Here is a 57,671-nt window from a genome sequence, read left to right as displayed (position 1 = left end):
GTTCCTGCTGCTCGGCGCCGCGACGATGATCGCCGGTGGCGTCGGCTTCCGGTTCATGCCGCGCCTGGTCGGTGGCCGTAACGTCGCGTAAGCGACACGCACGGTAGTCGACACCTAGGTACCTAGACATATAGGCACATAGGCACAGAGAACGACAGTGGGGCCCGGGGCGCATTGCGCACCCCGGGCCCCACCTGCGTAAAGCCGCCGTGCCTCGTTACACGGTCTGCCCCGTCACACGGTCTGCCCCGTCACACGGTCTGGTGGGCCAGCAACGCCACCGCGGCCACCAGCACCACGAGCAGCGTCACCAGCGCGGCCGGGCTCAGACCGCCCCAGGGCCCTTCCTGCTGCAGCCGCTGGCGGTTGGCCCGGCAGACGGGGCAGCGGCCCTCGCTGACCGGCGCCGCGCAGTTCGCGCACACCAATCGGTCATAGGTCATGCGCTTTCCTCCTCCCGCGCGGCGGAGCCGCCGTATGCACCTACTGCTCCGCTCAACGCTCAGGGAAACGCAACCGTTCCCCCTACCACTGTGCCAGCTGCCGCGCGTTTCGGCGCGCCCCGCCGGATTCTGCCCCCGTGAGGGGGACCGCGGGGCGCCGTCAACGGGACATAAGGCGCATCCCCGGAACATCCTCGGGCGGTGCCTGCACGGCCCAGGCCGGTTCGCGTAGTGTCACGCACACCTATTCCCGGCGACCGTGGTGCACCGTGATCCGATTCGACAACGTCTCCAAGACATATCCCAAGCAGAGCCACCCCGCTCTGCGGGACGTCTCCCTCGACATCGAGAAGGGTGAGTTCGTCTTCCTCGTCGGTTCTTCCGGCTCCGGGAAGTCGACCTTCCTTCGACTCGTCCTGCGCGAGGAGCGCGCCAGCCAAGGGCAGGTGCACGTGCTCGGCAAGGACCTGGCCCGGCTCTCCAACTGGAAGGTGCCGCACATGCGGCGCCAGCTCGGGACCGTCTTCCAGGACTTCCGCCTCCTCCCCAACAAGACCGTGGCCGAGAACGTCGCCTTCGCCCAGGAGGTCATCGGCAAGCCGCGCGGGGAGATCCGGAAGGCCGTGCCCCAGGTGCTCGACCTCGTCGGGCTCGGCGGCAAGGAGGACCGGCGCCCCGGTGAGCTCTCCGGCGGTGAGCAGCAGCGCGTCGCCATCGCGCGGGCCTTCGTCAACCGGCCGATGCTGCTGATCGCGGACGAGCCGACCGGCAACCTGGACCCGCAGACCTCCGTGGGCATCATGAAGCTCCTGGACCGGATCAACCGGACCGGGACGACCGTGATCATGGCGACCCACGACCAGAACATCGTCGACCAGATGCGCAAGCGTGTTATCGAGCTCGAAAAGGGCCGTCTCGTACGTGACCAGGCGCGCGGCGTCTACGGCTACCAGCACTGATGCGCTGAGCATCGAGCTCGGAAGCACGACAAGCACGGAAAGGCTCAACCAGTCGCCATGCGCGCGCAGTTCGTACTCTCGGAGATCGGCGTCGGTCTCCGCCGCAACCTGACCATGACGTTCGCCGTCATCGTCTCCGTGGCCCTGTCCCTGGCCCTGTTCGGCGGTTCGCTGCTGATGCGGGACCAGGTCAACAACATGAAGGGCTACTGGTACGACAAGGTCAACGTCTCGATCTTCCTCTGCAACAAGGCCGACGCCGAGTCCGTCGCCAAGTGCTCCAAGGGCGCCGTCACCGCCCAGCAGAAGAAGGACATCGAGGGCGATCTGAAGAAGCTGGACATCGTCGAGACCGTTACGTACGAGTCCGCGGATCAGGCGTTCAAGCACTACAAGGAGCAGTTCGGCGACTCCCCGATGGCCGGTTCGATCACGCCGGACCAGATGCAGGAGTCGTTCCGGGTCAAGCTCAAGGACCCGGAGAAGTTCAAGGTGGTCGCCACCGCCTTCGCCGGGCGCGACGGCGTGCAGTCCGTCCAGGACCAGAAGGGCATCCTGGAGAACCTGTTCAGCCTGCTCGGCGGCATGAACGTGGCCGCGGTCCTGATCATGGCGGTGATGCTGGTCGTGGCGCTGATGCTGATCGTCAACACGGTCCGCGTCTCCGCGTTCAGCAGACGGCGCGAGACCGGCATCATGCGCCTGGTGGGTGCGTCGAGCTTCTACATCCAGGCGCCGTTCATCATGGAGGCCGCCTTCGCCGGCGTGCTCGGCGGCATCGCCGCCTCCGGCATGCTGATCGTCGGCCGCTACTTCATGATCGACCACGGTCTCGACCTGTCGCACAAGCTGAACCTCATCAACTTCATCGGCTGGGACGCGGTCCTCGCCAAGCTGCCGCTGGTGCTCGCGGCGAGCGTCGTGATGCCCGCCCTCGCCGCGTTCTTCGCGCTGCGCAAGTACCTGAAGGTGTGACGCGGGGTCTTTTCCGTGTGAGATGCGCCCCGGGCGCCGTGGGAGCAACAGCCCCTGCGGCGCCCTCGCGTTGTCCTAGACTCGACGCCATGTCAGGTCCGGACAGCTGTCCCAGGTCCCGCGGAGTACGCCGCGGGGCGACTCTGACATTGGTCTTCGTCTCCGTCCTGGCGACCGCCGCGGTGACCGGATCGCTGCCGCAGGCCGAGGGGCGCCGCGCCCCGCTGCACGTGCTGCCCGCCTCCGCCGCCGAGCCCCGCGACCGCGGTACGGACGTGGCCCGGGCCGCCGCCGAGGCGGTGGCCGACGGCAAGTCGGTGACGCAGGCGGCCGCCGAGGCCGTCAGCCGCAGCGGCGACCGCTGGGGCGCGGTGTACGACCAGAGCGCGTACGAGCAGTTCGAGGACGCCCTCGACGGCCGGTACACGGGCGTGGGCCTGTGGGCCCGGCGCACCGCCGACGGCCGCGTCGAGGTGACCCGCCTCCAGCCCGGCGGCCCGGCCGCCCGCGCCGGGATCAGGGCCGGGGACCGGCTCCGTACGATCGACGGCCGCGCCCTCGACACCCTGCCGGTCACCGAGGTCGTCGCCCTGCTGCGCGGCGACGGGGCCACCCCGGGCAGCAAGGTCGTCCTCGGCCTGGACCGGGCCGGGCGGACCTGGACCGAGTCGCTGCGGCGGGCCGAACTCACCACTGAGACCGTGACGGTGAGCGCGCTGCCCGGCGGCGACGTGATGATCAAGGTGGCGGCCTTCACCAAGGGTTCGGGCGAGCGGGTGCGCAAGGCGGTCCGCTCGGTCCCCGGCGGCGCCGGGGTCCTCCTCGACCTGCGTGGCAACACCGGCGGCCTGGTCACCGAAGCCGCCTCGGCCGCCTCCGCCTTCCTCGACGGCGGCCTGGTCGCCACGTACGACGTGCACGGCCGCCAGCGCGCGCTGTACGCGGACCGGGCCGGCGACACCGCCCGCCCGCTGGTCGTCCTGGTCGACAGCGGCACCATGAGCGCGGCCGAGCTGCTGACCGGCGCCCTGCAGGACCGCGGCCGGGCCGTCACGGTCGGCTCGCGCACCTTCGGCAAGGGCTCGGTGCAGATGCCGACCGCCCTGCCGGACGGCTCGGTGGCCGAGCTGACCGTCGGCCACTACCGCACCCCGGCGGGCCACGGCGTCGACGGGAAGGGCATCACCCCGGACGTACCGGTCACCGACCGGGCCCAGGAGCGGGCCCAAGCAGTATTGAGTGGCCTCGGGGGCCGGTCGTAGTGCGAAAATGGCCGCACTATGGCTAAGGCAAAAGACAAGGACAAGGGCGACGGGCGCAAGCTCGTCGCGCAGAACAAGAAGGCGCGGCACGACTACCACATCATCGACACCTACGAGTGCGGTCTCGTGCTCACCGGTACCGAGGTGAAGTCGCTGCGCCAGGGGCGGGCGTCGCTGGTCGACGGGTTCGTCCAGATCGACGGGGGCGAGGCCTGGCTGCACAACGTCCATGTGCCGGAGTACGCCCAGGGCACCTGGACCAACCACAGCGCGCGGCGCAAGCGGAAGCTGCTGCTGCACCGCGCCGAGATCGACAAGCTGGCGTCGAAGTCGCAGGAGTCGGGCCACACGATCGTGCCCCTCGTCCTGTACTTCAAGGAGGGCCGGGCGAAGATCGAGATCGCGCTGGCGAAGGGCAAGAAGGAGTTCGACAAGCGGCAGACGCTGCGGGAGAAGCAGGACACCCGGGAGACGAACCGGGCGATCGCGGCGGCGCGGCGGCGGCAGCGGGCGTAGCCCGCGCCCTCCACGCCCGGCCCGCCCGTAATACGCTGGCACCCGGCCACGTCAGTCACGTACGATGGGGCCTGCACCTCACAGCGGGTGCGCGATTTGAAAAATCAACATGGGGATGATCGGTTTCGACAGCGGATGTCGAAGCAGGGGAAGCGTGTCGAGGAAGCGGCAATGATCTCGTTAACCATATGTCGCAACCAATAATCGCCAACACCAAGCGCGATTCCTTCGCCCTCGCTGCCTAAGTAGCGACTTGCGAAGTGTCAGCCCGGGGGTGATCCCGACCCGGATCCTGGCATCATCAAGGGATCTAAACTTCTGAGCCCGGTCACGGGGCCCAGAAGGAAATCAAACAGTGACTGAGCCCGTCGGAGACTTGTTCGCGTGATCTCCGGGGCTGAGAAAATCGCAGCGAACTGCACACGGAGAAGCCCTGATTCTGCACCGTTGGACGCGGGTTCGATTCCCGCCATCTCCACGAGACGGATGGGCGGATCCTGCTCGCCGACCGCGCGAGCATGATCCGTCGCGTTCTGCTTCTGGGGGCATGGCCCCCAGACCCCGTCATCCCATGTGAGACGAAGGCCCGGCCGCTACGACAGCGACCGGGCCTTCGTCGTACGCACCCGCGCACCCACGCCTCACGCCCGACGCCGCCCCACCCCCGCCGCGCAAGCCACCAGCGCCGCCCCCGCCGCGCAGACCGGGGCGAGGTACGCCGTCGGGGCGGAGGTGTGGTCGGTCAGCCAGCCGCCCGTGGCGGAGCCCAGGGCTATGCCGCCCAGGATCGCGGTGACCGCCAGGGTCATCCCCTCGTTGAGGCGGCCCTCGGGCGTGACGCGCTGGACCAGGGTCATCCCGGTGACCATGGTCGGCGCGGTCGCCGCGCCCGCGAGCAGCAGGGCCCCGGCCAGGACCGCCAGCGAACCCGTACGGGCCGCCAGCAGCGGCAGGCACATCAGCGCCGTCATCGCGCCGACGCACACCAGCAGCCGCCGGGAGAGAGAACGCGCCGGCCGCACCGAGCCGTAGACCAGCCCGGCCGCACCCGACCCGGCCGCCTGGAGGGCGAGGACCGCGCCGCCCGACGGACCGTGGCCGAGCCCGGACGCGTACGCCAGGGTCACCACCTCCATCGAGCCGAACACCGCGCCCGTGGCGAGGAAGACGGCGAGCAGCGGAGCGAGGCCGGGGGAGCGCAGGGGCGAGCGGGTGGTGGTGCGCGGGGCCACCGGCGGTTCCGTGGAGCGCTGGGCCGAGAAGATCAGCATGCCCGTCATCAGGAGCACCGCGCCCAGCAGCGTGCCCGCCTCCGGGAACAGGGCCGTGCAGAGGAACGCGGCGGCCACCGGGCCGAGCATGAAACACAGCTCGTCCACGGCCTGCTCGAAGGAGTTGGCGGTGTGCAGGACCGCAGGGTCGCCCCGGTGGACGTGCGCCCAGCGCGCCCTGGACATCCCGCCGGTGTTCGGGGTGGTCGCGGTCGCGGCGTACGCGGCGAAGAGCGTCCAGTCCGGCGCGTCGAGGCGTACGCAGAGCAGCAGCGCCAGTGAACCCAGCACCGCGATCGCGGTGGCGGGCATGGCGACCCGGGCCTGGCCGTGGCGGTCGACCAGGCGGGCCGTCCAGGGCGCGACCAGGGCGGTCGCGCCGAGGCCCGTGGCGGTGACGGCTCCGGCGAGGGCGTACGAGCCGCGCGACCCGGCGATCATGATCACGGCGCTCACGCTGAACATGCCCATGGGAAGCCGGGCGACGAGGTTGCCCAGGGTGAAGGCCCGCGCGCCCGGGACGGCGAAGAGGCGACGGTAGGGGGCGGTCCGCACGGCCTTTTCGCGGGCCGCGCGGCGGGGCTCGCGCTCGTACGCGCGCTCGTACGTGCTCTCGTAGCTGCTGTCGTACGTGCTCTCGTACCTGCTCTCGTCCCTGCTGTCGTGCGTGCTCTCGTACCTGCTCTCGTACGAAGCGGGTCCGGCGAGCACCAGGGTCGAACCCGAGACGGTCATCAGTTGCGGCATGCCCCGAGCCTCCCCGGACCGGGGCGCGGGCGTCCAACACCTGATCAGAGGCCATTCACGCACTTCCGTTGTCAACGCCCGTGCGGTTGACTGCCGTCCGTGACCCAGGACATCGACCCCCGGCTGCTGCGCGCGTTCACCGCCGTCGCCGACGAGCTGCACTTCACCCGGGCCGCCGCCCGGCTCTTCGTCGCCCAGCAGGCGCTGAGCCGGGACGTGCGGCGGCTCGAACGCGACCTGGGCACCGAGCTGTTCGTACGGACCACCCGCGCGGTGGAGCTCACCGCCGACGGCGAGCGGCTGCTGCCGTACGCGCGGCGGGTGCTCGCGGCGCACGACGAGCTGCGGGCTGGCTGGGCGGCCGAGGCGCGTCCGCTGCTCGTCGACATCAGCGCCCCGGTCGGCACCGGCCACCGGGTGCTGATGGGGGCCCGCGAGGCGGCGGCCGGGCAGGAGTTCGTGGCGCGCTATCTGAGCGGGCTCACCGGGGCCGCCGCCGACATCCTCGCCGGACGCCTCGACGTCTCCTTCGGCCGGGTCGCCGGGCTCGGCCCGTCGGTCCTCGCCGGTCTCTCGCACCAGCCGGTGCGGTACGAGCGGATGGCGGTGCTGCTCCCCGACGGCCACCGGCTGGCGCGTCTGGAGGAGGTGCCGGTGGACGCGCTCGCGGGCGAGACGCTGTACGCGGCCGCGGGCAATCCGGCCACCGCCGAGTGGACGGATCTGGCCGCGCGGCTCGTCGCGGGGCGGGGTGCGGAACTGGCCGCGCCCTTCCCGGAGATCTCCGGGAAGGACGAGTTCGTCCGGGTGGTGCTGGGGCGCGGCTGGTCGGTGCTGGTCAGCACCGACTTCCTGGAGATACCCGGGATGGTGCTGCGGCCGCTGACCGCTCCCGTACCGCTGTCCCCCGTGTCGCTGGTGTGGCGCAAGGGGCTCAGGCACCCCGGTCTGGAGGTCCTCAGGGAGGTGGCCCGCCGGATGGGAAAGGCCGCCGGGTGGCTCGAATTGCCCCCTGACAGCTGGCTTCCGGAGGCGGATCTGTCTCTCATGTCTCACTGATGCCACTCTGGTGTTCCAGTTGAGGAACAACACTTGGCGTATGAACATGGCTCACAGCAGCGTGCGCTACATTCATTCCCCGGGTGCGGTGTGGTAGTGGGGGTGCGTGGAACGGGTGGGGACCCGGTCCGGAACGCAGTGCCCGCTAGAGGAGTGCGCGCAACCCGCGAATCATCCAGTGGGGAAGTGCGTACGCAAAGTGGACAATTGGCGAAAAGATGCCCCGCAGGGGCGATCCCGGAACCCGTTCGAGGAGCCCCGTAGGCCTCTCGACGACCTCACGATGGAACTGAACGTCGCCGGACGCCTGCCGGGCAACCCCCAGGCACAGGACCGGACTCAGGACGGGACGCAGAACCGGCCCCAGGGCCGGACCCAGGACCAGATCGACACACGGGAACAGACCCAGGTCTGGGCTCAGGTCCCGTTCCAGGCCCAGGTCCCGTCCCAGATCCCCTTCCCGGCGCAGGCTCCCTTCCCGGCTCAGGACCTGGCACAGGCCCCGGTTCCCGCCGGTGACCCCGACGGCCCCGTCTTCGTGGACGAGAGCGGCCGCCGTGGCAAGAACCTGCGCCGGCTCGGCTGGGTCTTCGGCCTGGCATGTACCTGCTATGCCGTAATGCTCGTCGGCAGTCTGCTCGGCGGCAGCTCCCGCGCGCCCTGGCTCGGCATACCCGGGCCCGCCGCCAAGGAGAAGAAGACGGAGACGGTCCAGGTCACCCCGGCTCCCGCCGAGTCCCGCACCCCCCACCCCGGCACCAAGCCCGGCGTCCCCGCCAAGGACAAGGTGCGCCCCTCGGCCGGCGGCTCCGGGCGAGCCAAGGCCACCGGCACCCCCAAGCCGGGCAAGTCCCACCACCCCGCCAAGCCCACCAACGCCTCCCCGCACCCCGGCACCTCGCAGACCGCGAAGCCGACCACCGGCGGCCACTCGGCGGGCCCCGGCCTCCCCACCGGTTCGTCCGGCAGCCCGACGGGCCTGTCGACGAAGCCGACTCCGCACTCTGGAGCCAGTACGTGAAAGCCCCTCGCCGTACGATTCGTCGTACGACTTCCGCCTCGACCGCTCGTCAGCCGAGACGCCGCAGACTGCCGATGCGCTATCTGCTGCCCCTGCTCTTCCTCGTCGCCCTCTTCGCGATGCTGATGCTGCGCGGGTACGTCCACAACGAGATACTCGCCGACCACCGCATCCGCCCGGACGCGTCCACCGACACCGTGCCCGAGCACATCCTGGACGGCGGCCCGGTCATCGACGCGCGGGGCACGGGCAAGCCCACGAGCCTCGACATCCCCAAGCACAAACTGGTGCTCACCTTCGACGACGGCCCGGACCCCACCTGGACCCCGAAGGTGCTCGACCAGCTGAAGAAGTACCACGCGCACGGCGTCTTCTTCGTCACCGGAGCAAACGCCGCCCGCTACCCCGACCTGGTCAAGCGGATGGTCGACGAGGGCCACGAGGTCGGGCTGCACACCTTCAACCACCCCGACCTCTCCTACCAGTCGCACGCCCGCATCGACTGGGAGCTCGCGCAGAACCAGCTGGCCCTCGAAGGCGCCGCCGGTATCCGCACCTCCCTCTTCCGGCCGCCGTACTCGTCGTTCGCGGACGCGATCGACGACCAGAACTGGCCGGTGATCAAGTACGTGGGCAGCCGCGGGTACATCACCGCGCTGGACTCCACGGACAGTGAGGACTGGCAGCGCCCCGGCATCAAGACGATCGTCAAGAACGCCACGCCCAAGCACGGCAAGGGCGCCATCGTCCTGATGCACGACTCGGGTGGCGACCGCTCGCAGACCGTGGAGGCGCTCGACACCTTCCTGCCCGAGCTCCAGGGCAAGGGCTACACGTTCGTGAATCTGACCGAGGCCCTGAACGCGCCCAGCGCGCACACCCCGGTCTCCGGCATGGACCTGTGGAAGGGCAAGGCGTTCGTCTTCGCCGTCCAGGTCTCCGAGCACACCACCGACGTCCTGGTGGGCGGGCTCGCCGTGATCGGCGTGCTGGTCTTCGCCCGGTTCGGGCTGATGCTGATCCTGTCGTTCCTGCACGCGCGCAAGGTGCGGGCGCGCGGGTTCCGCTGGGGCCCCGAGGTCACCGAGCCGGTCTCGGTGATCGTCCCCGCGTACAACGAGCGCGAGTGCATCGCCAACACCGTGCGCTCGCTGATGGCCAGCGACCACCCCATCGAGGTGCTCGTCGTCGACGACGGCTCCAACGACGGCACCGCGGACATCGTCGAGGCGATGCGGCTGCCGAACGTCCGGGTGATCCGGCAGGTCAACGGCGGCAAGCCGTCCGCGCTCAACAACGGCATCAGGCACGCCCGTTACGACATCGTCGTGATGATGGACGGCGACACGGTCTTCGAGCGGTCGACGGTACGCGAGCTGGTGCAGCCGTTCGGCGACGCGCGGGTCGGCGCGGTCGCGGGCAACGCCAAGGTGGGCAACCGCGACTCGCTCATCGGCGCCTGGCAGCACATCGAGTACGTGATGGGCTTCAACCTGGACCGCCGGATGTACGACGTGCTGGGCTGCATGCCGACCATTCCGGGCGCGGTCGGCGCCTTCCGGCGCACCGCGCTGGAGCGGGTCGGCGGCATCAGCGAGGACACCCTCGCCGAGGACACCGACGTCACCATGGCGATGCACCGCGACGGCTGGCGGGTCGTGTACGCGGAGAACGCGCGGGCCTGGACCGAGGCACCGGAGTCCGTACAGCAGCTCTGGTCGCAGCGCTACCGCTGGTCGTACGGCACGATGCAGGCGATCTGGAAGCACCGCCGCGCGGTCTTCGAGCGAGGCCCGTCGGGCCGCTTCGGCCGCGTGGGCCTGCCCCTGGTCTCGCTGTTCATGGTCCTGGCCCCGCTGCTGGCCCCCCTGATCGACGTCTTCCTCCTCTACGGCCTGCTCTTCGGCCCGACGGAGAAGACGGTGCTGGCGTGGCTGGGCGTACTGGCGATCCAACTGGTGTGCGCGGCCTACGCGTTCCGCCTGGACCGCGAACGCCTCACCCACCTGATCTCGCTGCCCCTTCAGCAGATCCTGTACCGCCAGCTGATGTACGTGGTGCTCCTGCAGTCCTGGATCACGGCCCTCACGGGTGGCCGGCTGCGGTGGCAGAAGCTACGGCGGACGGGCGTCGTGGAGGCGCCGGGAGGCATCCCCACGCAGCGCGGCAGCAAGGAGAACATCGACCGGAGGCCCGTCGCATGACCACCACCGAGCCCACGGGCGCCTGGCCACAGCCGGGACCGAACGCCTCCGGCGGCGCCTGGCCGCAGCCGGGACCGAACGCGCCCGGCGGCGCTTGGCCGCAGCAGGCGCCGAGCGACCCCAGCGGCGCCGCCTGGCCGCAGCCGGGGCCGACCGAGCCGGCGGGTGTACGGCCGCAGCCCGGTCCCACCGAGCCGACGGGTGCAGGGCCGCAGCCCGGTCCCACCGAGCCGACGGGTCGGGGGTCGCAGCCGGGGCCGTACGAGCCGACGGGTGCACGGGCGCAGCCGGGCTCGTACGACGCCGAGGCACCGGGGGAGGAGGCCCGCTACCTGTCGCCGCCCGCGGCGGTTCTGCGCCACCAGGCGGAGGCCGCCCCCGCGCCGCGCGCGCCCGGCCGGGACCGCTACTTCGACCTGCTCAGGGCCCTGGCCCTGTTCCGTGTCGTCCTCTACCACCTGATGGGCTGGGCCTGGCTGCCGCTGGCCTTCCCCTCCATGGGCGTGATGTTCGCGCTCGCCGGCAACCTCATGGGCCGTTCCCTCAAGCGCCCGGCCCCGCAGGTCATCCGCAGCCGGATGCGGCGCCTGCTGCCGCCGATGTGGCTGCTGGGCGCGATCGGCGTCACCGGCATGATCGCCCAGGGCTGGGGCCCGGACGCGGACGGCCATCCGGGCTGGTGGTGGACCCACCTCCTCTTCTGGATCGTCCCGCTGAGCGACCCGCCGTTCGCGGCGGACCTCCCCGGCGTCCACGGCTTCCTGGACGGCTCCTGGGCGGGCAACGTCGCCGAGCCGCTCTGGTACCTGCGGGCCTACCTCTGGTACGTCCTGCTGTCGCCGCTGATCCTGCGGTATCTGCGCAAGGTGCCGTGGACGACGATCCTGACGCCGCTGGTGCTCTCGGCCGTCCTGACGTACGGCAGCTTCGACCTTCCGGAGCGGATCGACTCCACAATCACCGACTTCTCCACGTTCGGCGCGTGCTGGGTCCTGGGCATGGCCCACCAGGAGGGCGTCCTGAGCCGCGTTCCGCGCTACATCGTTCCCGCGGTGGCCCCGTTCATCCTCGGCGTCGGCCTCTGGTGGGCCATGCGGAACGGCTTCGGGGGCGAGAACGAACTGGACGGCATCCCGCTCGCCCAGGCGCTCTGGTCGTTCGGCGCGGTCCTGCTGCTGCTCCACTTCAGCCCGTCGTGGTCGCAGTGGCCGCCGAAGCTGCGCCGCTGGGACCGGCTGATCACCCTGCTCAACTCGCGCGCGGTGACGGTCTACCTCTGGCACAACGTGTGCATCCTGGCCGCGGCGACGATGTGGGACCAGCTGTGGGGCGTCGGCAACCTGGGCGAGAGCGTCTCCTGGCTCCTGGACAGCCCCTGGCCGGTGCTCGCCTTCACCTGGGCACTGATCGGCCTGTGCGTCCTGAGCTTCGGCTGGATCGAGGACGTGGCCGCCAAGCGCAGCCCCAGACTGTGGCCGGACGGCAGGTCCGCAGGGGCGAAGCGCTGAGCGCGTGAGGAACACGAGGAGGGGCCCGGACGACACGTCGTCCGGGCCCCTCCTCGCACGTTCAGCGACGGCGAGCTTCGACAGCGGTGGATCGTCCTCAGCCCCCTGTGCGACTGCGGACTCCCCGGGTTCCGCCACCCCCACCTCCCCGGCAAGAGTTGCCGCGGCATCCACGCGGCGGGCCTCACCGCACGGCACCCCGTCCCGTGAACACAAGGTTGCCCGCCGGTCACGCGGCGGCACGGGGGTGAAATGCGGCCTGCCTACCGTCGGTGTCCGGAAACAGTCAGCAAACAGGCAGCAGGGCCCGTCGATCGGGGAGGCGTCAATGAGCGGCCGTTGGATCGAGGAGTGGGATCCCGAGGACGAGGTGTTCTGGGAGCGGACCGGGGAGCGGATCGCCCGGCGGAACCTGTGGTTCTCCGTGTTCTCGGAGCACATCGGGTTCTCCATCTGGACCATGTGGTCGGTGATGGTCCTCTTCATGGGGCCCGCCTACCACGTGGACCCCGCAGGGAAGTTCTTTCTGATCTCCACCGCCACCGCCGTCGGAGCGGTCGTGCGCATCCCGTACACCTTCGCCGTCGCCCGCTTCGGTGGCCGGAACTGGACCATCTTCAGCGCGCTGTCGCTGCTGGTGCCCGCGGCCGCCGCGTACGCCGTGATGGAGCCCGGGACCTCATACACCACCTTCATGCTCGTGGCCGCCCTCGCCGGTATCGGGGGTGGGAACTTCGCCTCGTCCATGACCAACATCAACTCCTTCTTCCCGTTGCGGAAGAAGGGGTGGGCGCTCGGGCTGAACGCCGGGGGCGGGAACATCGGGGTGCCCGTCGTGCAGCTCGTCGGGCTGCTCGTCATCGGGACCGCCGGCGCCACCCACCCGCGCATCGTGCTCGGCGTGTACGTGCCGCTCATCGTCGTCGCCGCCCTCGGTGCCGCGTTGAAGATGGACAACCTCGCGCCCGTGAAGAACGACACGGGGGCCGCCCTCGAAGCCGTGCGCGACCGGCATACGTGGATCATGGCTCTGCTGTACGTCGGGACCTTCGGGTCGTTCATCGGGTACAGCTTCGCCTTCGGCCTCGTGCTCCAGACGCAGTTCGGGCGCACCCCGCTCCAGGCCGCCTCGCTCACCTTCATCGGGCCGCTGCTCGGGTCGCTGATCCGGCCCGTCGGCGGGGCCTTCGCCGACCGGTTCGGGGGCGCGCGGATCACCCTGTGGGCCTTCGCCGCGATGTCGGCCGCGACCGGGGTGGTGATCTTTGCTTCCGTACAGAAGTCGCTCGGTGTCTTCCTCGTCGGGTTCATCTCCCTCTTCGTCCTCAGCGGGCTCGGCAACGGCTCCACCTACAAGATGATTCCGGCGATCTTCCAGGCCACCGCCGTCTCCAAGGGGATGGAGGGGGAGACCGCGGCCGCGTACGGGCGGCGGCTCTCCGGGGCCGCCATGGGGCTCATCGGCGCCGTCGGCGCGCTCGGCGGGCTCGGGATCAACCTCGCCTTCCGCCAGTCGTTCCTGAGCAACGGCACCGGGACCGCGGCCTTCGTCTCCTTCCTCGCCTTCTACGCGGCCTGTTTCACGGCGACTTGGGCCGTATACCTTCGCCGTCCGGCCCGCGCGGCCGCACCGTCCGAGCCCGTATACGCCGAGGTCTGACGAGGTCTAATAGGACTCAGGGAGCGCGCCGCGGCCGTCCTCGCCGTAACACCGGGGACACGCGGGCGAACCGGGCCTGTCACGCGGGGTTGACAGGCTCGGTACGAACCGCCGCACCACCCCGGTTGGAGAGCCATGGTCGACACACAGCACGGACCCCTCGCCGGGTTCACGGTCGGAGTCACCGCCGCCCGCCGCGCCGAAGAGCTGGGGGCGCTCCTGCAGCGGCGCGGCGCCGCCGTGGTGCACGGGCCCGCCCTGCGGATCGTGCCGCTCGCCAACGACAGCGAGCTGCTCTCGGCCACCAAGGAGCTGATCGACGAGCCGCCGCACATCGTCGTCGCCACCACCGCGATCGGCTTCAGGGGGTGGGTGGAGGCCGCCGACGGGTGGGGGCTCGGCGAGGCGCTGCTCGCCCGGCTCGGCGCCACCGACCTGCTCGCGCGGGGGCCGAAGGCCAAGGGCGCGATACGGGCGGCGGGGCTCACCGAGAAGTGGTCGCCCTCGTCCGACTCGATGGCCGAGGTCCTCGACCGGCTCCTGGAGCAGGGCGTGGAGGGCCGCCGGATAGCCGTCCAGCTGCACGGCGAACCGCTGCCCGGCTTCGTGGAGGCGCTACGGGCCGGCGGCGCCCAGGTCGTCGGCGTGCCCGTCTACCGGTGGCTGCCGCCCGAGGACCTCGGCCCGCTCGACCGGCTGCTCGACCTCGCCGTCAGCCGCGGGGTCGACGCGCTCACCTTCACCAGCGCGCCCGCCGCCGCGTCCCTGTTCTCCCGGGCCGAGGAGCGCGGGCTGCTCGCCGAGCTGCTGCGGGCGCTCGACCGGGACGTGCTGGCCGCCTGCGTCGGGCCGGTCACCGCGCTGCCGCTGCAGGCGCGCGGGATCAAGACGGTGGCGCCCGAGCGGTTCCGGCTCGGGCCGCTGGTCCAGCTGCTCTGCTGCGAGCTGCCCGCCCGGGCGAGGGCCCTGCCGATCGCCGGGCGCCGGGTGGAGATCCGCGGCCACGCGGTCCTGGTCGACGGCGAGCTGCGGCCCGTCCCGCCCGCCGGGATGTCGCTCCTGCGCACCCTGGCCGCCCGCCCGGGCTGGGTGGTCTCCCGCGCCGACCTGCTGCGGGCCCTGCCGGGCTCGGGCACCGACGAGCACGCCGTGGAGACGGCGATGACCCGGCTGCGTACCGCGCTGGGCGCCCCCAAGCTCATCCAGACCGTGGTCAAGCGCGGCTACCGGCTGGCGCTGGACCCGGCGGCGGACGCCAAGTACGCGGACGGCTGAGGGAGGGACGGCCGAGGGGGCCGCTCCCGGTCGGCGCGACCCGTCCGGCCGCGCCCGGCAGGAGGGGCGGGCACCTCCCCGGCCGGGGCCCTCTCCGGGACCCGTCCGGCCGCGCCCCGCGGGAGGGGCGGGCATCCCCCGGCCGGGGCTCTCCGCGACCCGTCCGGCCGCGCCCGGCCGGAGGGCTTCCGGCGTCGCCCCCGGGCAGGCACTCTGGAGGCACGGCACTCACCGGTAACCCCCAAGGCGGTGGCGCATGTTGCGGTTCGACTCCGGGCGGATCTGTCTGGATCTGGTGGCGACCGGGGCGTACGACAGCGATCAGCTCGACAGTGCGGGGCGGCTCGGCCAGTGGCTCGTCGGCGCCGGTCTCGTGCCGGCCGGCACCCCGCTCCCGGGGGCCGACAGCGCATGGCTGGCCCGGTTCGCCGAACTGCGCGACCACATCGGCCAGTTGGTCCAGGCCGAGCTCGGCGGGCGGGGCGGCGCGGCCGCCGCCGCCCTGGAGCGGGTCAATGCCCTGGCCGCCGCCGCACCCCCGGGCGTACGTGCGATCCGCGGCGCCGACGGACGGCTGGTGCGCACCCTCAGCGGCACCCCCGACTGCACCGCGCTGCTCGCCGTGGTCGCCCGGGACGCGGTGGAGCTGCTCACCGACCCGCAGGACCGGTCTCGGCTGCGCCAGTGCGAGGGCGACAACTGCTTCCGGCTGTACCTGGACACCTCGCGCGGGCGGCGCCGCCGCTGGTGCTCCAGCGAAGTGTGCGGCAACCGGGAGCGGGTGGCCCGCCACCGGCGGCGTACGGCGGCCGCGGCCCTGTGAAAGCGCTGGATGCGCGCAGGCCACTCCCGTAAACGAAAAATCTCGCTCCGATTTTGAATGGTTGCGGACGACCGTCCGTATGGAGGGGTGAGCCGGTACGCGACCCGCGCGCCGGCAGGGTCTCGACCGGGAGGTTCTGGTGCGCAAGGATGCCGCCGTGGCCGATGACCGTCCGCAAGGCGCCCGGCACCGCTCCGTTCCCGACGAGGAGCTGATGCGGGCGCTCTACCGCGAACACGCGGGCCCGCTGCTCGCGTATGTGCTCCGTCTCGTCGCCGGCGACCGCCAGCGGGCCGAGGACGTCGTGCAGGAGACGCTCATCCGTGCCTGGAAGAACGCCGGTCAGCTCAACAGAGCGACCGGTTCGGTCCGCCCCTGGCTGGTGACGGTCGCACGGCGCATCGTCATCGACGGCCACCGCAGCCGGCAGGCCCGGCCGCAGGAGGTCGATCCGTCGCCGCTGGAGGTCATGCCCGCGGAGGACGAGATCGACAAGGCGCTGTGGCTGATGACGCTCTCGGACGCGCTCGACGACCTGACACCCGCACATCGCGAGGCGCTGGTCGAGACGTACTTCAAAGGACGTACGGTCAATGAAGCGGCCGAGGTGCTGGGTGTGCCGAGCGGGACCGTCAGGTCCCGTGTCTTCTACGCCCTGCGCTCCATGAAACTCGCGTTGGAGGAACGGGGGGTGACGGCATGACCACGCCGGAGTACCAGTCCGAGCACGAGGCGGTCGCGGCGTACGCGCTCGGCATCCTCGACGACGCCGAGGCCACCGCCTTCGAGGCCCATCTGGCGGGCTGCGACCTGTGCGCGACCGAGCTCGACCGGCTCGGCGGCATGGAGCCCCTGCTCGCCACGCTCAAGGAGTTCCCCGGCCCCGCCGACCGTCCGCTGCGCCCGGCCCCGCCGAGCATGAGCGAGCGGCTCATCGACGAGGTGGCGGCGCAGCGCGCCCGGCGCAGGCGCCGCACCACGTACCTGGTGGCGGCCGCCGCCGCGCTGATCATCGGCGGTCCGGCGGTCGCCGTGGTGGCCACGTCCGGCGACAGCGGCACGCACCAGAGCGCCACCGTCGAGCCGCACCCCACCAGCCCCGCCGAGGACGCCTTCTTCAACCACATGAGCCAGAAGGTGGCGGCGACCGACGCGACGACCGGCGTCAGCGCGACCGTCGGCACCGAGAAGAAGGGCTGGGGCACCCACACCGTCCTGGAGCTGAAGAACGTGAAGGGCCCGCTGAAGTGCAGCCTCATCGCGGTCGGCAAGGACGGCGAGCAGGAGACGGTGACCACCTGGGCGGTGCCCACCTGGGGGTACGGGATCAAGGACAGCCCGCACAAGGGCTCGGAGTACCCGTTGTACGTGCACGGCGGTACCGCCATGAACCGGGACCAGATTGACCATTTCGAGGTCAGGACCCTGGACGGCAAGGCGCTGGTGGACGTTCCGGCCTAACCGGCCGGTGATCTGTGACCGATCACCGGCCGGTCACCGCCTGACAGACCCGCCCCCTTGGCGTACGGTTGACGGCTGCCCAATGCACGTCAGAAGGGGGCCTCGGTGGCCGCGCAGGAAGCCGCTGTCGACTCGGTCAGAAACCGTGAGATCGGAGTCGAACAGGAACACCTGGACAAGGTGTACCGCCGCCTCGAGGAGAAGATCCACGAGGCGGAGTTCCTGATGAACGACGCCGCCCAGCGCGGCCAGGTGGGAACGCCCGGAGCGCTGGCCGAGAGGGACGCCCAGGTCTTCCGGGCCGGCGTCCATCTCAACCGCCTCAACAACGAATTCGAGGACTTCCTCTTCGGCCGGATCGACCTACTGCTCGGCAAGGACGGCCAGAAGGGACCGGACGGGGCCTACACGGCCGTGGAGCCCGCCGAGGGGGCCGTGCGCGAGGACGAGGGCGGCAAGTACGCCGAGATCGCCGAGACGCTGCACATCGGCCGTATCGGCGTCCTCGACTCGGACTACGCGCCGCTGGTCATCGACTGGCGCGCGCCCGCCGCCGCGCCGTTCTACCGCTCCACGCCGGTCGACCCGGGCCGGGTGGTGCGCCGCCGCGTCATCCGCTCCAAGGGCCGCAAGGTGCTCGGGGTCGAGGACGACCTGATGCGCCCGGAGCTGACCGCGACGCTGGACGGCGCCGAGCTGCCGGTGATCGGCGACGGCGCCCTGATGGCGGCCCTCGGCCAGGCCCGCAGCCACACCATGCGGGACATCGTGGCGTCCATCCAGGCCGAGCAGGACCTGGTGATCCGGGCGCCCGCCGCGTCCGTCACCTACGTGGAGGGCGGCCCCGGCACCGGCAAGACCGCAGTCGCGCTGCACCGCGCGGCGTACCTGCTCTACCAGGACCGTCGCCGGTACGCGGGCGGCATCCTGATCGTCTCGCCGACCCCGCTGCTCGTGGCGTACACCGAAGGCGTCCTGCCCTCGCTCGGCGAGGAGGGCCAGGTGGCGATCCGCGCGGTCGGCAACCTGGTCGACGGCGCCGAGGCCACCGCGTACGACGAGCCGGCGGTGGCCCGGATCAAGGGTTCCTCCCGGATGCTCCAGGTGCTGCGCAAGGCGGCGCGCGGGGCCCTGGAGACGGCGGACCCGGCCCGCGCCAGGACCCGGCGGGGCAACCCGGCGCGGAGCGGCGCGGCCCAGGACACCGGCCAGCTCTCCTTCGGCCAGGAGGACGAGCAGGCCGAGGCGGCCGAGCAGGCCGCGGTGACCCCCACCCGGCTGCGCGTCGTCGCCTTCGGCCGGCGCGTCGAGCTGGAGGCCGAGGAGCTGCGGCGGATCCGGCACAACGTGCTGAGCGGGACCGCCCCGGTCAACCTGCTGCGCCCGCGCGCCCGCAAGCTGCTCCTGGACGCCCTGTGGAGCAGATCGGGCTCGGCCGGGCGGCACACCGACCCGGAGCTCGCCGCCGAGCTGCGTTCCTCGTTCGACGACGACATCACCTCCGAGGACAGCTTCATCGCGTTCCTGGACGCCTGGTGGCCCGAGCTCACCCCGCGCGGGGTGCTCGCGGCGATGGGCGACGAGCGGCGCCTGGGCCGCTGGGCGCGGCGCGTCCTGACGCCCGGCGAGACCCGGCGGCTGGCCCGTTCGCTCTCCCGGCTCGACGCGAGCGGCCAGGGGCCGCTGTCGGTGCACGACGTGGCGCTCCTGGACGAGCTCCAGACGCTGCTGGGCACCCCGGCCAGGCCCAGGAAGAAGCGCGAGTACGACCCGCTGGACGCGCTCACCGGCCTTGAGGAGCTGATGCCGCAGCGCGAGGAGACCCAGCGCGAGCGCGCGGAGCGGCTGGCGCAGGAGCGCACCGAGTACGCGCACGTCATCGTCGACGAGGCGCAGGACCTCACACCGATGCAGTGGCGCATGGTCGGCCGCCGCGGCCGCACGGCCACCTGGACGGTCGTCGGGGACCCGGCCCAGTCGTCCTGGTCGGACCCGGACGAGGCGGCCGCCGCGCGCGACGAGGCGCTGGGCTCACGCCCCCGGCGCCGCTTCGAGCTGACCGTGAACTACCGCAACCCGGCCGAGATCGCCGAACTGGCCGCCCGGGTGCTGACGTTGGCGATGCCGGGCATGAAGTCCCCGGCGGCGGTGCGCTCGACGGGCGTCGAGCCCCGCTTCACCGTCGTACGGGAGGACCTGGCCGAGTCCGTACGGGAGGAGGCGGCCCGCCTCCTCGACCAGGTCGACGGCACGGTCGGCGTGGTCGTCGCCATGCGGCGGCGCGAGCAGGCGGCGCGCTGGCTGGCCGGTCTGGGCGAGCGCGTGGTGGCGCTCGGCAGCCTGGAGGCGAAGGGGCTGGAGTACGACGCGACGGTGGTGGTCTCCCCGGCGGAGATCGCGGACGAGTCGCCCGCCGGACTGCGCGTGCTGTACGTGGCGCTCACCCGGGCGACCCAGCAGCTCACCGTGGTCTCCGGCGAGCGCGACGAGCCGGATGCGGACGGGGTGCCCGACCTGCTGCGGGACTGAGCGCCGGGACCACGGCAAAAATACGCCGGAGTCAACTCGCGATGCGTGAATCACTTGCCGGGGTGGTTTGTTAGCCTGGTTACGGCACCGGCTCGATCCAAGCCCCCGGGCCCAACCTTAGTCGCTTCGAGCGACCACTTGCCGCGAGGCGAGCATGGCGGGTCGGTGTCTTAACGTGAGCGACAGGCCCACGTCATCTGCGGATGGCGTGGGCCTGTTGTAGTTTCCGGGCCCCCTCAGGGGCTTCCACCGATCGATCATCTCTCGTATGGTGGAAAGTGTTTTCCGGAATGAGGGGCGCGTTACCGGCTACCAGCCGGTAGGTGCGAACATCGGATGGCGCTGCCCGGCAACAGCCTGGGCGGCGCTGGCAACGAAGCTAGGGAAAGCAGAGGAACCCGGTCATGGCAACGGCGCCCAGCGTCTCGTACTCGATGACGGTCAGACTGGAGGTGCCCGCCAGCGGAACGGCGGTCTCCCAGCTCACCACGGCCGTGGAGTCCTCCGGCGGCTCGGTCACCGGCCTCGACGTGACCGCCTCCGGCCACGAGAAGCTGCGGATCGACGTCACCATCGCGGCCACCTCCACCGCGCACGCCGACGAGATCGTCGAGAAGCTGCGCGGGATCGAGGGCGTCACGCTCGGCAAGGTCTCCGACCGTACGTTCCTGATGCACCTCGGCGGCAAGATCGAGATGCAGTCGAAGCATCCCATCCGCAACCGTGACGACCTCTCGATGATCTACACCCCCGGCGTCGCCCGGGTGTGCATGGCGATCGCCGAGAACCCCGAGGACGCCCGCCGCCTCACCATCAAGCGCAACTCGGTCGCGGTCGTCACCGACGGCTCCGCCGTCCTCGGCCTCGGCAACATCGGCCCCAAGGCCGCGCTGCCGGTCATGGAGGGCAAGGCGGCCCTCTTCAAGCGGTTCGCGGGCATCGACGCCTGGCCGCTGTGCCTGGACACCCAGGACACCGACGAGATCGTCGCGATCGTCAAGGCGATCGCCCCCGGCTTCGCGGGCATCAACCTGGAGGACATCTCCGCCCCGCGCTGCTTCGAGATCGAGGCACGCCTGCGCGAGGCCCTGGACATCCCCGTCTTCCACGACGACCAGCACGGCACCGCGATCGTGGTGCTCGCCGCGCTGACCAACGCGCTGCGCGTGGTGGGCAAGGGCATCGGTGATGTACGGGTCGTCATGTCCGGTGCGGGCGCGGCCGGTACGGCCATCCTCAAGCTGCTGCTTGCGGCCGGCGTGAAGAACGCGGTCGTCGCCGACATCCAGGGCGTCGTCCACGCGGGCCGCGCGGACCTGGCCGGCGCCGACGCGGGCTCCGACATGGCCGCGCTGCGCTGGATCGCCGAGAACACCAACCCGGAGGGCCTGACCGGCTCGCTGCGCGAGGCCGTGGTCGGCGCGGACGTCTTCATCGGCGTCTCCGCCCCCAACGTCCTGAACGGCGACGACGTGGCTGCGATGGCCGAGGGCGCCATCGTCTTCGCGCTCGCGAACCCCGACCCCGAGGTCGACCCGACCGTCGCGCGCCAGAGCGCGGCCGTGGTGGCCACCGGCCGCTCGGACTTCCCGAACCAGATCAACAACGTGCTGGTCTTCCCCGGCGTCTTCCGCGGCCTCCTGGACGCCCAGTCCCGGACGGTCAACACGGACATGATGCTGGCCGCCGCGACCGCGCTCGCGAACGTGGTGACCGAGGACGAGCTGAACCCGAACTACATCATCCCGTCGGTCTTCAACGACAAGGTCGCGGGCGCGGTGGCGGGTGCGGTGCGGACGGCGGCCCAGGCCGCGCTGTGACCGGCCCCACGTCCGCCTGACGTCCGGCGCGTCGCGGGATGCGGGGCTGTGGGGCCGCCCGTAGGGTGGCGGACCATGAACCCGCATCCGCCCCGGTGGTTCCAGCGAGTCTCCAGGGAGTCGACGGAGCGTCACCACAACGGGGCTGTGGCGCTTTTCGTGTGACTCCGGAGGGTGCCGGATTGGCTTTCCCGCCACAGGTGGGGGCAGGATGCGTAACCGGGCGCGAGGGTCTGACACAGACCCGGGTCCGGGGACTGTCCGAGGGCCCTGGCAGCATCGGCTTCGCTGTACCCAACATGCGGCTACCGCCGCGTGGCACGCCGCACAGGCAAGAAGAACACGGGAGTAAGAACATGAACCGCAGTGAGCTGGTGGCCGCGCTGGCCGACCGCGCCGAGGTGACCCGCAAGGACGCCGACGCCGTTCTGGCCGCTCTCGCCGAGACGGTCGGCGAGGTCGTCGCCAAGGGCGACGAGAAGGTCACCATCCCCGGCTTCCTGACCTTCGAGCGCACCCACCGTGCCGCTCGTACCGCTCGCAACCCGCAGACCGGCGACCCGATCGACATCCCGGCCGGCTACAGCGTGAAGGTCTCCGCGGGCTCGAAGCTCAAGGAAGCCGCGAAGGGCAAGTAAGCGCCCCTAGGCAGGCCGCTTAGCTGAAAGACGAAGGGCGGCCACCCCCGTGGAGGGGGGTGGCCGCCCTTCGCCATGCGGCGGGCTCGGCGCGGCTGGATCGGGCCCGGTGTTCGCCTGCGGGCCGGTGGGGGCTGAGCGCGCAGTTCCCCGCGCCCCTTTTGGGCCTGGTGTTTGTCTGCGGGTTGGTGGTGGCTGGTCGCGCAGTTCCCCGCGCCCCTTTTGGGCCCGGTGGTCGTGTGCGGGCCGGTGGGGGCTGGTCGCGCAGTTCCCCGCGCCCCTGGGGGGCTGGGCTGGTCGCGTCCGCGTGGCGGAGCCGCATATGTCACGGCCCCGCGCCCCTAAAGGCCTGGCCGTCGGTCGGGTGCGGGTCTGCTTGGGCTGGTCGCGCAGTTCCCCGCGCCCCTTTTGGGCCCGGTGGTCGTGTGCGGGCCGGTGGGGGCTGGTCGCGCAGTTCCCCGCGCCCCTTGGGGGGCTGGGCTGGTCGGGCCCGCGCGGCGGAGCCGCATATGTCACGGCCCCGCGCCCCTGGGGGGGCTGGCCTGGTCGGGCCCGCGCGGCGGAGCCGCATATGTCACGGCCCCGCGCCCCTTGGGGGGCTGGGCTGGTCGGGCCCGCGCGGCGGAGCCGCAAATGGCACAGCCCCGCGCCCCTTTTGCCGCGTGGCGGAGCCGTATATGTCAGGGTTCCGCGACCCTTGTGGGCGCCCCGGAGGGGTGTTTTTAGGGGCGCGGGGAACTGCGCGACCAGCCCGGCACGGTCCGCGGACGAAGGGGGCCGGGGCGGAGCCCCGCCGGGGGGCCGGGGGCGTAGGCCCCGGGGAAAACACCTCCGCCCCCTCCCGCCCCCGGAGGGTTTAGGGAAGGGGCGGGGTGGGGGAAACCACCCGGGCTCAGCTCAGCGCGCCGTTCGGCAGCTCCACCTTCGCCCCCAGCTCCACCAGCTTCTCCATGAAGTTCTCGTAACCCCGGTTGATCAGGTCGATCCCGTGCACCCGGGACGTCCCCTGCGCGGCCAGCGCAGCGATCAGGTACGAGAACCCGCCCCGGAGGTCCGGGATCACCAGATCCGCGCCCTGGAGCTTCGTGGGCCCGCTCACGACCGCGGAGTGCAGGAAGTTGCGCTGCCCGAAGCGGCAGTCCGAGCCGCCCAGGCACTCCCGGTACAGCTGGATGTGCGCGCCCATCTGGTTGAGCGCCGACGTGAAGCCGAGCCGCGACTCGTACACCGTCTCGTGGACGATCGACAGGCCCGTGGCCTGCGTCAGGGCCACGACCAGCGGCTGCTGCCAGTCGGTCTGGAAGCCGGGGTGCACGTCCGTCTCCAGCGCGATCGACTTCAGCTGACCGCCGGGATGCCAGAAGCGGATGCCCTCGTCGTCGATCTCGAAGGCGCCGCCGACCTTCCGGTATGTGTTCAGGAAGGTCATCATCGACCGCTGCTGGGCGCCGCGGACGTAGATGTTGCCCTCGGTCGCCAGCGCGGCGGACGCCCAGGAGGCGGCCTCCAGGCGGTCCGAGAGGGCGCGGTGGGTGTAGCCGCCGAGCTTGTCGACACCGGTGATCCGGATCGTCCGGTCGGTGTCCATGGCGATGATCGCGCCCATCTTCTGCAGTACGCAGATGAGGTCCTCGATCTCGGGCTCCACGGCCGCGTTGGAGAGCTCGGTCACACCCTCGGCCAGCACGGCCGTGAGCAGCACCTGCTCGGTCGCGCCCACCGACGGGTACGGCAGCCGGATCTTGGTGCCGCGCAGCCGCTGCGGGGCCTCCAGGTACTGGCCGTCCGCCCGCTTCTCGATCGTCGCGCCGAACTGCCGCAGCACCTCGAAGTGGAAGTCGATCGGCCGGCCGCCGATGTCGCAACCGCCCAGGCCGGGGATGAAGGCGTGGCCGAGCCGGTGCAGCAGCGGGCCGCAGAGCAGGATCGGGATGCGCGACGAACCCGCGTGCGCGTCGATGTCGGCGACGTTCGCACTTTCGACGTGCGACGGGTCGAGGATCAGCTCACCGGGCTCCTCACCGGGGCGGACCGTCACCCCGTGCAGCTGCAGCAGGCCGCGTACGACGCGCACGTCACGGATGTCGGGCACATTGCGCAGCCGGCTCGGACCGCTGCCGAGCAGGGCGGCGACCATCGCCTTCGGCACGAGGTTCTTCGCGCCGCGGACGCGGATCTCGCCCTCCAGCGGGGTTCCGCCGTGGACAAGCAGTACATCGTCTGTGCCGGTCATGAATCTCGCGTTCCGGAGTCGTCGGGCAGGGGGCCAGAGAAAAGGGTAAGGGGCTTCTACCCATGTCCTGTAAGGCCAAGGGGGGTTCGCAACCGTAATGAATTCGCCACAACACGCTCCGCTGTGGGGAGTTCGGCGGAGGGTCACCGTCCGCAAGCGCGTCCGGGCCGCGCCGGGCCGCGCCGGGCCGCGTCCAGGCCGCGCCCGGGCCGTAACCCGCCTGTTATCCCGCCTGTGGTCGCAGCCGCGGCCGAAAGCCCGTGCGCCCCATTGCTGCCGTGCGCTCCCCCTCGGAGGCGAAGATGCGGGATCATGTCCGCATGACCGAGGTGTCCTCGCTCACAGGGCGGCTGCTCGTCGCCACCCCTGCCCTGGCGGATCCGAACTTCGACCGCGCGGTGGTGCTGCTCCTCGACCACGACGAGGAGGGCTCGCTCGGCGTGGTCCTCAACCGCCCGACCCCGGTCACCGTGGGCGACATCCTGGAGCCGTGGGCGTCCCTGACCGGTGAGCCGGGCGTGGTCTTCCAGGGCGGCCCGGTCTCCCTCGACTCCGCGCTCGGCGTCGCCGTCATCCCCGGCGACGAGGGACCTCTGGGCTGGCGCCGGGTGTACGGGGCGATCGGCCTGGTCGACCTGGAGGCGCCGCCGGAGCTGCTGGCCGCCGCCCTGGGCTCGCTGCGGATCTTCGCCGGGTACTCGGGCTGGGGCCCGGGCCAGCTGGAGGACGAGCTGACCGACGGGGCCTGGTACGTGGTGGAGTCCGAGCCGGGTGACGTCTCCTCCCCGGAGCCGGAGTCCCTGTGGCGGGCGGTGCTGCGCCGCCAGCGCAGCGAGCTGGCGATGGTGGCGACGTATCCGGACGACCCTTCGCTGAACTGATGCCGCCGCGCTTCAGTACGCTAGGAACTTATGAGCACTCTTGAGCCCGAGCGCGGGGCAGGTACGGGGACCCTCGTAGAGCCGACGCCACAGGTGTCGAACGGCGACGGCGACCACGAGCGCTTCGCCCACTACGTCCAGAAGGACAAGATCATGGCGAGCGCGCTCGACGGCACCCCCGTCGTGGCGCTCTGCGGCAAGGTCTGGGTGCCGGGCCGCGACCCGAAGAAGTACCCGGTCTGCCCCATGTGCAAGGAGATCTACGAGTCCATGGGCGCGGGCGGCGACAAGGGCAAGGACGGCAAGGACAAGAAGTAGGTCCTGCCGCGCGCTCCGCTGGGGTGCGGTGACTTGTCTGCGGGCCGTCTGTGGCTGGTCGCGCCCACGCGGCGGAGCCGCCGCAGACGGCCCGCAGTCGTCGTACTACCGGGGCTACCGTGTGCCCCATGGCCAACGACTTCGTGGATCTCGTTCCGGCGCCCCGCTCCGTGGAGCACGGGGAGGCCGCCTTCGTCCTCGGAGAGGCGACGGCGCTCGCCACCACCCCCGGCACCGAAGGCGTCGCGCGCTGGCTGCGCTCCACCCTCGGCGTCGCCCTCGGGCGCCCGCTGCCGCCGGGGGAGGCGGGCGCCCCGGACACCGTGACCCTGCGCATCGACCCGGCCCTCGCCCCCGAGGCGTACCGCCTCAGCGTCACCCAGCGCGTCGAGATCGTCGGCGGCACCGCCGCCGGTGTGTTCTGGGGCGCGCAGACGCTCCGGCAGCTGCTCGGCCCCGACGCGTACCGCACGGCGTGCGCGGACCCGGGTGCCTGGCGCGGGATCACCCAGCAAGTCGTCGAGGACGCGCCCCGGTTCGCCTGGCGCGGGCTGATGCTGGACGTTTCACGCCACTTCATGCCCAAGGACGGGGTGCTGCGCTACCTCGACCTGCTGGCCGCGCACAAGCTCAACGTCTTCCACTTCCATCTCACCGACGACCAGGGCTGGCGCGTCGAGATCAAGCGCTTCCCGAGGCTGACGGAGGTCGGCGCGTGGCGCGCGCGCACCAAATACGGCCATCGTGCCTCGCAGTTGTGGGACGACAAGCCGCACGGCGGCTTCTACACCCAGGACGACATCCGCGAGATCGTCGCGTACGCCGCCGAGCGGCATATCTCCGTGGTTCCGGAAATCGACATCCCGGGCCACTCGCAGGCGGCCATCGCCGCATACCCGGAACTGGGCAACACCGACGTCATCGACACGACCCGCCTCTCCGTCTGGGACACCTGGGGCGTCAGTCCGAACGTACTCGCCCCCACTGACAACACCCTCCGCTTCTACGAGGGAGTCCTGGAGGAGGTGCTCGACCTCTTCCCCGCCACGACGTCGCCGTTCGTGCACATCGGCGGCGACGAGTGCCCCAAGGGCCAGTGGAAGGCGTCCCCGGCCGCCCAGGCCCGTATCAAGGAGCTCGGGCTGGCGGGCGAGGACGGGCTCCAGTCCTGGTTCATCCGCCACTTCGCCCGCTGGCTGGCCGGCCGGGGCCGCCGCCTCATCGGCTGGGACGAGATCCTGGAGGGCGGTCTGGCGCCCGGCGCGGCCGTCTCCTCCTGGCGCGGCTACGCGGGCGGCATCGAGGCCGCGCGGGCGGGCCACGACGTCGTCATGTGCCCCGAGCAGCAGGTCTACTTGGACCACCGGCAGGCGGCCGGGCCCGACGAGCCGATGCCCATCGGATACGTACGGACCCTGGAGGACGTCTACCGCTTCGAGCCCGTGCCGCCGGAGCTGACCGGGACCGAGGCGCGGCACGTCCTGGGCACCCAGGCCAACGTCTGGACCGAGGTGATGCAGGACCAGGGGCGCGTGGACTACCAGGTGTTCCCCCGGCTCGCGGCGTTCGCGGAGGTGGCGTGGTCGGCGCTGCCCGCCCCCGGCGCGCGCGATTTCGCCGGATTCGAGCGGCGAATGCGCGCGCACTACGCGCGGCTTGACGCCCTCGGCGTCGCCTACCGGCCGCCCGGCGGCCCGTTGCCCTGGCAGCGGCGCCCAGGAGTGCTCGGACGCCCGATCGACGGGTCGCCCCCAAACGTGTGAGCCGGGGCGCAAGACGGGGACCCGCCGCCCCGGACCTGGAACGGTGATCGGTGACCGTCCCCGTACGGATAAGTCGCACAACCACCGTGAATGAGGACCATTCCCCTGGTGGGGGACGGATCTGTCCTTCGCGGACCCTCGCGTCGGGCGGCTCGGAAGATGTGCCAGAGTTGCCACCTCCGGGCTGTGAGCACGTACGGTACGGCCACGCACAGGACACACTGGCGGGACAGCCGGGACGGCCGGGACACCGGGAAGGGGCAGCTGGGTTGACCACGCACGCACCGCAGGCGGCGCAGTCGGTGACACTGCCGGTCTCGCTCGACGAGGCCGTGGCGGCGCTCGTCGCCATGCCCGCCGCCGTGCCCGTCGCGGGCGGCACCGATCTGATGGCGGCGGTGAACCGGGGCCTGCTGCGCCCCGCGGGCCTCGTCGGCCTCGGCCGGATCAACGACATCCGCGGCTGGCAGTACCAGGACGGCCACGCGCTCCTCGGCGCGGGGCTCACGCACGCGCGGATGGGGCGCCCGGACTTCGCGGCGCTCATCCCGGCGCTCGCGGCCGCCGCGCGCGCCGCCGGCCCCCCGCAGATCCGCAACGCGGGCACCCTCGGCGGCAACATCGCCTCCGCGGCGCCCACCGGCGACGCGCTGCCCGTGCTCGCCGCGCTGGAAGCCACGCTGGTCATCGCCGGCCCCGAGGGCGCCCGCCGGGAGATCCCGGTCTCGCACCTGCTGGCCGGGCGCGAGATGCTCGCCCCCGCCGAACTCATCGGCCACGTCCGCGTGCCCCTGCTGCACGCCCCCCAGGTCTTCCTCAAGGCGACCGGCCGCACCGGCCCCGGCCGCGCCACCGCCTCGGTCGCGGTCGTCCTGGACCCGGCCCGGCGCGGGGTGCGCTGCGCGGTGGGCGCGATCGCGCCGATGCCGCTGCGGCCGCTGGAGGCCGAGCGCTGGATCGCCTCCCTGATCGACTGGGACGGCGAGCGGGCGGCGCTGGCCCCGGAGGCGCTCAACGCCTTCGGCGAGTACGTGGCCGCCGCCTGCATCCCGGACCCGGCACCGGCGGCCGACGGCACGGAGCCTCCCGCGCTGTCGCCCGCCGTACTGCACCTGCGGCGCACGGTCGCCGCGCTGGCCCGACGAGCACTGGGGAGGGCGCTGTCGTGAGCGACAACCACGGCAACCACGGCAACCACGCCGACGAAGGCGTGCGCGGTACGGGCGGCTGGCAGCCGGTCCCGCAGGGCGGCGAGTACGACGACGGCGCGACCGCCTTCGTCCAGCTGCCCGCGGACCTGGACGCGCTGCTCGGCGGCGACCCGCTGGCCGCGCCGGGCCACGGCTATGTGCCGCCGATGATCGTGCCGTTGACGCCCGCCGCCGCGACCGACCCGGCCGCCACCGGCACCTGGACGTTCCCGGCGGCGCCGCTGCCGGAGCCGGACCGGGGCGAGAGCCAGGTGCGCTCGGTGCAGTGGCCCGACGCGTCCGCGCTGCCCGCGCCCACCGCGCCCGAGCCCACGCACCCCGAGCCGGACCCGCTGGGCGACCCGCTGCAGGACCGGCACGCCACCGGCCAGTGGACGTTCCACGACGACTCCGCGCTGACCGGCCAGTGGACGATCCCGGTCGCCAACGGTGAACTGCCGGACGAATCGGGCGAATTCAGTACATCCTCGCTCATCGAGCAGTGGGGTACGACGCCTCCGGCGACCCTGCCCGGCGGCGCGCCCGCGCCCTGGGCGACCGAGCAGCCCCAGCCCGAGCCGCACCCTGAGCCGCTGCGTGAGCCGCTGCCGGACGCCGAGCCCGCCGTGGATGCCTCCGAGGCCTCCGAGGCTTCCGAGGCCGCCGACGCGCGCGTGGCGGACTTCGCCGCGCAGGCGCACCACCAGGCGTCCCTGGACGCGTCCAGGGACTTCTTCACGCCCGCGGAAGCCCAGGCGGCGCCCGTGGACTTCTCGGCCCCCGCCCCCGTACGCCCGGACCCGGTCGTGTCCTGGAACCCGCCCGGCCCCGGAGCGACCCTGCCGGGCGGCGCCCCCGCGCCCTGGTCGGCCGCGCTGGCGACGGAGGTACGGGAGGAGGCCCAGGAGGACGTACGGGCGCAGGAGACGGGCGCGGACGCGTCCGGCGAGGACGTGGCCGACGCGGAGCCGGCCGGCGCGCCCGCCGCCGAGCCGCTGCCCGAGCCCGTCCACCCCGTCCACGCGACCCGGGCCCAGCCGCTCCCGGAGCCCGAGCCGGAGCCCGTCCACGCGGCCCAGGCCCAGCCGCTCCCGCAGCCGGAGCCCGAGCCCGAGCCCGCCCCGGAACCCGTACAGGAGACGGCACCGGACCCCGAGCCCGGGCACGAGTCCGAGCCCGAGCCCAGGCGCGAGCCCGAATCCGCACCCACCGCGCTCCCGCTCCCCCTCCCGGCCCCCGAGCCGGAGCCGGGGCTGCCGCCCGCCGCCGACCTGGAGCACCCCCGCGCCTCCTACGTCCTGCGCGTCAACGGCACCGACCGGCCCGTCACCGAGGCGTGGGTCGGCGAGTCGCTGCTCTATGTGCTGCGCGAGCGGCTCGGCCTCGCCGGGGCCAAGGACGGCTGCTCGCAGGGCGAGTGCGGCGCCTGCAACGTGCAGGTCGACGGCCGTCTGGTGGCCTCCTGCCTGGTGCCCGCGGCCACCGCCGCCGGCTCCGAGGTGCGTACGGTCGAGGGCCTCGCCGTCGACGGCGAACCCTCCGACGTGCAGCGCGCGCTGGCCGCGTGCGGGGCCGTGCAGTGCGGCTTCTGCATCCCGGGCATGGCCATGACCGTCCACGACCTCCTCGAGGGCAACCACGCGCCGACCGAGCTGGAGACCCGGCAGGCGCTCTGCGGCAACCTGTGCCGCTGCTCCGGCTACCGGGGCGTGCTCGACGCCGTACATGAGGTGGTGGCCGGGCGCGAGGCGCAGTCGGCCGCCGCGAGCGAGGCGTCCGCGGCCGCCGCGGCTGCCACCGGTACCGAGGAAGCCCGTATTCCGCATCAGGCGGGGCCCGGCGCGGGCGGCGTCCAGCCCCCGCACACCCACGACGGAGGCATGGCGTGAGCAACGACGCAGCCACCGCGACGACCGCGGCGGTCGACGGGGCGGGCACCGGCCCGGAGCAGCCGCCCGTGCCCGGCCACGGGATCGGCGCCTCGCTCCGCCCGGCCGACGCGCGCGCCAAGACCGAGGGCACCTTCCCGTACGCGTCCGACCTGTGGGCCGAGGGCCTGCTGTGGGCGGCCGTGCTGCGCTCGCCGCACGCGTCGGCCCGTATCGTCTCGATCGACACCTCCGCCGCCGCCGACATGCCGGGTGTACGGGCCGTGGTGACCCACGCCGACGTGCCCGGGGACGCCGCGCACGGCCGGGGGGTCGCGGACCGCCCGGTCTTCGCCGCCGGCGTCGTACGCCACCACGGCGAGCCGATCGCGGCGGTGGCCGCCGACCACCCGGACACCGCCCGCCTCGCGGCGGCGGCGATCGCGGTCGAGTACGAGCTGCTCGAACCGGTCACCGACCCGGAGAAGGCGTTCGCGGCCGAACCCCTGCACCCCGACGGCAACTTGATCCGCCACATCCCGCTCCAGTACGGCGACCCGGACGTCACCGGCGAGGTCGTGGTGGAGGGCCTGTACCGGATCGGCCGCCAGGACCCGGCCCCGATCGGCGCCGAGGCGGGGCTGGCGGTGCCGCGCCCCGACGGCGGCGTGGAGATCTACACCGCGTCCACCGACCCGCACGCCGACCGCGACCTCGCGGCGGCCTGCTTCGGCCTGGACCCGGAGCGCGTGAAGGTGGTCGTCACCGGCGTCCCCGGCGCCACCGGCGACCGCGAGGACGCCGGCTTCCAGCTCCCGCTGGGCCTGCTGGCGCTGAGGACCGGCTGTCCGGTGAAGCTGACGGCGACCCGCGAGGAGTCGTTCCTGGGCCACGCCCACCGCCACCCGACGCTGCTGCGCTACCGCCACCACGCGGACGCCGAGGGCCGCTTGGTGAAGGTGGAGGCGCAGATCCTGCTGGACGCGGGCGCGTACGCGGAGGCGTCGTCGGAATCCCTGGCGGCCGCGGTGGCCTTCGCGTGCGGCCCGTACGTCGTTCCCCACGCCTTCGTCGAGGGCTGGGCGGTCCGTACGAACAACCCGCCCTCCGGCCACGTCCGGGGCGAGGGCGCGATGCAGGTGTGCGCGGCCTACGAGGGCCAGATGGACAAGCTGGCGGCCAAGCTGGGCCTGGACCCGGCGGAGCTGCGGCTGCGCAACGTCCTGGCGACGGGCGACCTGCTGCCGACCGGCCAGACGGTGACCTGCCCGGCTCCCGTGGCCGAACTCCTCACGTCCGTACGGGACTTCCCGCTCCCCACCCTCCCCAAGGACGACCCCGAGGACGACTGGCTGCTGCCGGGCGGCCCGGAGGGCGCGGGCGAGCCGGGCGCGGTGCGCCGGGGCGTCGGCTACGCGCTCGGCATGGTGCACATGCTGGGTGCCGAGGGCACGGACGAGGTGTCGACGGCCACGGTCAAGGTGCAGGACGGCGTGGCCACGGTGATCTGCGCGGCGGTCGACACGGGCCAGGGCTTCACCACCCTCGCCCGCCAGATCGTCCAGGAGACGCTGGGCATCGAGGAGGTCCACGTGGCCCCGGTCGACACGGACCAGCCCCCCGCGGGCCCCGCGTCGCACGGCCGCCACACGTGGGTGTCGGGGGGAGCGGTGGAGCGAGCGGCCAAGATGGTCCGCACCCAGCTGCTGCAACCCCTGGCGCACAAGTTCGGCATGTCGACGGAGCTGCTCCAGATCGCCGACGGCAAGATCACGTCGTACGACGGCGTGCTGTCGACCACGGTCACCGAGGCGATGGACGGCAAGGAACTCTGGGCCACGGCCCAGTGCCGCCCGCACCCCACCGAGCCCCTCGACGAGACGGGCCAGGGCGACGCCTTCGTGGGCCTCGCGTTCTGCGCGATCCGCGCGGTGGTGGACGTGGACATCGAGCTGGGTTCGGTACGGGTGGTGGAGCTGGCGGTCGCGCAGGACGTGGGCCGGATCCTCAACCCGGCACAGCTGACGGCCCGTATCGAGGCGGGAGTGACACAGGGCGTGGGCGCGGCGCTGACGGAGAACCTCCGCACGGCCCGAGGCCTGGTCCGCCACCCCGACCTCACGGGCTACGCCCTCCCCACGGCCCTGGACGCCCCCGACATCCGCATCGTCAAACTGGTCGAAGAGCGCGACGTGGTCGCCCCCTTCGGCGCGAAGGCGGCGAGCGCGGTGCCGGTGGTGACGTCCCCGGCGGCGATCGCGTCGGCGGTCCGGGCGGCGACGGGGCGACCAGTGAACCGGCTGCCGATTCGGCCGCAGGCGGCGGTGGTGGTGGCGCCCGGGGCGTAGGTGCCTGGGCGGTCCGGATGCGTATGGGCACATGTGTTGGGCGGGGTGGCCCATGTGTCGTGGTTCTGAGTGAGTTGATCCCCCCCAGGGATGGCACACGAAGTCGTCCGGAAGCCTCCGCCGGCCACCATGCCGATGCTCCGCCCGGATGATCTCGCCTGCCGGTGATGGGTACGCTCGACTCCGCGCGGTCGCGCCAGCGATCCAGATGCGGGAGTCGAGCTTGGCCGCCGCTGTCGTGCCTGGGCCCTCGGACCAGTTTTCAGGCGGTGTGGGCCAGGAGCCAGTGGCCGCGGGGTGCTTCGCGCGGCCCCGTGTCTCACCGGCCGGTCACAACTTGGACACTCCCCGCCAGGTCCATCCCGCGCTGAGGATCGCATTCTGCAAGGGATCCCGCATGTCCCGCGAGTCGAAACGGAAGTCCTCGATCCGCTGCTTACGGCCGTCAGGTCCCCGCTCGTAGTGCGCACGCCAGGAAACCATGTGGATCCGGGGCCCACGGCCGCGCTTGCGGGACACGATCCGCCCGGGTGGTTTTCCGGCCCGCGTCACCTCCCGCAGTTCGTTGCAGACCAGCACCTCGTGTTTTGACGGGTCCAGGCGCATCCGGGTTTTGAGAGTCCGCTCGACTTGTCTACGGGAGAGGCCGGAACCCCAGGCAGGCTCCAGGACATGCCATTCCGCCACCAGGTCGGCTTTCTCGGCAGGGAGAGCGTTGCGCACCCGGTACGGCTTGTCCGAGCCGTTGATCGCGAACAGCGCGGCCCGGACCTCCGTGGCAGACAGCGCTGCGCCGCCGTTCTCGGGGTACTTGGTGCCGGTCCGCCAGTCCCGAAACCGGGCCCAACGTTCCTGAAGACCACCCACCGCTATTCCCCCACCCCAGTGTCCGGGCGAACGGTGCGGATGAAGTCCTGGAAGTCTCCCAGGACTTCGTCGTGCTGGGCCGCCGTGGCGGTCAGAGCAAGTCTGACCACCGCACGCTTGCGCGGATCCTCGACGTCCACGACGGACAGGTACACCTGTGACTGGACGAGGTCGCGGCGCGTTTCTTTGGCGACGGCCGAGAAAGTCACCCGCTGGGTCAGGGCGGGCACGTCTGGGGAGCCGACCTCGCGACGGTCGATCACCACCGCCGACTCGGCGCCCTCGCGCAGGCGCTCCACCGACTCGTCAGCCAGCTCGGCCAGTGTCGCCTCACCCGGTGGGAACTCACCGTCAATGGTGATGTTGGCGGCGAATCCGGCATCCGGCTGCGGATGCACCGCGGCAAAGGCCAATCCGGGGCTGTCCGTCCCCTCAGGACGGGCCGGGAGCCAGCCCTCGGGCAGCCGGAACTCGATCGGCACAGGGAGTGTCGTGGGCATTTCAGGCCCTCCTTCCAAGGCGAAGTAGATCAGAGCCAGTTGCTGACGGTGTGCTTCATGGAGCCGGTGATGCCGCCGACCGCACCGCCCACCGCGTCAGCCGCGCCGCCGACGGCTTTGCCGAACTTGTGCGGGTCGAAGGTGATCTCGACTCCCCCTCCCGCGCCCACGACGTCGGAAATGAATGCGTCACCGCCGAGGTGCCACGCGCCGTGCTCGTCCTTCTTGACGCCCCACCATGCCTCCGCGCCGGCGCCGGCGCCCGCCTCGGCCGTCCCGCCGATGCCGATCCCGGCGAACTCCACACCCCCGGCAACGCTGCCCTTCCTTCCGGCGAACGCCTTCACGCCGACCGTCACCTCGTCCTTGGTCGCTTTGGCGTTGACTCCGGCCTCGGCACCAGCGAACCCCTCGGCCCGCCCGTAGACGCCACCGAGATCCCCGTATTCCGCTCGCCCCTCCGCCAAGCCCCGCATCCCGGCGGACACCTCGGCCTTGCCGACAGCGCCCTTGTTACTGAGTCCGTAGTTCGCGGTGGCTCTGGCTCCCCCGTAGATGTCGGCTATCCCGGAAAGCTTCCACTCTCCGTTGGTCAGCGATCCCTTCGCGGTCGCATGGCCGAGGTCGGCATACACCTTGGCCGAGCCTTCCTTGCCGTACTGGGGGCCGGAGGTGGAAGCGCCGACACCGGGCCCGGTAGCCGTGGCCTTGCCGTCGGCGGTCCACCCGTCGGTTCTCGTGCCGGTCTGGGATGTCTTTGCAGCCGCGGCCTTTGCAAGGCTGCCTTCGGCGTGCGCGTTGAAGCCGTTCAGGGTGCCGTCGCTGAAGTCGGTGTCGGCCACTGCGGCCTCCAGGGCGGTCTTCAGCGCCTGGTCCGCCTCGTCGACGGCAACGACGGCGTCGTTGATGTGCTTGGTCCACGACGCTTCGATGGTCTTCGCATCCGGGTCGTGGCGGACGGCGTTGGCCCCGGCCGGGGAGAGCTTGCTGAAGTCGATGCTGGCGACACCGGCCTCGGACACCTTCATCCCGGCGTCGATGGCGTCCTGCCGGGCGTGCTCGACTTTCTTCTTCAGGTCGATGAAGTGGGCGTACGCGTCGCGCAGCAGGGAGGCGACGGCCTTGGCCTCCACCTGGGCCGAGGCGTACTCGTGGCGGGTCGTGGCGAAGTTCGGCCGCGAGTAAAGAGAAGCCTGCCCGGTCCAGGTCCCGTCCAGACTCACATTCTGGATCCGGTCCCGGTAGTGGTCCTCCAGCTTCTTGAACTCGCCCGCCATCTCGTCCCACTTGTCGGCGGCGGTGTTCAGCTGTGAGAAGTCGACCTTCATGACCATTTTGTACGTCAGCAACGTGTTCCCCGTGACGTCAGTTGTGAGGTGCCTGCGGCGGCTGCGGCGGCTGTGGCGGCTGGGAGAGCTGGTACAGCCGGGACAGCCCACCCATCTGGTCGCCGACGGCCTGGTCGTTCTTGATGAAGAGGCTGTTGGTGCCACGCAGCGCGGCCTTCTCCGCGGCCAGCCGCCCCATCAGGGCCTTGGCCTGGTTCCCCCAGGTCTCCTGGGCCTTGTTCAGGCCAGCGGCGGTGGCCCAGCCGTCGAAGGCCTTCGCGGCGGTGCCCGTGGTCTCCTTGGCCCAGCCCCCGGCCTTCTTCGTGCCCGGCTCGAAATCGGTCTCGATGTCGTTCGCCGCGGTTTTCTTTCGCGCGGAACTGGAGTTCAGGTCCTTGTCGCCGCCCCCGCCCCCGCCCAGCGGCCCGTCGTCCGCCTTGTTCAGCCTCATGCTCACCGGCTCCTGAGCAGCCGCTTTGCCGGCCGTCCACTCTTCGTCGAACCCCACTGCCCCTCCCCGCACACCTTCAACTGTGAGCGACCCTAATGAGGCCGTGGTGCGCTTACGCAGGCCCAAACAAACGCATGGCCGAAAAACGTACAGCCGCGCATAACACCGGAGCCACGGCGCACGCAAGAGCCCGATAGCTCAGGCGGTCCGGGAAACCGGCCTCGTTCGCCGTCGAGCGGTGCCGAGCGAGGGCGTGATCCAGCCAACAGGCCTGCGGATGAGGGGGATTCGCAGCCATGTGCACGCAGGGTCCCCTGGTCCGGGAACCGGGGGAAGGTCGCGACTGTCATTGCTGCTGACTACAGTGAAGCTCGTAGCAGTGGGAAACGGGGAGGCAACTGTGGCGCAGGACGGCGGCGGGGATGTGGCGCCCGGGGTGAACGCGCTGGCGCCGGTGCTGGGGCTGATGCCAGGTATCGGCGCGGCGGCGGGCGCCGCCGTGGTGGCGGCGGCGGACTTGGCCCGCGAGGCCGAGTCGATGCTCACCTTCAAGAAGCGGGTCGACGCGCTGCTCACCAAGCTCAACGATTCGGAGGCGGCGTCGACGAAGATCGACGCGGACCGCCTGGCCAAGTCCGAGCTGGGTCCGGAGGACTTGAAGGAGAGCGCGTTCCTGTACGGCGTGTACGAGGTCGTCCACAACCAGATCGGCCAGCTCTCCAAGGCCCTGGGCATGCAGATCGAGGGCCTGTGCATCGCCGTACTGGCGGCGGAGAACGGGTACGACGGCGTGGACGCTGACGTCCGCGACCGGATGCGGGCGATCGCCGGTGAGCTGCACCGGCAGCAGGAACTGTACGGGGCGGACGCGCCGGGTTCGGCCGGTGCGCCGAAGGCGCCGGACAAGGGTGCGACGGGCGGGTCGATCTGATGCGGGTCGACGTGACGGGGGCCGGCTCCATGGGGCTGGGACTGCAGGGGATGGCGGTGCGGAGAGATGGCTGAGAACAAGGGGCAGGAGCCGGGGCAGGGCGCGCCGAAGGCGCCGCCGGTGGAGCGGACGGACTTCGAGCAGAAGTCGCACCAAGAGCTCTGGGCCATGGTCCAGGGCATGAAGGCCGACTCGGCCTCCCACCTCGCCAAGAAGCTCGCCGACGCGGCCAAGACGATCACCGAGATCGGCGACGACCTGAAGGCCCACATGAGCCGCGTCGTCTGGACGGGAGAGGGCGCGAAGGCCTTCACGGACTGGGGTCACGACGCGGCGATGGCCACGCTGGGCCTGGGCGCGTACAGCAACGCCGCGTCGACCACCCTCGACGCCGTCTCGAACGCCATCGCCCAGGTCAAGTCCTCGGTCCCGGAGTACGACCCGAACCTCAAGAAGCAAGCCACCGACACCCAGAAGCTGTACGTCGCCGCCCACCACGACCCCGACGGCCAGCAGGACGCCCGCGACGCGTCGGCCAAGCTGACCGGCCTCAACGAGAAGATGGAGGGGCAGCGGCAGGAGGCGGTGCGGGAGATGAAGCGGCTGGCGGATACGTATGTCCACTCGGGGGAGCAGATCGCTGCGCTGCGCCCGCCGGTGTTTCCGCCGCCGCCGGCGGTGTTTGTGCCGCAGGCCCCGTCCGTCTATGGGAATCAGTACGTCGGGGGAGGCACGTCGTCTTCTGGCAAGGGCCGCGAAGGCTCGACTTCGTCGCCGCAGACTGGCGGCCACCTCTCCATCCCGTCCTCGACGCCGGGCAGCACGACAACGTCTACACATACGGTGACGCCGACCGGCGTGACGCCCCCAACTCATCTGCATGACAGTCCTGTCGGTACCGATCTCAACAGTCTTAAGACTCTGCCGCCGACAACTCCAGTGGTCCCCACGGGCCCAGGCGTTCCAGCAACCCCTCCGCCAGTCGGCAGGCCGGACGTCAACTTGCTACCGCCGCCTGTGATGCCCCCGTCTCCCTTCGGGGGTGGTGGAAAGAACGGGCTACCGGCTCCTGGGATCGTGGGTGGACGGCAGGCACCAGGAGGCCTCCGCGGACCCGGACTGCCGAGCCAGAACACCGTGGGCGGCCTGCCCGCGAACAAGCTGCCGCGCGAGAATGGCATCGTCGGTGGCCGTCAGGTGCCTCCCAGCACCGGTCGTCCGACGGGCGGCATCCCCAGGGGCACCGTCGTCGGTCATGAGGGTACGGCGCAGGGCCGACCCCCTATGGCCCACGGTCCCGGCGGCGGCATCGGCGGGGGAGGCCCCCGAGGCGGGTTCTCCGGCGGACGCCGCCTCGCGGGTGAGCCCGGCGGCATCGTCGGCGGTCGCCCGGCCGAGCCCGGCACCCGTAGCGGTCGCCCGTTCACCGAGGGCGGCTCCGGTCTCGTACGTAATGCGGAAGGCGGCTCTCAGGCAGGCCGGGCCGGGCGAGGCGGCATGATCCCGCCTGCCACGCACGGTGCCCCCGGGCGGCGGGACGAGCGCCGAGGCGAGCGTCCCGACTACCTCACCGAGGACGAAGAGACCTGGCAGCAGAGCGACCGCCGTATTGTGCCGCCTGTAATCGACTGAGCCCGAAGGAAGCGCATGCCTACCAGCAGCCATCGAGTCATGAGGCACGGCCGTGCCGTGTCCGTCGCCTTGGGGGCCTTGCTGGTGGGCATCGCCGCCGCGCCTGCCCAAGCGGATACCGTCCGCGAGCGCCAGTGGCATCTCGACGCCATGCAGGCGAACGACATGTGGAAGATCAGTACGGGCAAGGGGATCACCGTCGCCGTCATCGACACCGGCGTTGATGACACCCTGGCGGACCTCAAGGGGCAGGTGCTCCCCGGTCTTGATCTTTCCGGCAAGCAGGGGGATGAGAATGCCGACTGGGACGGTCACGGTACCGGCATTGCCTCGCTGATCGCCGCTACGGGTAAGAGGTCGGCAGCAGACGGGTCTTACGGTCTTGCACCTGGTGTGAAGATTCTTCCGGTGAGGCTCCCGAAGACCGATGAAGGATCGAAGCTGACGAATCTCCCTATGTGGCTCCAGAAGTTGGGCCAGGGGATCCGCTATGCGGCGGACAATGGCGCCAAGGTGATCAACATTTCACAGGCTGTGCCGGAAACTTCGGATGAGCTCACCAAAGCGGTGAAGTACGCCTTGGACAAGGGGGCCTTGATCTTCGCCGGTGTCGGCAACAGCGGAGGCGAGGGCAACCCGGTGGAATACCCGGCCGCAACCCCCGGTGTCGTGGGCCTGTCAGCCGTAGACAAGAAGATCGAAGCGACCAAGGAGTCGGAACACGGCCCTCAGGTGGACCTCGCCGCCCCCGGTAACGAGATGACCCATGCCTGCGGCGGCGGCACCAACATCTGCCTGAGCCACGGCACCAGCGACGCCACCGCCCTGGCCTCCGCCTCCGCCGCCCTCATCTGGTCCAAATACCCCCAGTGGACCAACAATCAGGTCCTCCGCGTCATGCTCAACACGGCCGGCGGCCCCAAGAACGGGGACAAGCGCAGTGACTACATCGGGTACGGGGTCGTCCGCCCCCGTATCGCTCTGACGAACCCCGGCGACCCCGGCCCGGCGAACGAGTACCCGCTCCCCGACCTGGCCGCAACCAACGCCAACTCGCCTTCCCCTAAGGCTTCTTCGGGAGCCCCCACCCCCAAGCCCTCAGCCCCGCAATCATCGTCCAGCACCACCGACGGAGACAGCGGCAGCAACACAGGCCTGTGGATCGGGCTGGGGGCGGTGGTCGTCGTCGGGGCGGCCGTGGCGGTACCGCTCGTACGGTCACGTCGGCGCCACACCACGTAGAGCGACAGCAGAAAGGCTCGTTGGACCCACTGCCTTTCGCCCAGCTCAACGCCTCGCACCCGCCAGGGGCACGACTCAGCCCCGGAGGGTGGTCACCACGAAGGGCGGCCCCTGTCGGGTCCGCCCGCTCCGGCGGCATCTGCGGCCACCTGCGGCTGCGAAAGCCGACGCGGAGTGAATATCCCGTATGTGATGGACGTCAGGCGGCTGTGTCCGTCGCGCTTGAACGTGGCAGCGGCCTGATTGTTCCGGCGGCTCAGGAACGCAGCGCGATCCACCACGACCTGGACGGTGAGACCGCGGAACGCATGATGTCTGCCGATCTGCTACTGCTCGATGGGAAGAGGGAAGGGGGACGGTCATGGCGACGTGGGGACTGGTCCTGGAGACAACGATCGGCATGGGGGAGCGCAAACACACCGAGGCCTACGTGATGGCGCACGTGGAGGGTGGGCGTGAGATGGCTCTGGCGGAGCTGGAGAGGCGGGCGCGTGCCTACACTCCGGCGCACCCCAGGAGCCCCAAGCGTCGCCGTCTCTTTCGCGACGGTGATGGATTTCTGCTGGTTGTCGACGGCGCGTGGCAGTCCCACGCCACTCGCTTCTCCGCTGTCGAACTCTTGGACGACACCGACCGCCCTGCACCAGCGGAACGGGTCAGCGATGAGCCAGTCGCGGTTGAGGCGCTGTCGGCCACGACACCGACATCGACGCCGGAGTTCCCGCCACCGCCCCCGTCGCCGCCACCGCCCCCGTCGCCGCCGTCGCCGCCGTCGGTGGCGCGCGACGAGGATGGCGTGCCGGTGAAACCGGCATGGCTGGGACGCACCGACCTGCCGTGAGAGGAGTTGCTGCGCGGCATGGTCTACAGCGTCGATCACCGTGATCCTGCTACCTGGAACCCGTACGCCCCCCTCGTCGAACAAAAGGTCGGCATGCGGGTTCCGGGACCTCGTCGACCGGGAGGCCCGGGAGGCCCGGGAGGGCAAGCCTACGACGCGCGGTCGCGGGGGCGCCGTACCACGTAGAAGCCCGCTAAGAACCACGTAGAACCGGGCACCCCCGTCAACCCATCCGCCCCATCCCAGCCATTCAGGGGGGATGAAACGGCCACGTCCGCCCATAGCCGGAGCATGTGCTGGCGCGAAGAGCGGGCCGTCCGTACGGTTTGGAAGCGGTAAGGAGTCGTCCGGGGGCGTACGGGGGCTGGGGTCCGCATGTCGTTCGAGGAAGAGTGGCGCCAGGCGCAGGCGAGTGCGGCCGCGAATGTGGCGATGCGGCTGAACCGCGTCGACGACGGGCCTGGCGGCCCGGCCGCCGCCGACCTCAGCGTCCGGCGCGACGACCTCGGCGTCGTCGGCGGGGACGCCTTCAAACTCCACGACGGGCTCAGGCGCGACGGCAATCACGCCCGCGAATCCACCGGCGCCGCCGCGACCGCGCTCAGCGCCCGCAACTTCACCTGCGGCGCCGAACTCGCGAAGGTCCGCACCAAGTGGGACACCCAGCTCCGCACGCTCAGCGACGCCTGCGCGCAGATCTCCAACCACCTCGACTACTCGTTGGCCGCCCACGCCAAGGACGACCAACGCATTGGCGGCGAGCTGATCGCGGTGTCGCGGATCGACGAGTACCTGAAGTAGACGAGTACCTGAAGTGATCGACGAGTACCTGAAGTAGGGGTCGGTACGAGGACATGCTCACGTACGACGACGTGGTGAACTCCCCGCTCGACAAGCTGAAGACGGCGGTCGACGACTGGTCGGACATGGTCACCAAGCTGAAGACCCTCGCCGAAGAGGCTCGCAAGGGGATGAAGGCCCACGCGGACGCGGCTGACTGGGCCGGGGTGAACGCGGGCGTGACCCGGCGGTTCATCGACAAGACGGCCAACGAGTTCGAGGACGCGGCGGCGGAGGCGAAGGGGATCCACGCGGTCCTGGCGGATGGGTACGGGGCGTTCAAGCGGGCCAAGGACGAGTTACAGAAGATCGTCGACGGCTCGGAGAAGTCCGGCATCGTCGTCGACTCCCGTGGCAACGTCACCGCCCGCTACTCCGTCGCCGCGGACTACTCCGCGCACCACACCACCCCCGGCGTCTCCCTCGATCCCGAACTCAAGCGGCAGAACGACGCCGTCGCCGAGTGGCAGCGTCGTATCAAGGCGATCGTGGAGGAGTGCGGCGAGGCGGACGAGTCGCTGCGGCGGGCGCTCGCGGGGAACGCCGGTGGCGAGAACGACTTCGCCGCGCCGAAGTTCCACGACCTGGAGGACGAGAAGGCGGCTCGGGCCGTCGAGCTGGCCCGCCAGGCCACCGGGGCCGGGGGCGTGGCGCGTAACGTCGAGGCCCTTCGCCGGCTCCGGGAGCTCGTGCACGACAACGCGAAGGACCCGGAGTTCGCCACCGCCTTCTACCGCCGGATGGGCGCGGACGGCACGCTGGAGCTGTACACGAAGATGTCGCTGGACGCGACGGGTCTGGGCGCGGCCGGGCGGGACCGGGTCGCGATGGTGCACGGCCTCCAGGACGACATGGGCGAGATGCTGGGCGTCGCCACCGACCATCGGACGCGCGGCCACCTGGACGCCTCCTGGACCCTCGACATGATGCGGGCCGGCCACAAGCGGATCGACATCCCGGGGGTTACGGGCATCGGCGCGAAGGTGTACGGGTACCAGGCGCTCGGTGCGCTGTTGCGGCACGGGCAGTACGACAAGGAGTTCCTGGTCCCGATCGGGCGCGACATGGTCGGGATGGAGCACAAGGACCCCGGTATCTGGGAGGGGAACGTCCCGACCGCCCCGGCGCTGGCCCTCAACCTCGACAAGGGGGGCGGCCGCGGCTTCGACCCCATGACCGGTCTGATGCAGGCCCTGGGCAACAACCCGGAGGCGGCCACGGCCTTCTTCAACGAGCCCGTACGCGAGGACAGCGACGGGGACGGGATCGTCACCACCGACGACAAGCCGGTCTCCGGTGACCAGGGCCGCCCCCAGGGGATGGTCGACTACGCCCTGGACCGCAAGCCGACAGCGGACTGGTTCGACGCGGCCCCCACCGACGGCCCCCTCCCGACCCCCCTCCAGACGGCAACCGGGAACGCGCTGGAGGCGGCGGTCACGGGGCGGGTGGTGGGCGATGAGAACGCGAGGCCCGTGGAGCATACGGAGCAGATGGCCGGCGTGATGGAGCGGGTTGTCTCGAAGGTGGGGGGCGAGCCGCAGCTGGTGCTGGGCGAGGGGGAGAAGCCCGGCCCGCTGGAGGGGTTGTCGGGGAACTTCGGGAACATGGCCGCCGAATACATGCCGGACCTTCAGGCGGCGACCGAGGACGGGGCGCACCAGGCCAAGGTGGTCGGGGTACAGGCGCACTTCGACAAGGGAGTGATGGGGCACTTCCTCGGCGCGGTGGCGCAGGACCCGGAGGCGTACGGTTCGATCACCAATGCGCAGCAGGCGTACACCACGTTGCTGGTGCGCGATGTTTTCGCTCATCCGGAGAACCACGGGTCGGACGTGGGAGCCGCCGTGATCAACGCGGTTCACCCCGGCGGCCAGATCGCCGGAATGATGGCCCAGGCCCGGGTCGAGGCGATCTTCGACAAGCACTCGGCGGACGACTCCCAGTTCAACGAAGCGCTTCAGGAGAAGGCCGACTGGGTCAACCGGGTAGTCGACGGCGTGGGAGGGAAGTTCATCGAGCTGCTGCCAGTCGGCGGGGAAGCGGTGGGGTGGCTGAAGGACGACATTACGAAGGCCGTCGTGGACAGCCACCAGAGAGACACTTCGGCGGAAGCCAGTCAGGAAGCGGCCGCAGCGTATTCCCATGCCGAGAAGGGCGCCAGCGATGCCGCGTCGGCCGCGGTGGGGAACGCAGGCAGGAGTGCCGGAGTGCCGATCCGCGATGTACGGGAGTACCAGGGATTGGCTTCTTCCCAGACGGGTGACGCTTTCGCGGACGGTCGCGGTCACGCGGCGAGCGCCTCGAAGGGCGGAGCGAAGTGATCAGAGGCGTGGGCAGGATATCGGCCGTGTCGATGGCCGCTCTGCTCGTGCTCAGTAGCTGTTCGGGCAAGGAGAAGGAGTCCGTACCGAGCCTTCCGGGAAGCCTCTGCTGGGGCGAATTCACCGGCAGCACCGTCGCCCCGCTCCTGCCGACCGGCAAGCAGGCGCAAGTGCTGATGCCGGATGGGCCGACGTTCGATGTGTTTCGCTCCCGGTACCGGCCGTCTGTCGCCTGCAAGGTATTGGTGGATGGGAAGGAAGGCTTTCGAGCCTTCGCCCAACGCCGCAGCAGGGGGAAGGGTGATGACTGGGCTTCCCGAGGAAACTCCGCGACGCGAATCGCGATAGGTGACGAAGGCTTCATCTGGAAGACGGGCGTGACCTCCGTCATCTTGTGCGAGCGGCCCGACTTGCCGAGGGGGCAGGATTCCGCCCTGGACAAGTCGGAGAGATACGTGGTGCTGGAGATCAACGCGAACAAGGCTCCGGACAATCGGAAGACCAGGGATGTTCTGGCGTCCTTGATGAAGCAGTACGTGCAGTTCGCCGACCGGGGCCTGAAATGCGCGAAGGGGGCCTGACATCAGGGCGCCGGGGCTTCATGTCTGTTGATCGAGGGAGAAGGGAAGCCTTGTGCGTGGGCTGAGGTGTGCCTGGATCGCGGGGGCTTCACGGCCTGTTCGGAACGATGGCCGGGTGGATGCCACGGCCATCGGACGACGCTGAACACACGGGAGTTCCAGGAGGCGTCCCTGAGCGTGTTGTATGCCGCGTCGCTCAAGGTCGTGAAGGAGGTGGGTTGCGGGAACTCCGGTGGGTTGCCGGATCCGCTGGTCCTGGAACCGGTGGCCTGAGGCTGTAAGCGGCAAGAGCGGGCGCCCCTGCGCCCAGGGGCGCCCACTCTCGGGTGGGCGTGGAGACCGTGACCGGAATCGAACCGGCGTAACTCGCTTTGCAGGCGAGCCCCTCAGCCACTCGGGCACACGGTCGGGTGGTGACTTCTTCGACCGTAGGGGGCGGGGGAGGAGGGGGGAAGGGGAGCTCGGGGGCTGCAATGGGACTGCCATGTTGCGTTCATGTGTGTGGGGGAAGGGAGGGGGATGCGGTGGCGGAGCTGGGTGGGTGTGGGGCCTGGGGCGTACGACCTAATGCTGAGGTGGGGGGCGTCTCCGGACAGGGGTCATAGGGGTTCTTGAGCCTTACTGTGGGCCCATGAGCGCCCTGGAATCAGCCGACGCGGATGTCACCTCGTCCCGTACCCCCCGCCCCTCCGGCCCCGACCCCTCCGGCTCCGCCCCCTCCGGCCCCGGCGCCCCCGGCACCCCCGGCATCCTCGGCAAAACCCACCGCGCTCTCAGCATCGGCACCATCGCCGTCGTCCTCCTCATCGCCTTCGAGGCGACCGCCGTCGGGACCGCCATGCCGGTCGCGGCGCGGGAGTTGGACGGGGTGTCGCTGTACGCGTTCGCCTTCTCCTCGTACTTCACGACCAGCCTGTTCGGGATGGTCGTCGCCGGGCAGTGGGCCGACCGGCGGGGGCCGCTGGGGGCGCTCGCGGTGGGGATATCGGCGTTCGGGGCGGGGCTGCTGCTGTCCGGGACGGCGGTCAACATGTGGACGTTCATCGCCGGGCGGGCCGTCCAGGGGCTCGGGGGCGGGCTGGTCATCGTGGCGCTGTACGTCGTCGTCGGGCGCGCCTACCCGGAGCCGATGCGGCCCGCGATCATGGCGGCGTTCGCGGCGAGCTGGGTCGTGCCGTCGGTGGTCGGGCCGCTGGCCGCGGGCAGCGTCACCGAGCACCTCGGGTGGCGGTGGGTGTTCGTGGGGATCCCCGCGCTTGTCGCCTTTCCGCTCGCGCTCGCGCTGCCCGCGATCCGGCGCATGGCTTCCGGGCCCGCCGATCCCTCGGCGCCGGTGGAGGCGTTCGACCGGCGGCGGATCCGGCTCGCGCTGATGATCTCGCTGGGGGCGGGGCTCCTCCAGTACGCCGGGCAGGACCTGCGGTGGCTGTCGCTGCTACCCGCCGCCGTGGGCTTCGCGCTGCTGGTGCCCGCCGTCGCGGGGCGGCGCGCGCTGCTGCCGCGCGGGACGTACCGGGCGGCGCGCGGGCTGCCGTCCGTGGTGCTGCTGCGGGGGATCGCGGCGGGGTCGTTCATCGCGGCGGAGTCGTTCGTACCGCTGATGCTGGTGACGCAGCGGGGGCTGTCGCCGACGATGGCCGGGTTCTCGCTGGCGGCGGGCGGGGCGACATGGGCGCTCGGGTCGTACGTGCAGGCCCGGCCGTGGGCCGAGCCGTACCGGGAGCGGCTGATGGTGGTGGGGATGTTGATGGTCGCCTCGGCCATCGCCACGGCGCCGACCGTGCTGCTCTCGTGGGTGCCGGTGTGGGTGGTGGCGGTCGCCTGGGGCGTGGGGTGCTTCGGGATGGGGATGGTCATCGCCTCCACGAGTGTGCTGCTGCTGAAGCTGTCGGCGCCGGAGGAGGCGGGGGCGAACTCGGCGGCCCTCCAGATCTCGGACGGCCTGTCGAACGTGCTGCTGCTCGCGGGGGGTGGGGCGGCGTTCGCGGCGCTGGGGGGCGGGTCGGTGGGGGCCGCGCATGACGCGGTGGTGGTGGGTGGTTCGGCTGGGCATCCGGGGGCCTTCGCGGCGGTGTTTCTGCCGATGGCGGGGGTTGCGGTGGTGGGGGCTTGGGTGGGGGTGCGGCTGGGGGAGCGGTGAGTTGCCCCTCCCCGCCCCTTCCCTAAACCCTCCGGGGGTGGGTGGGGGGTGGAGGTTTCCCGCGGGCTGCGCCCCCGGACCCCTGTTGCAGGGGCTGCACCCCCGGACCCCTGTTGCGGGGCCTGCGGCCCCTGCACCCCGCTTCGGGGCTCCGCCCCGGACCTGGTGGGGTGGGTGGGTTAGAGGGGCTCTGCCCCCCGGACCCCGTGCAGGGGGTGAGTGGGCTACCGGGGGTTCTGCCCCCCCCGGACCCCGTGCAGGGGGTGGTTGGGCTACCGGGGGCTTCGCCCCCCCCGGGTCCCCGTTCGTCTGCGTTTTGGTCGTGGTCGGTTGCTCGCGCAGTTCCCCGCGCCCCTATAGGGGCGCCCCGCAGGGGCGCATTCAGGGGCGCGGCGAACTGCGCGACCAGCCCCCACCGGCCCGCAGGCGAAGCACCCAGCCGCCCGGCCGAGGGCTTCAGGGAAGGGGCGGGGTGGGGAGACCCCAACCCCTGTGAACCCGCTCACCCCCCACCCCCCACCCGCCCCGTCGACCCCGAATCGCCCCCAGCCCACCGGTAAGGTGGCCCGGTTGTCGTACGTACGTGACCGCAACCCCGACCACAACAGCCAAGCCCGCGCCGCCGCCCCGACCGCACGAACCGGAGACCGTGACTACTACCGCCTCCCACCACCTCTCACCCGCCTTTCCCGGGCGTGCCCCCTGGGGTACGGCCAACAAGCTGCGTGCCTGGCAGCAGGGGGCGCTGGAGAAGTACGTCCAGGAGCAGCCGCGTGACTTCCTCGCCGTCGCCACGCCCGGCGCCGGCAAGACGACGTTCGCGCTGACTCTCGCGTCGTGGCTGCTGCACCACCACGTCGTGCAGCAGATCACCGTCGTCGCGCCGACCGAGCACCTGAAGAAGCAGTGGGCGGAGGCCGCGGCGCGGATAGGCATCCGGCTGGATCCCGACTACAGCGCGGGGCCGCTGAGCAAGGAGTACCACGGGGTCGCCGTGACGTACGCCGGTGTCGGCGTGCGCCCCATGCTCCACCGCAACCGGTGCGAGCAGCGCAAGACCCTCGTCATTCTCGACGAGATCCACCACGCCGGCGACAGCAAGTCGTGGGGCGAGGCCTGCCTCGAAGCCTTCGATCCCGCCACCCGGCGTCTCGCCCTCACCGGCACCCCCTTCCGCTCCGACACCAATCCCATCCCCTTCGTCACGTACGAGGAAGGCAACGACGGGATCCGGCGGTCCTCCGCCGACTACACGTACGGGTACGGCAACGCCCTCGGCGACGGCGTCGTGCGGCCCGTCATCTTCCTCTCCTACAGCGGCAACATGCGCTGGCGCACCAAGGCCGGGGACGAGATCGAGGCGCGGCTCGGGGAGCCCCTCACCAAGGACGCCATCTCGCAGGCCTGGCGCACCGCGCTCGACCCGCGCGGCGACTGGATGCCGAACGTGCTGCGCGCCGCCGACCAGCGGCTGACCGAGGTCCGCAAGGGCATCCCGGACGCCGGCGCCCTAGTCATCGCCTCCGACCAGGACTCCGCCCGCGCCTACGCCAAGCTCCTCCGGGAGATCACCGGCAACAAGGCGACCGTCGTTCTCTCCGACGACAACGGTGCCTCGAAGAAGATCGACGAGTTCACTCACAGCGACGACCGGTGGATGGTCGCCGTTCGGATGGTGTCCGAGGGTGTCGACGTTCCCCGGCTCGCCGTCGGTGTGTACGCCACCACCATCTCCACCCCCCTCTTCTTCGCCCAGGCCGTCGGCCGTTTCGTACGGTCGCGGCGGCGCGGCGAGACCGCCTCCGTCTTCGTGCCCACCATCCCGACCCTGCTGAGCTTCGCCTCCGAGATGGAGGTCGAGCGCGACCACGTGCTCGACAAGCCCAAGAAGGACGGCGAGGAGGACCCGTACGCCGAGGAGGACAAGCTCCTCGCCGAGGCCGAGAAGCAGCAGGACGAGGACACCGGCGAGCAGGACATGCTCCCCTTCGAGGCCCTGGAGTCCGACGCCGTCTTCGACCGGGTGCTGTACGACGGCGCCGAGTTCGGCATGCAGGCCCACCCGGGGAGCGAGGAAGAGCAGGACTATCTCGGCATCCCCGGGCTCCTCGAACCCGATCAGGTGCAGCTGCTCCTCCAGAAGCGGCAGGCCCGGCAGATCGCGCACAGCCGGCAGAAGCCCGCCGACCAGGCCGACCTCCTGGAGATGCCCGCCGAGCGGCGGCCCGTCGTCTCCCACAAGGAGCTCCTTGAGCTGCGCAAGCAGCTGAACACGATGGTCGGCGCGTACGTCCACCAGAGCGGCAAGCCGCACGGCGTCATCCACACCGAGCTGCGACGGGTGTGCGGCGGGCCGCCGAGCGCCGAGGCCACGGCCGGGCAGATCCGGGAGCGGATCAAGAAGGTGCAGGAGTGGGCCACGCGGATGAAGTGACTCCGGCCGGGGCGTAGGAAGCAGGCGTCCGCGTACGGGAGTTGGCCTCGGTGCGTGCTCGGCGGGGCCCGGTCGCGACTCTCCGGGCTCCGCCCTCTCTGCCTCCGGGGACGGGAAGCAGCCGTACCCCCATCGGTCATCGGACGGCAAAGTCGGCCGCGGTGGCCAAGCCCCCGGGCACCCTGGAATCAGGTCCCGAACCAGGAGCAATGCCCCGGGTCGTCAACGTGCGCGCCCGGATTCTGGACGAGGGCTTCCGCTGAGCGGGACCGATCGCTACTGTCCCGCCATGCAAAACGCCCCGTGGCAGCGCCGCCGCGGAGCGCAGCCGGTGCCATGGCCTGCCGGCGGCCTCTGTGCGCGTCGCCGATGGGACCGGTGCCGCGATCCCGTGGGGAGCCGCCGCGACTCACCATAAGGAGTGGGCGTCGTGACCGCGGAGACCTCTCAGACGCTCGACCGGGGACTGCGTGTCCTCAAACTGCTCGCCGACACCGACCACGGCCTGACCGTCACCGAGTTGTCCAACAAACTCGGCGTCAACCGGACGGTGGTCTACCGTCTGCTCGCCACACTGGAACAGCACGCTCTCGTACGACGTGATCTGGGCGGCCGCGCCCGGGTCGGCCTCGGCGTGCTGCGGCTCGGCCGGCAGGTCCATCCCCTCGTACGGGAGGCGGCCCTGCCCGCGCTGCGCTCGCTCGCCGAGGACATCGGGGCGACCGCGCACCTCACGCTGGTCGACGGGGCCGACGCGCTCGCCGTCGCCGTCGTCGAGCCGACCTGGACCGACTACCACGTGGCCTACCGGGCCGGCTTCCGCCACCCGCTGGACCGGGGCGCCGCGGGCCGCGCCATCCTCTCCGCCCGCCAGGCCGGCGGCCTCGTCGACCCGGGCTTCACGCTCACCCACGGCGAGCTGGAGGCCGGGGCGAGCGGTGCCGCCGCGCCGCTGGTCGGGGTCACGGGGATAGAGGGCAGCGTGGGCGTGGTCATGCTCGCGGACGCCGTACCGGAGCGGGTCGGTCCGAGGGTGGTGGACGCGGCACGGGAGGTCGCGGACGCGCTGCGGTAGAAGAGCGGTGGAAGAAGCGGTGGAAGAAGCGGTAGAGGAATCGGTAGAGGAATCGGCCTCTCCGGCGGTCGAGGAGCGGGTGTGCGCGGGCAGAGCGCCCGTGTGCGGCGGCGCCGCGACCGGGGCCCGGGGCGGAGCCCCGGTCAGCAGCCACACGCGCCCCGATACATTGGGTGCGTGCATCCCCGTCACTCACGCCTCCGCAACCTCGCCATCGGCTCCGCCCCCGTCGTCGCGCTGCTCGCCGTCGTCGGCTTCGCGCCGCTGCCGTTCTCGGTGGCACAGCCGGGGCTGACCGCGAACGTGCTCGGGGACGACCAGGGCACACCGGTGATCACCATCGAGGGCAAGCCAGCCCGGCACACCACCGGGCAGCTGCGGATGACGACCATCGAGGCGACCGGGCCGTCCGCCGACGTGGGGATCGCGGACGTGGTGCGCGCCTGGTTCCGTACCGACCAGGCCGTCATGCCCCGCAACTCGGTCTACCCGAGCGGCGGCAGCGACAAGGAGATCACCGAGCACAACCGGGCCGAGATGAAGGAGTCGCAGGACAGCGCCACCGCGGCCGCCCTGAACTACCTCCACCTCGGCCCGAACCAGGTCAAGGTCAAGCTGAACCTGGCCGATGTCGGCGGGCCCAGCGCGGGCCTGCTCTTCTCCCTCGGCATCGTCGACAAGCTCGACGGCAACGGCTCCGGCGGCGAGCTCACCGGCGGCCGTACGATCGCCGGTACGGGCACGATCGACGCGGACGGCGATGTCGGCGCGGTCGGCGGCGTCTCGCTCAAGACGCAGGCCGCGCGGCGGGACGGCGCGACCGTGTTCCTCGTGCCGAAGGCGGAGTGCTCGGACGCCCGCGCCGAGCTGCCGAAGGGGCTCCGGCTGGTCCCCGTCACCACCCTGTCGGGCGCGGTGTCGGCCCTGAAGGCCCTGGACAAGGGCGGCGACGTCCCGAGCTGCTAGCCCGTGACGCTTGCGGGGGCCTGCGTCCCGAGGGCTAGCCCGTGACGCCTGTGGCGGCGGTGTCCCGATCCGCTGGCCGGTGAGGGCTGCGGTGGCTGCGTCCCGATCCGCTAGCCGGTGGCGCCTGCCGTGGCCGCGCGCTTCAACTCATCGCCCTGCGGCGGGAGTTGCGCGTCCATCGTGCGCCACGCCGGAAACACCAGTGGGCTCAGCGTCGTCGCCAGGTACACCGCGCCCACCACCAGCAGCGCGCCCCGTGCCCCCACGCCGTCCACCAGCAGGCCCGCGCCGAGGCCGCCGAGGGGCATCGCCAGCTCGCACCCGGCCGTGAGCGCGCCGGACACCCGGCTGCGCAGCTCCTGGGGGACGCGTTCGTACGTGATCGTCGTCAGGATCGGGTTGAGCATGCCGCCCGCGAGGCCGCCGAGCGCCATCGTGGCGGCGAGCGGCAGCGCCGAGCCGGTCAGCGCGGCGACCACGAAGCGGGGCGCGCCCGCCAGGACGAAGGCGGCGGTGAACACCGCGCGCCGGGGGAACCGGTGGCCCACCACCCCGTACAGCAGCGCACCGAACAGTCCGCCCGCGCCGAACGAGGCGGTGAGCAGCCCCAGTTGGGTGGAGCCGCCCAGGTCGCGCTCGGCGTGCACCGGCAGCAGGACGGCATTCCAGCCCTGGTCGAGGCCGTTGGTGACCATGACCATCACGGTGACCGCGAGCAGCAGCCGGGCGCGCAGCAGGAAGGTGTACGTCTCGCGGACTTCGGCCCGGTAGGTGACGAGGGAGACCGGCGCCGCGTCCCGTACCGGCTCGGCCGCGCGGAGGCCGCGCACGCCGACGGCGACGAGCAGCGCGGACGTGCCGAACGTCGCCGCGTCCAGGAGCAGTACGGACTCGGCGCCGACCAGCGCGATCAGCAGCCCGGCGAGCGCGGCCCCCGCCATCCTGGCGCCGCGCTGCACGGCGTCGAAGAGGCTGGCCGCGCGGGTCAGGGTCGTACCGGCGCGTTCGGCGAGGTCGGGGACCAGGACGTAACGGGCGGTCCGGCCGGGCGTCGCGGCCAGCCCTTCGAGCGCCATCAGCGCGCACAGCAGCCAGAAGTGGAGCGCGCCCGCGAAGTGGAGCAGCGGGACGGCGCCGACGGCGAGCGCGCAGACGAGGTCGGAGCCGATGCTCACCCGGCGTCGCCCCAGCCGGTCGATGACTGGTCCCCCGATCAGCGCGGCCACCACGATCGGCAGGGTGGCGCAGAACGCCACCACCCCGGCCCGCCCGGCGCTGCCGGTAGTCTCCAGGACGAACCACGGCACGCCGATGAGCGTCAGCGAACTGCCCGCGGTGGAAATGGTGTTGGCCGTCAGGACCGCGGCCAGCGGAGTACGTGTGCGTGTACCTGTACGTGTACGTGGAGGAGTGCGTGGGGTGCTCTTCTCCTCGGCTTGCCCCCCGTCGCCGCTCATGCGATACGGGTGCGGTGGCGTGTCGGGGGCTGGGCGGCGATCCGGTTGCCCAACTCAACTATCTTCAGGCCGACTTGGACGCGTATGCGGCGGCGGTCACGCGGTATGAGCGCGTGGTCGGCGGCTTCCCGGCGGAGTTCGGCGGCGCGGAGTTCGTGCAGGGTGAGGTGCGTGGAGGGCAGCATGGTGCGTGATCCCTTCGCTGCTCGTGGTTCCGGGTGGGGTCGGGTCAGTGGCTCTTGCGCGGGAACGAGTGCAGGTGGACGCGGACCTGGGCGGTGTCCTCGGCGTCGGAGTGGGCGAGGCCGCGGTAGCTCTCGATCAGCTCGTGCGTCTTCTCGTTGAGCTCGCGCAGCTGCGCGGCGGTCAGCCGGAGCGTGAAGTCGCTCATGTCCGCGTTGGTGGCCCACTCGTCGGCCCACTCGTTCATGGTCCCCAGCCAGGTCGAGAGCTCCTGCGTGTGGATGGTCGCGATCTCGTGCTTGAACAGGTCGACAGCGCCACGCACCTCGGGGTCGGGGTTGTTGTGCAGCTCCTCGGAGAAGCTGGTGCCGTCGTGGGTGGCCCGCCACCAGCGCTCGCGGCCCTTGCCGTGCTCGGGGGCGTCCTCGACGAAGCCGTGCGCGGCGAGCTGGCGCAGGTGGTAGCTGGTGGCGCCGCTGGACTCGCCGAGCCGTTCGCCCAGCTGGGAGGCGGTGGCCGGCCCGTCGTGCCGCAGCGAGCCCAGGAGGCGGATCCGCAGGGGATGGGCCAGGCCGCGCAGGGAGCGCGCGTCGAGCGTGCGCTCCCTGGGCTCGGGCTTGGCGGCCTCGCCCTTTACGGCCTCAGCCGCCGAGCCGTCGCGCTTCGGGGCGTCATCGTGCTTGGTCATGGCTCAACCGTAGACCTGCAAAGAACCCGTTGCAACCTTTTCTTTGCATCGAAGTCTCTGCATCCGGATCTTTGCAGCGAGGCCTTTGCAGCGAGGTCTTTGCAGCCGGGGCTCACCGGCTGCTCGCCCCCTCTGCTCAGCCTCTGACGGAGTCCTCCGCGGCCTGCTCCACCAGCGGGATGATCCGCAGCGGCACGGGGTTCTCCATGACGATCGCCGTGGAGGCCCGGACGATCCCCTCAAAACCGACGACCCGGTCGATCACCCGCTGGAGATCGGCGTTGGAGCGGGCCACCAGGCGGCAGAGCATGTCGCCGTGCCCGGTCGTGGTGTGCAGCTCCAGGACCTCGGGCACGGTGGCCAAGTGCGCCCGTACGTCGGCGCCCTGGCCCTGTTTGATCTCCAGGGTCGCGAAGGCGGTGACCGGGTAGCCGAGCGCCGCCGGGTCGACGTCCGGGCCGAATCCCCGGATGACTCCGTTCGACTGAAGCCGGTCGAGCCGGGCCTGGACGGTGCCGCGCGCCACGCCGAGCCTGCGGGACGCCTCAAGAACCCCGATACGCGGCTCCCGCGCCAGGAGCACGATGAGACGCCCGTCCAGATGATCGATCGCCATGAGCCTCTCCGGATGGTCACGATGTACAGAAAGCGGGTGGGGGTGGCCCCACGGGTGGGCAGATTGCCCACTCCAAACACAAACTATTGCGCACCTTGCAGGACAGGGGGAGCCTGCCGCTATGACTGAGACCATCGATCACACCCCCGACACCGCCCGGCAGGCCGACCCCTTCCCGGTGAAGGGAATGGACGCGGTCGTCTTCGCCGTGGGCAACGCCAAGCAGGCCGCGCACTACTACTCGACCGCCTTCGGCATGAAGCTCGTCGCGTACTCCGGACCGGAGAACGGCAGCCGCGAGACCGCCTCGTACGTCCTGACCAACGGGTCGGCGCGTTTCGTGTTCACCTCCGTCATCAAGGCGTCCACCGACCACGGCCGCTTCCTGGCCGACCACGTGGCCGAGCACGGGGACGGCGTCGTCGACCTCGCCATCGAGGTGCCGGACGCGCGCGCGGCGTACGAGTACGCCACCGAGCACGGCGCGACCGGCCTGACCGAGCCGTACGAGGTCAAGGACGAGAACGGCACGGTCGTCCTCGCGGCGATCGCCACGTACGGCAAGACCCGCCACACCCTGGTCGACCGGTCCGGCTACACCGGCCCGTACCTGCCCGGCTTCGTCGCCGCCGACCCGATCGTCGAGCCGCCGGCCAAGCGCACGTTCCAGGCGATCGACCACTGCGTGGGCAACGTCGAGCTCGGCAAGATGAACGAGTGGGTCGCGTTCTACAACAAGGTCATGGGCTTCACGAACATGAAGGAGTTCGTGGGCGACGACATCGCGACCGAGTACAGCGCGCTGATGTCGAAGGTGGTCGCGGACGGCACGCTGAAGGTGAAGTTCCCGATCAACGAGCCGGCCATCGCCAAGAAGAAGTCGCAGATCGACGAGTACCTGGAGTTCTACGGGGGCGCGGGCGTCCAGCACATCGCGCTCGCCACGAACGACATCGTCTCGACGGTACGGGCGATGCGCGCCGCGGGCGTGGCGTTCCTGGACACGCCGGACTCGTACTACGACACGCTCGGCGAGTGGGCGGGCGAGACCCGGGTGCCCGTCGAGACCCTGCGCGAGCTGAAGATCCTGGTGGACCGGGACGAGGACGGCTACCTCCTGCAGATCTTCACGAAGCCGGTGCAGGACCGGCCGACGGTCTTCTTCGAGATGATCGAGCGGCACGGTTCGATGGGCTTCGGCAAGGGCAACTTCAAGGCGCTGTTCGAGGCGATCGAGCGGGAGCAGGAGAAGCGGGGCAATCTGTGACCTGCAACGTGCCGTGTGGTCACGGCAGTTGAAGTACGGTTCGCCCTTGCGGCCCCCACGGCCCTGACCCGTGGGGGCCGCGCCCTTTCCGCCCGGGCGACGGAGTCCGCCTGCGGGAGGCCTCCCGGGGGTGCGGAGTTCGTCTGCGGGCCGTGCTGGGTTGCTCGTGCAGTTCCCCGCGCCCTTTTCAGCCCGGAGTTCGCCTGCGGCCCGGTGGGGGCTGGTCGCGCCCGCGCGGCGGAGCCGCACAATGTCACAGCCCCGCGCCCCTGAATGCGCCCCTGCGGGGCGATCCCTGTGGCAACCCTGGCTGACCCCAACCCCCCAGGGGCGCGGGGAACTGCGCGCTCAGCCGCATGCGGTCCGCAGGCGAAGAGGGGTTCCGGGCGTAGCCCGGGAGAGCGCCCCCGCCCCCGGAGGGTTCAGGGAAGGGGCGGGGTGGGGGAGTTACTGCTCGCGCTTGCGCGGCTGTGGCGCGGCCGCACCCGTCGCCTTACGGGGCGTCGACTCCGAGCCCGAGCCCGAGTCCGAGCCCCACGAAGTCGAGTCCGACGCGGACCCGTACACGTCCTTGGGGCCCCCCTCCGCCGGCTCCCCCAACCCCTCCAGCACCTTCCGCGCCTTCGGCACCAGCAACGGCGAGAAGTACGGATTCGTCCGCAACGCCTCCTCCAGATCGCGCCGAGCGGCCCCCTGCTGCCCCATCTCCCGCTCCAGCACCCCCCGGTGATAGGAGAACAACGCACTCCGCCCACCTTTCTCCGCCGCCTTCTTCGCGAACGCCAGCCCCTCCTCCGGCTCCCGGGCCCGGTACAGCGCCCACCCCAGCGCATCCGCCACCGCCGCGCTCGGCGCCCGCCGCCACTCCGCCCGCAGGCGGTCCACCGCCGAATCCGGCGCGCCGTGGTCCGCCTCGAAGCGGCCGAGGACGAGCGCGTCGCTCACCCCGTGCCCGTCGTCCGAGGCCGCCCGCGCGCGCAGCCGCGCGTACTGGGCGCGGGCGTCCACCTTGAGCCTGAGCGACTCGTACAACTCGCCCAGCTCCAACAGGTATTCGGGACGCGGCAGCCGCGCGATCGCCGCCGCGTAGTCGTGCCGCGCGGCCCCCGTGCGGCCCAGCGCCAGCTCCGCCCGCGCCTTCCCCGCCAGCGCCGCATGCGCCTCCGGATCCGTGCGCAGCGCCGCCGCGTGCTGCGCGAGCGCCTCCGCGGGCTCGCCCCGGTCCCAGGCCAGGTCGCCCAACTGCCGCAGGCAGTCCGCCTTCTGTACGGGCGTCGTGGCGTACGCGGCCGCCTCGGTCAGCGCCGCCGCCGCGTCCTCGCGCCAGCCCCGCTCCCGGTACACCGCCCCCGCCTGGGCCAGCGCCACCGAGCCGCCGCGCAGATCGAGCAGCTGCTCCACGGCCTTGCTCGCCCCCTTGAGGTCACCGAGCCCGCCGTACGCGTCGATCAGCACCGGATACACCGTCCAGCGCTTGGGCTCGCGCCGCCGGACCTGCTCGGCGGCGGCTCGCGCGCCCGCGTAGTCGTGCCGCGCGTTGGCGAGCGCCGCCAGGCCGATCTGCGCCTCCGCGTTGCCCCGCGCCGCGGGCCGCACCGCCAGCGAGCGGCGCAGCGCCCACTCGGCGCGCGGATAGTACGAGGAGTCCGCCGACCGCAGCCCGCGCCCCACGTAGGCGGAGCCGAGCACCGCCCAGGAGGCGTCGTCCGAGGGGTGCCTGCGCACCCACGCCCGCCGGTCCGCGATCAGCGCGGTGAGGTCGGCGGCCGCCGCGGGCGCCCCGGCCCCGACGGCCGTCAGCGCCCGCGCCACCGGCCCCGGAGCGGGCGGCGGCGCGTCGTGGCCGCCGCCGGTCCGGGTCTGCGGCAGGACCACCAGGACCCCGGCGGTCAGCAGCACGGCCACCGCCGCGCCGATCATCGTGCGGCGCGCGGTGCGGGCGGGCGGCGGCCCGGCCGGCTCCAGCGGCGTCGGCCGCGGCGGTGGCGGCAGCGTCAGGGTCTGCCGGTGCGGCGGCCATTCGTGTTCGGTCTCCATGGCGATCACTGTGCGTCCATACGAAGAGCACATCCCGTCCGCGCCCGCCGGGCCGCGCAGGGTTCACACCGATGGCCCCGGGTGCCACGCTGGGATCATGAACGATGGAGCCGAGCCCGTCGCCCCGCCCGCCCCCGAGCCCGTCGCCCCGCCCGCCCCCGAGCCCGTCGCCCCGCCCGCCCCCGAGCCCGTCGCCCCGCCCGCCCCCGAGCCGGGCGTCCTCCTCGAACGGCTGCGCGCGGGCCTGCCCGCCGACGTGCTGATCACCGACCCGGACGTCACCGCCTCCTACGCCCACGACATGGCGAGCTTCTGCGCCGCCGGGGCGCCGGCCGTGGTGGTGCTGCCGAGAACGGTCGAACAGGTCCAGCACGTGATGCGCACCGCCACCGAGCTGCGCGTCCCGGTCGTGCCGCAGGGCGCCCGCACCGGTCTGTCGGGCGGCGCCAACGCCACCGAGGGCTGCATCGTGCTGTCCCTGGTCCGGATGGACCGCATC

The 57,671-nt window shown here is 71.6% G+C and carries 48 protein-coding genes, 1 tRNA gene and 1 other RNA gene (2 of these 50 running past the window's edge); 37 read left to right on the top strand and 13 right to left on the bottom strand.

Annotated elements, in window-relative coordinates:
• Positions 1–91, top strand: partial view of a hypothetical protein gene (locus AB0G17_RS15625; protein ID WP_361381587.1) — the end only. The gene continues 956 nt to the left of window position 1, outside the view; 91 of the gene's 1,047 nt are visible here — the last part of the coding sequence; its start codon lies off the left edge, out of view; its stop codon occupies positions 89–91.
• 160 nt (positions 92–251) lie between these two features.
• Here the strand turns inward: AB0G17_RS15625 and AB0G17_RS15620 are convergent, their stop codons facing one another.
• Positions 252–443: a hypothetical protein gene (locus tag AB0G17_RS15620; protein WP_361381584.1), complete on the bottom strand. Its 192-nt coding sequence runs from the start codon at positions 441–443 to the stop codon at positions 252–254.
• A 269-nt stretch (positions 444–712) separates the two neighbouring features.
• Here AB0G17_RS15620 and ftsE point away from each other — a divergent pair, with 269 nt between their 5' ends.
• From ftsE to ssrA, 5 genes are all read left to right on the top strand, one after another.
• Positions 713–1,402: a cell division ATP-binding protein FtsE gene (gene ftsE, locus AB0G17_RS15615; RefSeq protein ID WP_361381581.1), complete on the top strand. Its 690-nt coding sequence runs from the start codon at positions 713–715 to the stop codon at positions 1,400–1,402.
• A gap of 57 nt (positions 1,403–1,459) precedes the next feature.
• Positions 1,460–2,377 carry a permease-like cell division protein FtsX gene (gene ftsX / locus AB0G17_RS15610; RefSeq protein WP_361381578.1) on the top strand — a complete coding sequence of 306 codons (918 nt, stop codon included), beginning with the start codon at positions 1,460–1,462 and terminating at the stop codon, positions 2,375–2,377.
• Positions 2,378–2,466: 89 nt separating this feature from the next.
• Positions 2,467–3,639: a S41 family peptidase gene (locus tag AB0G17_RS15605; protein ID WP_361381574.1), complete on the top strand. Its 1,173-nt coding sequence runs from the start codon at positions 2,467–2,469 to the stop codon at positions 3,637–3,639.
• 18 nt (positions 3,640–3,657) lie between these two features.
• Positions 3,658–4,155: an SsrA-binding protein SmpB gene (smpB, locus tag AB0G17_RS15600; RefSeq protein ID WP_361381572.1), complete on the top strand. Its 498-nt coding sequence runs from the start codon at positions 3,658–3,660 to the stop codon at positions 4,153–4,155.
• A 111-nt stretch (positions 4,156–4,266) separates the two neighbouring features.
• Positions 4,267–4,636: a transfer-messenger RNA gene (gene ssrA / locus AB0G17_RS15595) on the top strand.
• A 160-nt stretch (positions 4,637–4,796) separates the two neighbouring features.
• Here the strand turns inward: ssrA and AB0G17_RS15590 are convergent.
• Entirely contained in the window at positions 4,797–6,173 is a 1,377-nt protein-coding gene (locus tag AB0G17_RS15590) for an MFS transporter (RefSeq protein WP_361381569.1), read from the bottom strand.
• A 99-nt stretch (positions 6,174–6,272) separates the two neighbouring features.
• Between AB0G17_RS15590 and AB0G17_RS15585 the strand changes: the two genes are divergently transcribed.
• From AB0G17_RS15585 to AB0G17_RS15530, 12 genes are all read left to right on the top strand, one after another.
• The gene (locus AB0G17_RS15585; RefSeq protein ID WP_361381566.1) at positions 6,273–7,232 is read left to right on the top strand and encodes a LysR family transcriptional regulator; all 960 of its coding nucleotides are present in this window, start codon (positions 6,273–6,275) and stop codon (positions 7,230–7,232) included.
• A gap of 283 nt (positions 7,233–7,515) precedes the next feature.
• Complete coding sequence (locus AB0G17_RS15580) at positions 7,516–8,253, top strand: hypothetical protein (RefSeq protein ID WP_361381563.1); 738 nt, start codon at positions 7,516–7,518, stop codon at positions 8,251–8,253.
• Between the two features lie 74 nt (positions 8,254–8,327).
• A complete protein-coding gene (locus tag AB0G17_RS15575) occupies positions 8,328–10,457 on the top strand; it encodes a bifunctional polysaccharide deacetylase/glycosyltransferase family 2 protein (protein WP_361381560.1) in 2,130 nt (709 codons plus the stop codon).
• A gap of 353 nt (positions 10,458–10,810) precedes the next feature.
• Positions 10,811–11,965, top strand: a complete 1,155-nt coding sequence (locus AB0G17_RS15570; RefSeq protein WP_361381745.1) for an acyltransferase — start codon at positions 10,811–10,813, stop codon at positions 11,963–11,965.
• Positions 11,966–12,293: 328 nt separating this feature from the next.
• On the top strand, positions 12,294–13,625 hold the full coding sequence (locus AB0G17_RS15565; protein WP_361381557.1) for a nitrate/nitrite transporter: 1,332 nt from the start codon (positions 12,294–12,296) through the stop codon (positions 13,623–13,625).
• 135 nt (positions 13,626–13,760) lie between these two features.
• Positions 13,761–14,900, top strand: a complete 1,140-nt coding sequence (locus AB0G17_RS15560) for a uroporphyrinogen-III synthase (protein ID WP_361381554.1) — start codon at positions 13,761–13,763, stop codon at positions 14,898–14,900.
• Positions 14,901–15,156: 256 nt separating this feature from the next.
• The gene (locus tag AB0G17_RS15555) at positions 15,157–15,723 is read left to right on the top strand and encodes an ABATE domain-containing protein (RefSeq protein ID WP_361381551.1); all 567 of its coding nucleotides are present in this window, start codon (positions 15,157–15,159) and stop codon (positions 15,721–15,723) included.
• A 139-nt stretch (positions 15,724–15,862) separates the two neighbouring features.
• Entirely contained in the window at positions 15,863–16,426 is a 564-nt protein-coding gene (locus AB0G17_RS15550) for a sigma-70 family RNA polymerase sigma factor (protein ID WP_101388525.1), read from the top strand.
• Positions 16,423–17,184 carry a zf-HC2 domain-containing protein gene (locus tag AB0G17_RS15545; RefSeq protein ID WP_361381547.1) on the top strand — a complete coding sequence of 254 codons (762 nt, stop codon included), beginning with the start codon at positions 16,423–16,425 and terminating at the stop codon, positions 17,182–17,184. Before AB0G17_RS15550 ends, AB0G17_RS15545 begins: the two co-directional genes overlap by 4 nt.
• A 105-nt stretch (positions 17,185–17,289) precedes the next feature.
• On the top strand, positions 17,290–19,713 hold the full coding sequence (locus AB0G17_RS15540; protein ID WP_361381545.1) for a UvrD-helicase domain-containing protein: 2,424 nt from the start codon (positions 17,290–17,292) through the stop codon (positions 19,711–19,713).
• 404 nt (positions 19,714–20,117) lie between these two features.
• On the top strand, positions 20,118–21,533 hold the full coding sequence (locus AB0G17_RS15535; RefSeq protein WP_361381542.1) for an NAD-dependent malic enzyme: 1,416 nt from the start codon (positions 20,118–20,120) through the stop codon (positions 21,531–21,533).
• A 356-nt stretch (positions 21,534–21,889) separates the two neighbouring features.
• Positions 21,890–22,171: an HU family DNA-binding protein gene (locus AB0G17_RS15530; RefSeq protein WP_015033921.1), complete on the top strand. Its 282-nt coding sequence runs from the start codon at positions 21,890–21,892 to the stop codon at positions 22,169–22,171.
• Positions 22,172–23,063: 892 nt separating this feature from the next.
• Here the strand turns inward: AB0G17_RS15530 and murA are convergent.
• The gene (murA, locus tag AB0G17_RS15525; protein WP_361381539.1) at positions 23,064–24,404 is read right to left on the bottom strand and encodes a UDP-N-acetylglucosamine 1-carboxyvinyltransferase; all 1,341 of its coding nucleotides are present in this window, start codon (positions 24,402–24,404) and stop codon (positions 23,064–23,066) included.
• Between the two features lie 320 nt (positions 24,405–24,724).
• Here murA and AB0G17_RS15520 point away from each other — a divergent pair, with 320 nt between their 5' ends.
• The 6 genes from AB0G17_RS15520 (at position 24,725) to AB0G17_RS15495 (ending at position 32,772) form a co-directional block, all read left to right on the top strand.
• Entirely contained in the window at positions 24,725–25,285 is a 561-nt protein-coding gene (locus AB0G17_RS15520; RefSeq protein WP_361381536.1) for a YqgE/AlgH family protein, read from the top strand.
• 30 nt (positions 25,286–25,315) lie between these two features.
• The gene (locus tag AB0G17_RS15515) at positions 25,316–25,603 is read left to right on the top strand and encodes a DUF3039 domain-containing protein (protein WP_361381533.1); all 288 of its coding nucleotides are present in this window, start codon (positions 25,316–25,318) and stop codon (positions 25,601–25,603) included.
• Positions 25,604–25,731: 128 nt separating this feature from the next.
• Positions 25,732–27,366 carry a beta-N-acetylhexosaminidase gene (locus tag AB0G17_RS15510; RefSeq protein ID WP_361381530.1) on the top strand — a complete coding sequence of 545 codons (1,635 nt, stop codon included), beginning with the start codon at positions 25,732–25,734 and terminating at the stop codon, positions 27,364–27,366.
• 269 nt (positions 27,367–27,635) lie between these two features.
• Positions 27,636–28,535, top strand: a complete 900-nt coding sequence (locus AB0G17_RS15505) for an FAD binding domain-containing protein (protein WP_361381527.1) — start codon at positions 27,636–27,638, stop codon at positions 28,533–28,535.
• Positions 28,532–30,445, top strand: a complete 1,914-nt coding sequence (locus AB0G17_RS15500; protein WP_361381524.1) for a (2Fe-2S)-binding protein — start codon at positions 28,532–28,534, stop codon at positions 30,443–30,445. Before AB0G17_RS15505 ends, AB0G17_RS15500 begins: the two co-directional genes overlap by 4 nt.
• On the top strand, positions 30,442–32,772 hold the full coding sequence (locus AB0G17_RS15495) for a xanthine dehydrogenase family protein molybdopterin-binding subunit (RefSeq protein ID WP_361381521.1): 2,331 nt from the start codon (positions 30,442–30,444) through the stop codon (positions 32,770–32,772). The genes AB0G17_RS15500 and AB0G17_RS15495 overlap by 4 nt, the downstream gene beginning before the upstream one ends.
• Positions 32,773–33,102: 330 nt before the next feature.
• Here AB0G17_RS15495 and AB0G17_RS15490 read toward each other — a convergent pair whose 3' ends face one another.
• From AB0G17_RS15490 to AB0G17_RS15475, 4 genes are read right to left on the bottom strand one after another with little or no spacing between them, the layout of a single operon-like run.
• Positions 33,103–33,639 carry a hypothetical protein gene (locus tag AB0G17_RS15490; RefSeq protein WP_361381518.1) on the bottom strand — a complete coding sequence of 179 codons (537 nt, stop codon included), beginning with the start codon at positions 33,637–33,639 and terminating at the stop codon, positions 33,103–33,105.
• 2 nt (positions 33,640–33,641) lie between these two features.
• The gene (locus tag AB0G17_RS15485; RefSeq protein WP_361381515.1) at positions 33,642–34,139 is read right to left on the bottom strand and encodes a hypothetical protein; all 498 of its coding nucleotides are present in this window, start codon (positions 34,137–34,139) and stop codon (positions 33,642–33,644) included.
• A gap of 29 nt (positions 34,140–34,168) precedes the next feature.
• Positions 34,169–35,467 carry a hypothetical protein gene (locus AB0G17_RS15480; protein ID WP_361381512.1) on the bottom strand — a complete coding sequence of 433 codons (1,299 nt, stop codon included), beginning with the start codon at positions 35,465–35,467 and terminating at the stop codon, positions 34,169–34,171.
• A 37-nt stretch (positions 35,468–35,504) separates the two neighbouring features.
• Positions 35,505–35,918, bottom strand: coding sequence for a hypothetical protein (locus tag AB0G17_RS15475; protein ID WP_361381509.1), 414 nt, complete (start codon positions 35,916–35,918; stop codon positions 35,505–35,507).
• Between the two features lie 400 nt (positions 35,919–36,318).
• On the opposite strand from AB0G17_RS15475, the gene AB0G17_RS15470 reads away from it, so the two are divergent.
• The 7 genes from AB0G17_RS15470 to AB0G17_RS15440 all read left to right on the top strand — a co-directional run bounded on the left by AB0G17_RS15470 (position 36,319) and on the right by AB0G17_RS15440 (position 44,309).
• Positions 36,319–36,849: a hypothetical protein gene (locus tag AB0G17_RS15470; protein ID WP_361381506.1), complete on the top strand. Its 531-nt coding sequence runs from the start codon at positions 36,319–36,321 to the stop codon at positions 36,847–36,849.
• A gap of 66 nt (positions 36,850–36,915) precedes the next feature.
• Positions 36,916–38,481, top strand: coding sequence for a hypothetical protein (locus AB0G17_RS15465; protein WP_361381503.1), 1,566 nt, complete (start codon positions 36,916–36,918; stop codon positions 38,479–38,481).
• A gap of 15 nt (positions 38,482–38,496) precedes the next feature.
• Positions 38,497–39,723: a type VII secretion-associated serine protease mycosin gene (gene mycP / locus AB0G17_RS15460; RefSeq protein ID WP_361381500.1), complete on the top strand. Its 1,227-nt coding sequence runs from the start codon at positions 38,497–38,499 to the stop codon at positions 39,721–39,723.
• A gap of 361 nt (positions 39,724–40,084) precedes the next feature.
• Positions 40,085–40,564 carry a hypothetical protein gene (locus AB0G17_RS15455; RefSeq protein ID WP_361381497.1) on the top strand — a complete coding sequence of 160 codons (480 nt, stop codon included), beginning with the start codon at positions 40,085–40,087 and terminating at the stop codon, positions 40,562–40,564.
• A gap of 375 nt (positions 40,565–40,939) precedes the next feature.
• Complete coding sequence (locus tag AB0G17_RS15450; protein ID WP_361381494.1) at positions 40,940–41,365, top strand: hypothetical protein; 426 nt, start codon at positions 40,940–40,942, stop codon at positions 41,363–41,365.
• A gap of 53 nt (positions 41,366–41,418) precedes the next feature.
• Positions 41,419–43,728, top strand: a complete 2,310-nt coding sequence (locus AB0G17_RS15445) for a DUF6571 family protein (protein ID WP_361381492.1) — start codon at positions 41,419–41,421, stop codon at positions 43,726–43,728.
• Positions 43,729–43,754: 26 nt separating this feature from the next.
• Positions 43,755–44,309, top strand: a complete 555-nt coding sequence (locus AB0G17_RS15440; protein WP_361381490.1) for a hypothetical protein — start codon at positions 43,755–43,757, stop codon at positions 44,307–44,309.
• Between the two features lie 333 nt (positions 44,310–44,642).
• Here AB0G17_RS15440 and AB0G17_RS15435 read toward each other — a convergent pair.
• Positions 44,643–44,717: transfer RNA gene (locus AB0G17_RS15435), tRNA-Cys, on the bottom strand.
• A 223-nt stretch (positions 44,718–44,940) separates the two neighbouring features.
• On the opposite strand from AB0G17_RS15435, the gene AB0G17_RS15430 reads away from it, so the two are divergent.
• From AB0G17_RS15430 to AB0G17_RS15415, 4 genes are all read left to right on the top strand, one after another.
• Complete coding sequence (locus AB0G17_RS15430) at positions 44,941–46,449, top strand: MFS transporter (RefSeq protein ID WP_361381488.1); 1,509 nt, start codon at positions 44,941–44,943, stop codon at positions 46,447–46,449.
• A gap of 649 nt (positions 46,450–47,098) precedes the next feature.
• Entirely contained in the window at positions 47,099–48,883 is a 1,785-nt protein-coding gene (locus AB0G17_RS15425) for a DEAD/DEAH box helicase (protein WP_361381486.1), read from the top strand.
• 430 nt (positions 48,884–49,313) lie between these two features.
• The gene (locus tag AB0G17_RS15420; RefSeq protein ID WP_190091831.1) at positions 49,314–49,958 is read left to right on the top strand and encodes a helix-turn-helix domain-containing protein; all 645 of its coding nucleotides are present in this window, start codon (positions 49,314–49,316) and stop codon (positions 49,956–49,958) included.
• Positions 49,959–50,135: 177 nt separating this feature from the next.
• Positions 50,136–50,924 carry a S16 family serine protease gene (locus tag AB0G17_RS15415; protein WP_361381484.1) on the top strand — a complete coding sequence of 263 codons (789 nt, stop codon included), beginning with the start codon at positions 50,136–50,138 and terminating at the stop codon, positions 50,922–50,924.
• A gap of 110 nt (positions 50,925–51,034) precedes the next feature.
• Here the strand turns inward: AB0G17_RS15415 and AB0G17_RS15410 are convergent, their stop codons facing one another.
• From AB0G17_RS15410 to AB0G17_RS15395, 4 genes are all read right to left on the bottom strand, one after another.
• The gene (locus AB0G17_RS15410; RefSeq protein WP_361381742.1) at positions 51,035–52,294 is read right to left on the bottom strand and encodes an MFS transporter; all 1,260 of its coding nucleotides are present in this window, start codon (positions 52,292–52,294) and stop codon (positions 51,035–51,037) included.
• Between the two features lie 83 nt (positions 52,295–52,377).
• Complete coding sequence (locus AB0G17_RS15405) at positions 52,378–52,566, bottom strand: hypothetical protein (protein ID WP_361381481.1); 189 nt, start codon at positions 52,564–52,566, stop codon at positions 52,378–52,380.
• 44 nt (positions 52,567–52,610) lie between these two features.
• On the bottom strand, positions 52,611–53,252 hold the full coding sequence (locus AB0G17_RS15400; RefSeq protein ID WP_361381478.1) for a winged helix-turn-helix domain-containing protein: 642 nt from the start codon (positions 53,250–53,252) through the stop codon (positions 52,611–52,613).
• A 136-nt stretch (positions 53,253–53,388) separates the two neighbouring features.
• Positions 53,389–53,868 (bottom strand): Lrp/AsnC family transcriptional regulator, encoded by a 480-nt coding sequence (locus AB0G17_RS15395; RefSeq protein WP_361381474.1) that lies wholly within the window; start codon positions 53,866–53,868, stop codon positions 53,389–53,391.
• A 121-nt stretch (positions 53,869–53,989) separates the two neighbouring features.
• Between AB0G17_RS15395 and hppD the strand changes: the two genes are divergently transcribed.
• Entirely contained in the window at positions 53,990–55,135 is a 1,146-nt protein-coding gene (gene hppD, locus AB0G17_RS15390; RefSeq protein ID WP_361381471.1) for a 4-hydroxyphenylpyruvate dioxygenase, read from the top strand.
• A gap of 447 nt (positions 55,136–55,582) precedes the next feature.
• On the opposite strand, the gene AB0G17_RS15385 is transcribed toward hppD, so the two are convergent.
• Positions 55,583–57,172 (bottom strand): hypothetical protein, encoded by a 1,590-nt coding sequence (locus AB0G17_RS15385; protein WP_361381468.1) that lies wholly within the window; start codon positions 57,170–57,172, stop codon positions 55,583–55,585.
• Positions 57,173–57,269: 97 nt separating this feature from the next.
• On the opposite strand from AB0G17_RS15385, the gene AB0G17_RS15380 reads away from it, so the two are divergent.
• Positions 57,270–57,671 carry the 5' portion of an FAD-linked oxidase C-terminal domain-containing protein gene (locus AB0G17_RS15380; RefSeq protein WP_361381465.1) on the top strand. 1,080 nt of this gene lie beyond the right edge of the window, so the window shows 402 of its 1,482 coding nt (coding positions 1–402); its start codon is at positions 57,270–57,272; its stop codon lies beyond the right edge, outside the window.

This window comes from Streptomyces sp. NPDC023838 (genome assembly GCF_040639555.1).
Taxonomy (GTDB): domain Bacteria; phylum Actinomycetota; class Actinomycetes; order Streptomycetales; family Streptomycetaceae; genus Streptomyces.
Note: the sequence above shows the minus strand (reverse complement) of the source record. Positions and strands in the feature narration are given on the sequence as shown.

Bases quoted from the DNA above. Each gene is read 5' to 3' on its own strand.
- AB0G17_RS15455 (WP_361381497.1), top strand. From the start codon at position 40,085: ATGGCGACGTGGGGACTGGTCCTGGAGACAACGATCGGCATGGGGGAG.
- AB0G17_RS15530 (WP_015033921.1), top strand. From the start codon at position 21,890: ATGAACCGCAGTGAGCTGGTGGCCGCGCTGGCCGACCGCGCCGAGGTG.
- AB0G17_RS15480 (WP_361381512.1), bottom strand. From the start codon at position 35,467: ATGAAGGTCGACTTCTCACAGCTGAACACCGCCGCCGACAAGTGGGAC.
- AB0G17_RS15385 (WP_361381468.1), bottom strand. From the start codon at position 57,172: ATGGAGACCGAACACGAATGGCCGCCGCACCGGCAGACCCTGACGCTG.
- AB0G17_RS15580 (WP_361381563.1), top strand. From the start codon at position 7,516: ATGGAACTGAACGTCGCCGGACGCCTGCCGGGCAACCCCCAGGCACAG.
- AB0G17_RS15520 (WP_361381536.1), top strand. From the start codon at position 24,725: ATGACCGAGGTGTCCTCGCTCACAGGGCGGCTGCTCGTCGCCACCCCT.
- AB0G17_RS15485 (WP_361381515.1), bottom strand. From the start codon at position 34,139: ATGCCCACGACACTCCCTGTGCCGATCGAGTTCCGGCTGCCCGAGGGC.
- AB0G17_RS15590 (WP_361381569.1), bottom strand. From the start codon at position 6,173: ATGCCGCAACTGATGACCGTCTCGGGTTCGACCCTGGTGCTCGCCGGA.
- ftsX (WP_361381578.1), top strand. From the start codon at position 1,460: ATGCGCGCGCAGTTCGTACTCTCGGAGATCGGCGTCGGTCTCCGCCGC.
- murA (WP_361381539.1), bottom strand. From the start codon at position 24,404: ATGACCGGCACAGACGATGTACTGCTTGTCCACGGCGGAACCCCGCTG.
- AB0G17_RS15400 (WP_361381478.1), bottom strand. From the start codon at position 53,252: ATGACCAAGCACGATGACGCCCCGAAGCGCGACGGCTCGGCGGCTGAG.
- AB0G17_RS15465 (WP_361381503.1), top strand. From the start codon at position 36,916: ATGGCTGAGAACAAGGGGCAGGAGCCGGGGCAGGGCGCGCCGAAGGCG.
- AB0G17_RS15405 (WP_361381481.1), bottom strand. From the start codon at position 52,566: ATGCTGCCCTCCACGCACCTCACCCTGCACGAACTCCGCGCCGCCGAA.
- AB0G17_RS15605 (WP_361381574.1), top strand. From the start codon at position 2,467: ATGTCAGGTCCGGACAGCTGTCCCAGGTCCCGCGGAGTACGCCGCGGG.
- AB0G17_RS15555 (WP_361381551.1), top strand. From the start codon at position 15,157: ATGTTGCGGTTCGACTCCGGGCGGATCTGTCTGGATCTGGTGGCGACC.
- AB0G17_RS15515 (WP_361381533.1), top strand. From the start codon at position 25,316: ATGAGCACTCTTGAGCCCGAGCGCGGGGCAGGTACGGGGACCCTCGTA.
- AB0G17_RS15430 (WP_361381488.1), top strand. From the start codon at position 44,941: ATGAGCGCCCTGGAATCAGCCGACGCGGATGTCACCTCGTCCCGTACC.
- AB0G17_RS15575 (WP_361381560.1), top strand. From the start codon at position 8,328: ATGCGCTATCTGCTGCCCCTGCTCTTCCTCGTCGCCCTCTTCGCGATG.
- AB0G17_RS15560 (WP_361381554.1), top strand. From the start codon at position 13,761: ATGGTCGACACACAGCACGGACCCCTCGCCGGGTTCACGGTCGGAGTC.
- AB0G17_RS15620 (WP_361381584.1), bottom strand. From the start codon at position 443: ATGACCTATGACCGATTGGTGTGCGCGAACTGCGCGGCGCCGGTCAGC.
- AB0G17_RS15565 (WP_361381557.1), top strand. From the start codon at position 12,294: ATGAGCGGCCGTTGGATCGAGGAGTGGGATCCCGAGGACGAGGTGTTC.
- mycP (WP_361381500.1), top strand. From the start codon at position 38,497: ATGCCTACCAGCAGCCATCGAGTCATGAGGCACGGCCGTGCCGTGTCC.
- AB0G17_RS15450 (WP_361381494.1), top strand. From the start codon at position 40,940: ATGTCGTTCGAGGAAGAGTGGCGCCAGGCGCAGGCGAGTGCGGCCGCG.
- AB0G17_RS15395 (WP_361381474.1), bottom strand. From the start codon at position 53,868: ATGGCGATCGATCATCTGGACGGGCGTCTCATCGTGCTCCTGGCGCGG.
- AB0G17_RS15445 (WP_361381492.1), top strand. From the start codon at position 41,419: ATGCTCACGTACGACGACGTGGTGAACTCCCCGCTCGACAAGCTGAAG.
- hppD (WP_361381471.1), top strand. From the start codon at position 53,990: ATGACTGAGACCATCGATCACACCCCCGACACCGCCCGGCAGGCCGAC.
- smpB (WP_361381572.1), top strand. From the start codon at position 3,658: ATGGCTAAGGCAAAAGACAAGGACAAGGGCGACGGGCGCAAGCTCGTC.
- AB0G17_RS15545 (WP_361381547.1), top strand. From the start codon at position 16,423: ATGACCACGCCGGAGTACCAGTCCGAGCACGAGGCGGTCGCGGCGTAC.
- AB0G17_RS15535 (WP_361381542.1), top strand. From the start codon at position 20,118: ATGGCAACGGCGCCCAGCGTCTCGTACTCGATGACGGTCAGACTGGAG.
- AB0G17_RS15475 (WP_361381509.1), bottom strand. From the start codon at position 35,918: ATGAGGCTGAACAAGGCGGACGACGGGCCGCTGGGCGGGGGCGGGGGC.
- AB0G17_RS15510 (WP_361381530.1), top strand. From the start codon at position 25,732: ATGGCCAACGACTTCGTGGATCTCGTTCCGGCGCCCCGCTCCGTGGAG.